The 45,027-nt window shown below is 68.1% G+C and carries 47 protein-coding genes and 3 pseudogenes; 30 read left to right on the plus strand and 20 right to left on the minus strand.

What is annotated here, in order from left to right:
• Positions 1–139 precede the first annotated feature (139 nt).
• Complete coding sequence (locus IE248_RS38310; protein ID WP_190032558.1) at positions 140–646, plus strand: DUF4240 domain-containing protein; 507 nt, start codon at positions 140–142, stop codon at positions 644–646.
• A 392-nt stretch (positions 647–1,038) separates the two neighbouring features.
• On the opposite strand, the gene IE248_RS32540 is transcribed toward IE248_RS38310, so the two are convergent.
• On the minus strand, positions 1,039–1,407 hold the full coding sequence (locus IE248_RS32540) for a barstar family protein (RefSeq protein ID WP_190032600.1): 369 nt from the start codon (positions 1,405–1,407) through the stop codon (positions 1,039–1,041).
• A 478-nt stretch (positions 1,408–1,885) separates the two neighbouring features.
• On the opposite strand from IE248_RS32540, the gene IE248_RS32545 reads away from it, so the two are divergent.
• Both IE248_RS32545 and IE248_RS32550 read left to right on the plus strand, forming a co-directional pair.
• Positions 1,886–2,413 (plus strand): hypothetical protein, encoded by a 528-nt coding sequence (locus IE248_RS32545; RefSeq protein WP_229895698.1) that lies wholly within the window; start codon positions 1,886–1,888, stop codon positions 2,411–2,413.
• 49 nt (positions 2,414–2,462) lie between these two features.
• The gene (locus IE248_RS32550) at positions 2,463–2,885 is read left to right on the plus strand and encodes a helix-turn-helix domain-containing protein (protein WP_229895699.1); all 423 of its coding nucleotides are present in this window, start codon (positions 2,463–2,465) and stop codon (positions 2,883–2,885) included.
• A gap of 12 nt (positions 2,886–2,897) precedes the next feature.
• Here IE248_RS32550 and IE248_RS32555 read toward each other — a convergent pair whose 3' ends face one another.
• Positions 2,898–3,203 (minus strand): hypothetical protein, encoded by a 306-nt coding sequence (locus tag IE248_RS32555; RefSeq protein ID WP_198944834.1) that lies wholly within the window; start codon positions 3,201–3,203, stop codon positions 2,898–2,900.
• An 847-nt stretch (positions 3,204–4,050) separates the two neighbouring features.
• Between IE248_RS32555 and IE248_RS32560 the strand changes: the two genes are divergently transcribed.
• The 5 genes from IE248_RS32560 (at position 4,051) to IE248_RS32580 (ending at position 9,316) form a co-directional block, all read left to right on the plus strand.
• Positions 4,051–4,389 (plus strand): hypothetical protein, encoded by a 339-nt coding sequence (locus tag IE248_RS32560; RefSeq protein WP_229895700.1) that lies wholly within the window; start codon positions 4,051–4,053, stop codon positions 4,387–4,389.
• A gap of 30 nt (positions 4,390–4,419) precedes the next feature.
• On the plus strand, positions 4,420–6,687 hold the full coding sequence (locus IE248_RS32565) for a hypothetical protein (RefSeq protein WP_229895701.1): 2,268 nt from the start codon (positions 4,420–4,422) through the stop codon (positions 6,685–6,687).
• A 30-nt stretch (positions 6,688–6,717) separates the two neighbouring features.
• Complete coding sequence (locus IE248_RS32570; protein WP_190032562.1) at positions 6,718–7,680, plus strand: hypothetical protein; 963 nt, start codon at positions 6,718–6,720, stop codon at positions 7,678–7,680.
• 92 nt (positions 7,681–7,772) lie between these two features.
• The gene (locus IE248_RS32575; RefSeq protein WP_190032563.1) at positions 7,773–8,219 is read left to right on the plus strand and encodes a DUF6233 domain-containing protein; all 447 of its coding nucleotides are present in this window, start codon (positions 7,773–7,775) and stop codon (positions 8,217–8,219) included.
• A 557-nt stretch (positions 8,220–8,776) separates the two neighbouring features.
• A complete protein-coding gene (locus tag IE248_RS32580) occupies positions 8,777–9,316 on the plus strand; it encodes a hypothetical protein (protein WP_190032564.1) in 540 nt (179 codons plus the stop codon).
• Positions 9,317–9,656: 340 nt separating this feature from the next.
• On the opposite strand, the gene IE248_RS32585 is transcribed toward IE248_RS32580, so the two are convergent.
• On the minus strand, positions 9,657–11,273 hold the full coding sequence (locus IE248_RS32585) for an FAD-dependent monooxygenase (protein WP_190032565.1): 1,617 nt from the start codon (positions 11,271–11,273) through the stop codon (positions 9,657–9,659).
• Between the two features lie 114 nt (positions 11,274–11,387).
• Between IE248_RS32585 and IE248_RS32590 the strand changes: the two genes are divergently transcribed.
• The 6 genes from IE248_RS32590 (at position 11,388) to IE248_RS32615 (ending at position 14,977) form a co-directional block, all read left to right on the plus strand.
• Positions 11,388–12,011 (plus strand): PadR family transcriptional regulator, encoded by a 624-nt coding sequence (locus IE248_RS32590; RefSeq protein ID WP_190032566.1) that lies wholly within the window; start codon positions 11,388–11,390, stop codon positions 12,009–12,011.
• Positions 12,012–12,130: 119 nt separating this feature from the next.
• The gene (locus IE248_RS37875; protein WP_229895702.1) at positions 12,131–12,289 is read left to right on the plus strand and encodes a hypothetical protein; all 159 of its coding nucleotides are present in this window, start codon (positions 12,131–12,133) and stop codon (positions 12,287–12,289) included.
• Between the two features lie 27 nt (positions 12,290–12,316).
• Positions 12,317–13,351 carry a tyrosine-type recombinase/integrase gene (locus IE248_RS32600; RefSeq protein WP_229895703.1) on the plus strand — a complete coding sequence of 345 codons (1,035 nt, stop codon included), beginning with the start codon at positions 12,317–12,319 and terminating at the stop codon, positions 13,349–13,351.
• Positions 13,352–13,547: 196 nt separating this feature from the next.
• On the plus strand, positions 13,548–14,249 hold the full coding sequence (locus IE248_RS32605) for a hypothetical protein (RefSeq protein WP_190032567.1): 702 nt from the start codon (positions 13,548–13,550) through the stop codon (positions 14,247–14,249).
• Positions 14,246–14,485 (plus strand): hypothetical protein, encoded by a 240-nt coding sequence (locus tag IE248_RS32610; protein ID WP_190032568.1) that lies wholly within the window; start codon positions 14,246–14,248, stop codon positions 14,483–14,485. The genes IE248_RS32605 and IE248_RS32610 overlap by 4 nt, the downstream gene beginning before the upstream one ends.
• Positions 14,486–14,644: 159 nt before the next feature.
• The gene (locus IE248_RS32615) at positions 14,645–14,977 is read left to right on the plus strand and encodes a hypothetical protein (RefSeq protein WP_190032569.1); all 333 of its coding nucleotides are present in this window, start codon (positions 14,645–14,647) and stop codon (positions 14,975–14,977) included.
• 30 nt (positions 14,978–15,007) lie between these two features.
• Here IE248_RS32615 and IE248_RS38315 read toward each other — a convergent pair whose 3' ends face one another.
• From IE248_RS38315 to IE248_RS32630, 4 genes are all read right to left on the minus strand, one after another.
• Complete coding sequence (locus tag IE248_RS38315; protein WP_268254114.1) at positions 15,008–15,142, minus strand: hypothetical protein; 135 nt, start codon at positions 15,140–15,142, stop codon at positions 15,008–15,010.
• A 28-nt stretch (positions 15,143–15,170) separates the two neighbouring features.
• Positions 15,171–16,766, minus strand: coding sequence for an MFS transporter (locus IE248_RS32620; RefSeq protein ID WP_190032570.1), 1,596 nt, complete (start codon positions 16,764–16,766; stop codon positions 15,171–15,173).
• Complete coding sequence (locus tag IE248_RS32625; RefSeq protein WP_190032571.1) at positions 16,763–18,088, minus strand: M16 family metallopeptidase; 1,326 nt, start codon at positions 18,086–18,088, stop codon at positions 16,763–16,765. The genes IE248_RS32620 and IE248_RS32625 overlap by 4 nt, the downstream gene beginning before the upstream one ends.
• Positions 18,089–18,186: 98 nt before the next feature.
• The gene (locus tag IE248_RS32630; protein WP_190032572.1) at positions 18,187–19,491 is read right to left on the minus strand and encodes a M16 family metallopeptidase; all 1,305 of its coding nucleotides are present in this window, start codon (positions 19,489–19,491) and stop codon (positions 18,187–18,189) included.
• A 158-nt stretch (positions 19,492–19,649) separates the two neighbouring features.
• Here IE248_RS32630 and IE248_RS32635 point away from each other — a divergent pair, with 158 nt between their 5' ends.
• The 6 genes from IE248_RS32635 to IE248_RS32660 all read left to right on the plus strand — a co-directional run bounded on the left by IE248_RS32635 (position 19,650) and on the right by IE248_RS32660 (position 25,258).
• Positions 19,650–20,243 carry a DUF6423 family protein gene (locus IE248_RS32635; RefSeq protein WP_229895704.1) on the plus strand — a complete coding sequence of 198 codons (594 nt, stop codon included), beginning with the start codon at positions 19,650–19,652 and terminating at the stop codon, positions 20,241–20,243.
• Positions 20,244–20,343: 100 nt separating this feature from the next.
• The gene (locus IE248_RS32640; RefSeq protein WP_190032573.1) at positions 20,344–21,618 is read left to right on the plus strand and encodes an MFS transporter; all 1,275 of its coding nucleotides are present in this window, start codon (positions 20,344–20,346) and stop codon (positions 21,616–21,618) included.
• Between the two features lie 78 nt (positions 21,619–21,696).
• Entirely contained in the window at positions 21,697–23,040 is a 1,344-nt protein-coding gene (locus IE248_RS32645) for an NAD(P)-binding domain-containing protein (protein WP_190032574.1), read from the plus strand.
• Positions 23,037–23,459: a DUF6187 family protein gene (locus tag IE248_RS32650; RefSeq protein ID WP_190032575.1), complete on the plus strand. Its 423-nt coding sequence runs from the start codon at positions 23,037–23,039 to the stop codon at positions 23,457–23,459. Before IE248_RS32645 ends, IE248_RS32650 begins: the two co-directional genes overlap by 4 nt.
• Positions 23,456–24,328 carry a JmjC domain-containing protein gene (locus IE248_RS32655; RefSeq protein WP_190032576.1) on the plus strand — a complete coding sequence of 291 codons (873 nt, stop codon included), beginning with the start codon at positions 23,456–23,458 and terminating at the stop codon, positions 24,326–24,328. The genes IE248_RS32650 and IE248_RS32655 overlap by 4 nt, the downstream gene beginning before the upstream one ends.
• A 759-nt stretch (positions 24,329–25,087) precedes the next feature.
• The gene (locus tag IE248_RS32660) at positions 25,088–25,258 is read left to right on the plus strand and encodes a hypothetical protein (RefSeq protein ID WP_190032577.1); all 171 of its coding nucleotides are present in this window, start codon (positions 25,088–25,090) and stop codon (positions 25,256–25,258) included.
• Between the two features lie 102 nt (positions 25,259–25,360).
• On the opposite strand, the gene IE248_RS32665 is transcribed toward IE248_RS32660, so the two are convergent.
• The gene (locus IE248_RS32665; protein ID WP_190032578.1) at positions 25,361–26,503 is read right to left on the minus strand and encodes a hypothetical protein; all 1,143 of its coding nucleotides are present in this window, start codon (positions 26,501–26,503) and stop codon (positions 25,361–25,363) included.
• Positions 26,504–26,766: 263 nt separating this feature from the next.
• Here IE248_RS32665 and IE248_RS32670 point away from each other — a divergent pair, with 263 nt between their 5' ends.
• Complete coding sequence (locus IE248_RS32670) at positions 26,767–27,189, plus strand: hypothetical protein (protein WP_190032579.1); 423 nt, start codon at positions 26,767–26,769, stop codon at positions 27,187–27,189.
• On the opposite strand, the pseudogene IE248_RS32675 reads toward IE248_RS32670, so the two are convergent.
• The 3 genes and pseudogenes from IE248_RS32675 to IE248_RS32685 all read right to left on the minus strand — a co-directional run.
• Positions 27,186–27,374, minus strand: a pseudogene (locus IE248_RS32675) (IS110 family transposase); the annotation flags it as partial. The gene IE248_RS32670 and the pseudogene IE248_RS32675 overlap by 4 nt on opposite strands.
• A gap of 23 nt (positions 27,375–27,397) precedes the next feature.
• Positions 27,398–27,743 (minus strand): annotated as a pseudogene (locus IE248_RS32680) (helix-turn-helix domain-containing protein); the annotation flags it as partial.
• Positions 27,744–27,935: 192 nt separating this feature from the next.
• Positions 27,936–28,565 (minus strand): winged helix-turn-helix transcriptional regulator, encoded by a 630-nt coding sequence (locus IE248_RS32685; protein ID WP_190032580.1) that lies wholly within the window; start codon positions 28,563–28,565, stop codon positions 27,936–27,938.
• A gap of 81 nt (positions 28,566–28,646) precedes the next feature.
• Between IE248_RS32685 and IE248_RS32690 the strand changes: the two genes are divergently transcribed.
• The 3 genes from IE248_RS32690 to IE248_RS32700 are packed head-to-tail and all read left to right on the plus strand — an operon-like array spanning position 28,647 to position 31,336.
• A complete protein-coding gene (locus tag IE248_RS32690) occupies positions 28,647–29,399 on the plus strand; it encodes an MBL fold metallo-hydrolase (protein ID WP_190032581.1) in 753 nt (250 codons plus the stop codon).
• Between the two features lie 23 nt (positions 29,400–29,422).
• On the plus strand, positions 29,423–30,067 hold the full coding sequence (locus IE248_RS32695) for an NAD(P)-dependent oxidoreductase (RefSeq protein ID WP_037796701.1): 645 nt from the start codon (positions 29,423–29,425) through the stop codon (positions 30,065–30,067).
• 3 nt (positions 30,068–30,070) lie between these two features.
• A complete protein-coding gene (locus IE248_RS32700) occupies positions 30,071–31,336 on the plus strand; it encodes a multidrug effflux MFS transporter (RefSeq protein ID WP_190032582.1) in 1,266 nt (421 codons plus the stop codon).
• Between the two features lie 6 nt (positions 31,337–31,342).
• On the opposite strand, the pseudogene IE248_RS32705 reads toward IE248_RS32700, so the two are convergent.
• The 3 genes and pseudogenes from IE248_RS32705 to IE248_RS32715 form a co-directional block, all read right to left on the minus strand.
• Positions 31,343–31,495: pseudogene (locus IE248_RS32705) on the minus strand (IS5/IS1182 family transposase); the annotation flags it as partial.
• A 516-nt stretch (positions 31,496–32,011) separates the two neighbouring features.
• On the minus strand, positions 32,012–32,314 hold the full coding sequence (locus tag IE248_RS32710; RefSeq protein ID WP_373301683.1) for a helicase associated domain-containing protein: 303 nt from the start codon (positions 32,312–32,314) through the stop codon (positions 32,012–32,014).
• Between the two features lie 81 nt (positions 32,315–32,395).
• Positions 32,396–32,647, minus strand: coding sequence for a hypothetical protein (locus IE248_RS32715; protein ID WP_190032583.1), 252 nt, complete (start codon positions 32,645–32,647; stop codon positions 32,396–32,398).
• Between the two features lie 898 nt (positions 32,648–33,545).
• On the opposite strand from IE248_RS32715, the gene IE248_RS32720 reads away from it, so the two are divergent.
• The gene (locus IE248_RS32720; RefSeq protein ID WP_190032584.1) at positions 33,546–33,908 is read left to right on the plus strand and encodes a hypothetical protein; all 363 of its coding nucleotides are present in this window, start codon (positions 33,546–33,548) and stop codon (positions 33,906–33,908) included.
• Between the two features lie 99 nt (positions 33,909–34,007).
• Entirely contained in the window at positions 34,008–34,451 is a 444-nt protein-coding gene (locus IE248_RS32725; RefSeq protein ID WP_073798165.1) for a DUF732 domain-containing protein, read from the plus strand.
• Positions 34,452–35,311: 860 nt separating this feature from the next.
• On the opposite strand, the gene IE248_RS32730 is transcribed toward IE248_RS32725, so the two are convergent.
• The gene (locus tag IE248_RS32730) at positions 35,312–36,040 is read right to left on the minus strand and encodes a TetR/AcrR family transcriptional regulator (protein ID WP_073798167.1); all 729 of its coding nucleotides are present in this window, start codon (positions 36,038–36,040) and stop codon (positions 35,312–35,314) included.
• A 229-nt stretch (positions 36,041–36,269) separates the two neighbouring features.
• Between IE248_RS32730 and IE248_RS32735 the strand changes: the two genes are divergently transcribed.
• Complete coding sequence (locus IE248_RS32735) at positions 36,270–36,857, plus strand: flavodoxin family protein (protein WP_100582038.1); 588 nt, start codon at positions 36,270–36,272, stop codon at positions 36,855–36,857.
• A 19-nt stretch (positions 36,858–36,876) separates the two neighbouring features.
• Here the strand turns inward: IE248_RS32735 and IE248_RS32740 are convergent, their stop codons facing one another.
• Positions 36,877–37,224: a hypothetical protein gene (locus IE248_RS32740; protein WP_190032586.1), complete on the minus strand. Its 348-nt coding sequence runs from the start codon at positions 37,222–37,224 to the stop codon at positions 36,877–36,879.
• A 5-nt stretch (positions 37,225–37,229) separates the two neighbouring features.
• A complete protein-coding gene (locus IE248_RS32745; RefSeq protein ID WP_190032587.1) occupies positions 37,230–37,976 on the minus strand; it encodes a hypothetical protein in 747 nt (248 codons plus the stop codon).
• A gap of 523 nt (positions 37,977–38,499) precedes the next feature.
• Between IE248_RS32745 and IE248_RS32750 the strand changes: the two genes are divergently transcribed.
• Positions 38,500–39,216 (plus strand): hypothetical protein, encoded by a 717-nt coding sequence (locus tag IE248_RS32750; protein WP_190032588.1) that lies wholly within the window; start codon positions 38,500–38,502, stop codon positions 39,214–39,216.
• A gap of 820 nt (positions 39,217–40,036) precedes the next feature.
• Here the strand turns inward: IE248_RS32750 and IE248_RS32755 are convergent.
• Entirely contained in the window at positions 40,037–40,567 is a 531-nt protein-coding gene (locus IE248_RS32755) for a hypothetical protein (protein ID WP_190032589.1), read from the minus strand.
• A 369-nt stretch (positions 40,568–40,936) separates the two neighbouring features.
• On the opposite strand from IE248_RS32755, the gene IE248_RS32760 reads away from it, so the two are divergent.
• The gene (locus IE248_RS32760; RefSeq protein WP_229895705.1) at positions 40,937–42,046 is read left to right on the plus strand and encodes an alpha/beta hydrolase; all 1,110 of its coding nucleotides are present in this window, start codon (positions 40,937–40,939) and stop codon (positions 42,044–42,046) included.
• A 74-nt stretch (positions 42,047–42,120) separates the two neighbouring features.
• Here the strand turns inward: IE248_RS32760 and IE248_RS32765 are convergent, their stop codons facing one another.
• Positions 42,121–42,495: a hypothetical protein gene (locus IE248_RS32765; RefSeq protein ID WP_190032591.1), complete on the minus strand. Its 375-nt coding sequence runs from the start codon at positions 42,493–42,495 to the stop codon at positions 42,121–42,123.
• Positions 42,496–43,127: 632 nt separating this feature from the next.
• Entirely contained in the window at positions 43,128–43,937 is an 810-nt protein-coding gene (locus IE248_RS32770; RefSeq protein WP_190032592.1) for a hypothetical protein, read from the minus strand.
• A 517-nt stretch (positions 43,938–44,454) separates the two neighbouring features.
• Between IE248_RS32770 and IE248_RS32775 the strand changes: the two genes are divergently transcribed.
• Positions 44,455–44,805, plus strand: a complete 351-nt coding sequence (locus tag IE248_RS32775; protein ID WP_190032593.1) for a hypothetical protein — start codon at positions 44,455–44,457, stop codon at positions 44,803–44,805.
• Positions 44,806–45,027: the final 222 nt, after the last annotated feature.

Consider the following 45,027-nt stretch of genomic DNA (forward strand, 5'->3'; position numbering starts at 1 on the left):
CCCGCGGCGGCCGTAACCGCGGCCCATCGTGCCGGTTTCCTGAACAAGTGCATGCCGTGTGCTCCCCGTTGGATGTTCCAGACCTTCGCTCCGATCCTCCCCGCACGGGAAGCCTGGGGCGATCCCACTGTCACCCGTAATGAGGGTGGCACTAGAACCACCCCACGCCACACGTACAGCCTGGATTCCAGGCCGACGGCGCCCGAACCGGCGCCCCGCATACGATCCACGTGGCCGACCGCCTCCCCCTCTGGTAGATCCCCGGCACCGCCGTCGAAGCCGGCGTCCGACTCCACATCAACTGCCTCAAGGCCTTGCCAAGTCCCCGTTGTCGCTGGTTATCGGGTTCGCCGAGCAACTGTCACGGGCGCTCTACCGGCTGGACCGCAAGGAGTACGGACACAACCTGTCCGATGACGCCTTCCTCTACACCCGAGCCGCGGTCGTCGCCGCCGGCCGCACCGTATTCGACAGCGTCCTCCAAGACCCTACGGTCTTCACTCCTTACGCCACCGACCCCACATGGGCCGAACTCCTGCTCTACACACCGGACCGGGCATACAAACGCATCACTGGGGAGGAGTGGGACCGCGACACGCGCTACTCCTTCGAGTCATGCTCGAACATCGAGGGCTGGGCTGATTGAGGGAGGCTGGCTCAACGACTGTCGCTGATCACGTCCCAGGCCGTGGCGGACCCTGTCGCCCGCGTCGCGGTCCGACGACGGCCGCCCAGATGCGGGGGTCGGTGAAGGTCTTGGCCCAGCCATCTGGGGCTGGCGCTTGTCCCTCATAGAGTTTCCGCTGCCGCCTCGCCGTATCCGCCCCTGCCGGTCCTCGTTGATTCCCGCGGTGACACCCGGCTACTCAAGGTGTTGCCTTCACCGTTCAGGTGCGAGGAATCCCCGCCCCGGATAATTCACAGCACCCGTCTCGTCGACCTGGTGAACGCCTTGGACGCCAAGCAGGCCGCGCTGATCCATCTCGCCGACCGCGTCGACGAAGGGCCGGCTGCCGACCCGGTGACCGAGTGGCCGGGCTAGCGAAGACGCAGCCCGCCCGGGAGCTCTTCTTCGATGATCTCGACCAGCCAATCAAAGACGGTCGGGCCACGTCCGGCACGCGCCTCTGCAAGCCTGACGCCCACGCTGGCCTTGTGCGTCGGATGACATCGCCCGAGCATGAGCTCAAGCTGACGCGCAGTCTCGGGATGTCCGAGATTCTGACGGGAGACCGCGTGATCACGCCACTCGATCAGATAGTCACCGTCATCCGGCGTTCCGAAGCCACCGCGGAGGCAGTCAGCGAAGGCATCGAGGTTCCGGCCGAAGTAACCCCCGCAGCCGACGCTCTCGCCAACGACATGCCAGAAATCCTCCAGCGTCCTGACCTGGGTACCGTCCAGCACTTTGGAGAAGCCCTCGTTGGAGGCGATGGCGACGCCGTTCTTCTCCTCGCGTTCGGTCAGGACCCGGAGATCAGGGCGAGAGAAGGCGAGACGGTGTCCAACAAACACGATGAGACAGGGCTTCGGTTCGGCTGGCGCGGCAGTCATTACCCCGGTCTGCCCGTTGACGACCTGTGGTTGGCGGTCGGCAAGGATCCGGTCGGTGCCTGGTGCTTCGACGTGTACTTCGGAGCGGGCTCGATCACCGCGGCCGCGGCGTCTACCGCCTCAGGCGTTCACACGCTCTCGGAGGTCAGCGACACCTCCATCGACGATCTCCGCAAGGCCGTCGTCCCGTGGGGCGGGACGCGATCCGAAGTTTCTGCCCACAGGGTGGGAGGGAACCGGGCTCTCGCCAGTGCCCGGACTCTGTCCACAGGCTGCCTGCGCCAGGCTGATCCGCTCCGGCGGACGAAGACGATGCGGGCTGCTCGCCGCCATGCGTGCGCTGGCGCTGTCTCGTTCGGAGCTGGCGGTGCTGCTCAGTCTGATCGAGGTGCTGTTCGGTCCGGGGTGGGCGCCGAGGGAGAAGGTGCCGGTCCCTGCCGGGCTGCTTGCCGGTCGTACGGGCCGGGGTGCGGCGACGGATCTGCTCGGATTGCTGCTGATGGTGCTGACGGCGGGTTCGGCGGGCTGGATGCAGCTGCGCCCGGGGGCGGTGGATACCGGGCGCGGGCGTCCGGCGGCGGTCGCGCGGCTGCTGGGCTGCACGGCGGCGGCTGGGGCGAAGGTGCTCAAGCGGCTCCAGGAGGACGGCGCCGCGGACGTGGTGCGCCAGGAGACCGGCTCGGGTCTCCACGCGCGGTTGCGGGTACGTCCGGTGCCGGTCGCTGAGACCCACGGTGTGGCCGTGGGGGAGGCCCGCCACCTACGAGCCGCAGGTAGGGGGAGACGAAAGCCCTGCTCAGGGCCTTGCCGGATGCGGGGCCGACGAAAAGGGAGCATGATGGGCCTAGTACATGTGTAACTTATTTGATACGCTCCACGGTGACCGGCAAAGGGAGAGGAAGGCAGCGATGACCACCGAGCATGGCGCTTTCTGGGATGACCTTGCCGAGGACTTGCAGGACCCTGAGTTCCTGCGCCATTACGTCGTTGAGTCCATGCGTATCGCCACGATCGACCGGATCGTGAACGAGCTGGATGAGGCACGTGGCGCGGCAGACCTCTCGAAGGCTGCGTTGGCCCGAGCGATCAGTGCGGAGCCCGCTGTCGTGCGACGACTGTTTTCGGCGGGGCATGTCAATCCGACGCTGGGCACTTTGGCTGAAGTGGCAGCGGCACTGGGGATGCGGATCACCCTCGAGCCGTTGCCAGAAGCTGAACGCAAGGCGGTCACCGAGCCGCTACTCGAGGGTCGTGTGGCGGATCCTCATGGGCTCGCGAAGCACCTCAGTGATCTGAGGCGTTCCAAGTCCCGCTCGAGTGCCGCCGCCTAGCCAGACATCCGGTCACTGAGTCGAGCGAGGGTTGCGCTTCCGGTACTCCTCGCCCAGCTCCCGCACCGATCGGTAGTCACTGTCCGACAGGACGGTACGGAAGGGCTTGTCCAGCCCGGCAACTACGACCAGCAGCGGCTTTTCGCGTCCTGCCGCTTCGTAGTCGAGCAAGCAGAACAAGCGGTAGTGATGACGGCCGGGTCCGTTTACGCGAACCTCGTACCAACCACCCATGTCTCCCTTCATCGCTTCCCAGTACCCACCGCCGGCGAAGCGCTTCGGCGGGGCAGCGGCAACCTCGGCGAGCACCACGCTCATGGTGGCGCGCACCTTTAGTGGGCATATATCGCGCATGAACGCACGCCCTGGCGCGGTCTGTAAGGGGTCATCATCGGGATGACGTTGAAAGTAGACGACCTCGTGCGCGTCGTCGCTGGAGGGGCGGATGCGGACCTGTGGTTTGGCTGGGGTCCGTGGCGCGGGCCGGCGACGGTCGCGTGGATCTGGAGTCACAAGTCAGATCATTTCGCAGAGGCCAACGCCATGGGTGTGTCTTGCTTGATTTCGTTCAGTAGCCCGCACAGCAGGGCGACAGCCGTAGGCTTCGGTATCGCCAAGAGCAGTGAGGCCAGCTGAGTGGCAAGCCGGTGAATGGCAATCCTGGCGTCTCCATTCGGCTCCGGTGGGGCTGGCTCGTCCGAGCCGTTCCCCACCGGAGCCCTGGCCCGGCTACCCCCAGTCCGACAGCAGCAGGTAGTGGGTGATTTCCCGCAGGACCCCCCAGGCCACCCACCCGGTGATTTGATGTTGTTCATCGTCGCCCCCGGGCGCCGCCCTGTGTGGCCGGCAAGCAAAAGCTCAGCCGTCGGGTCGGGTGTTCAGCGATATTCAGACTGAACTGGGCCGTTTCCGGCGCCGAAGCCGCCGCCCATCCGGGGCCGCATCGCCGGGTGGGACTGCTCTTCGATCGTGCGGCCACGGGCCTCGGCCGGGCGCGCCTGGGGGCTTGGCATGTGTGCAGTTGCCATGTCTATGATCAAGAAATGCCGACGAGAGGCGCATGGTGGGGGATTTCGATCGGAAGTGGGCTCGGTCGCGCGCTGGCGCGGCCGACGAGCAGGTGGACACGCGATTGAACGGTACGGGCACCCCCGCAGGGCCGTTAGTGCCCGGGGGGTCGGGCAGCTTCGGGTCCACGCCGGCCGAGAAGACGGCGGCGGCGAACGCGATCGAGACCGAGCTGCAGCCGAACACGAAGACGGCTACAGAGCACGCGGACGAGGCGACCAACACTGCCGTGAAGGGCTTCGAGGGCTGGGACACCGCCCCGGGCCTGAAGAAGGTCGCGGACACGTGGGACAAGCAGGTCAAGGTCCTGATGGGCCGCCTCGGCTCCGAGAAGAGCTCCCTGCGGGGCGCCTCGGGTCTGTTCGTGCGCAATGACATCGGTCTGGGTGACCAGTTCCGGCCGATCGGCGCCCAGTCGAAGCTCAACGGGCTGTAGGGGGAAGCGGTGCTGACGTACCACGAAGTGATGACCACGGACCTCGGCCTACTGACGACGGCGGCAGGCAAGTGGGATTCGATGGCCGGTGAACTGAAGAAGGTCGAAACCCGCTACGGCGACAGCGTCCAGAAGATCACCATGGGTCAGAGCTGGACCGGTATCAGTGTCGGGGTAGCCCACACGAGCTTCGCAGCCACCCGCTACGAGTACTCCGCCGCGCAGATCCAGGCCAAGGCTGTCGCCAGCCTGCTGCGCGACGCGCACAGCCAGTTCACCGACCTCAAGAAGAGGGTCGAGAGTGCGCGAGACGATGCGATAAAGGCCGGCATGACCGTCTCGGAGCAGGGGAACGTCGCCTACGACTACGCGAAGCTCACCGCGCAGGAACGCAGCGCGATCCACCATGACCCGGACGGTGAAACCACCATCCGCGATGCGGTTGCCAAGTGGCAACAGCACATCAACGACTGCGTGAAGGCTGTGTCCGAAGCCGACCAGGGCGTCAAGATCGCCCTCGACGCGGTGGGCGTCGACAGCAACAAGGACGCCTTCGGCAAGGGCAACGACGGGACCCTCGACGGGTTCAACGCCGGCGCACAGGGCGACATCGAGGTCTACGAAGCCCGCAACGCCGAGGAGATCGCCACCCGCGTCAACAGCGGCGGGAACGTCTCGGCCGCCGACTACGCGGAACTCGACCGTTCCTTCCGCGACAACTCCTCGCGCCCCGAGTTCACCCAGACGTTCCTGAACGGGATGGGCGCACAGAACACCCTGAAGTTCACCAACAGGCTCAGCGACCTGGCCTACGTCGATGACAAGGCGGGCCGTCAGAAGTACCTGGACCTGCAGAAGGGACTCGCCAACTCACTGTCGAACGCCATGCAGGACCCCAAGTCCGACTTCTACAAGAACTTCCGCACGCAGCTCAACGACGCCGGGCTCGCCTCGTACGACCTCAAGGGGGCAGGCAAGGACGTCAGCACGGTGGCCCCGGGGCACAGCGAGAAAGTCCGCGGCTACCAGAGCCTGGTCACCCTGATGCAGCAGGGCGACGGCTACTCGGCCCCGTTCCTGCACGACATGGCGGACGACATCCGCAAGGCAGAGGACAAGAAACAGGGCGGCAATCCGGATATCTGGGACCGGTACGGAAACTACGGCGGCACGGACAAGGCCTGGTTCGCCCACGACCCCCTCGACGGCCTCCTCGGCATCATGAGCCGCGACCCCGCCGCCTCCACCTCGTACCTCGATCCGGGTCCGGACGGGAAGAACGACAACCTCCACTACCTGCTCGAGGAGCGGGACTGGGAGATCACCAACACCACGAGCTGGCGCGGCAACATCGAAATACACGGCGACGACACGGTCGACGCCGGCAACCGGACCGGCCTGGGCGCGGCCATCGAAGCGGGCGCCACCGGCTACCCGCCGCTGGGGACCGGCCAGGACCCCTGGCCCGCCGTCAACCACACCGACCCGCAGGCCCGGCTCATGCACAGCGTCATCGAGCAGCTCGGCCCCGCCCAGAGCGTGGACGCGAACCTGCGCGAACCGCTGGCCCGCGCACTTGGCTCGTACACGGCGGACACCCACGAGATCCTGGCCGGCCTCGACCGCCGATACGTCTCCGCAGCCGACACCGGACTCTTCCAGGACGGCGGTTCCACGCACATGTCGGCAGACGCCAAGGACCTGGTGCAGTTCATGCGCGGGCTCTCGGAGGACCCTGAGGCTTACGGAACGCTCCACAAGGCGGAGTCCCGATACATCGACATCTCACTGGAACAGATTCCCCACGGAGCGCATGGATCGGAGATGACCAACCCCCTCAACAAGGCAGGCACGGCCCTCGGCGCGTTGGGCTCCATCAGGGAGGACGTGATCAACGACGGTCGGATGGCGGGCTACAGCGCAGCGGACTGGAAGGCCAAGGTCGCCTACCACGTCATCGGTGGCGCCGTGACCCCGCTGTACTTCACCACACCCATCGGTGCTGCCGGCGCCACCATGTCCGTCGCCTTCGGCGACTCGCTCCAGCGTGGCGTCGACACCTGGGCCTGGGAATGGGACAACCGCATGAAGGCTGCGGTCGACGCCAAGGCCAATCCCGAGATTGCCGACACCTACCTCTCCATCAACAAGCAGGTACCCATCATGGTCGGTGAATGGGCGACGGAGCGGCCTGACATCCCCGAGGCCGACGTCCAGAACTACACCCGCAACGTGCTTGACGGCCGGGTACGCGGGACCGAGACCGCGCAGAAGTACCTGACCGACACGGCCAACTGAGCCGGACGACGAAGAGGAATGGGGCCAGCCATGACGGGGAAGACGACCCGCCGTACGGCGCCGCTCAAGATATGGTCCGTGCTGCTGGCGGGTCTGGCCCTGGTGGGGGCGCTCGGCGCATGGCTCACCTTCGGGCGCGATACGGCCGCTCCCTGCAACGGCCTGCCCGAGGACGGGCGGGTACAGAAGTCCGTGGGGGCGGACGTGCATCCCGGTATGAGCTGTGCCGTGCTCGGTCAGGCCATCGTGAAGGCCACGGCCGCCGAGCAGGGCAGGCATTCACAGGCGCAGGCGCAGGCCGTGAAGGATGTGTTCTTCTCTCCCGGGCTCGGATACACGAAGAATCTTCGGATCGATGCCGCTCTGCGGGTGCCACTGGCCACCGTGCTCGCGGACTTCGCGGACGACACGCATGAGCTGCTCGCGGGACTCGACTCCCAGTACGTCGTCAAGGGGGACCCGGACGACGGCCCGTGGGAGACCTCAGGCACCTATCACCTGGCAGTCGACAACCTCGTCTTCCGCAACGTCGTGCACGCCGTCTCCGGGGATCCACAGGCGTACGCGATCCTGCGTTTGGCAGAGACCCGGTACGGGGCGCAGCAGCTCGCAGCCATCCCGGGCGACGCGACGGAAGGCGCCCTCTCCCTGACTCCAACGAAGAACGCCCGAGCACTCGGCATCCTGGACGGCGTCGCTGACACGTTCGCCCGTGATCAAGCGTGGCGGACCGCTGTACGCGACCGCATGCTGCGTGAGCCGACCACCCAGGGCAGCTACCAGGAGGACCCTGCCGCCTACCTCACGGCGACATGGCTTCAAGGCCTCAGGAACACGCCGGAGGCTGAACTGGCCAACCGCCTCCGCACCCAAGGAGTCGACATCGCCCGCACATGGACCCAGGCACGGAACACTGACGAGTCCACTCGGCAGGCTCTGCTCGCCGAAGTGGATCGGAGCGCGCTGAGTGCCTACCGCGAGGCCAAGTCGTAACCCAACTACCCGGCGCAGCAGGCCAGGACAGTACTCTTCACGGCATTCCTCGACACGGTGGTCAAACCGAGGATGTACGGTCACTCGCCGAGGTGGAGCGAATCGGGCTCAGCGCCTACCGCGAGATCAAGCCGAAGCAGACCCGTCCGATGGAGCCCGGCGACGTGACTGAGGCGGCGTGGCCAGCCATGGCTGACTCCCTTCTGCCCCTGCCTCCGGCACTGGACCAGCTCCTGGTGATACGGCGCTGGCTGGAGCTGACCCTCGCCCGCGTCGACGAGAGAATCGGCGTCGTTCGGGCCGCCGAGGAAGAGCGGGCTCACCGCCGGCCGCCACTGGAGCCACCGTGGTGGTGGGTCGAGTACGGCATCGGTGTCTCTCGTCGGCCCGACCGCGTCCACACCGGCGCCTGCAGGATCACCAACCGGGGAAAGCCAGCTACCCGGGAATGGGTGCTGGAGGTGCTGCGGACCGTACCGTCGGCCATCGCCTGCCCACAGTGCCGGCCCGACAGCGAGCTCGGCCTTCTCGACGGGTAACGGCAACGGCCCCGGGCGGCTTCGGTCATCGAGGGCGGGCATCAGGGCACCACCTACCGTTCGGAAGCTGCGAACAGCCAGCCTCGGCGGCGCATGGCGGCGGCGATGTCCCACAGCCGGGTGTCGGTGGTCGCGGGGGTCGTGCCCTTCGCCGTCCCGCTGGCCTGAATGCGGTGGAGGGGTTTCTGGTTAGAAGTTGCGTCGGCGGCTCCCGGCGAACCGGCCCCGGCTTCTCTCACCTCGCTGCTTCTCAGCTGTCCGTCTCCTTGTGAGCGGTCATGGGGAGGTTGTGGTTTCACCTCCGGTCCGGTGAACGGCAGAAATCCACCAGGCGCTGATCGCGCCAACGTCCTCACAAGAGCTCCCGGCAGCCTCTATTCGCACAACGATTCCCCTCTGGCCCGGACCGACGGGCCGGGCCTTCAACGGGGAGGGGAAACCTGTGCGTTTCACGAGGACTCTGGCCGCAGCGGCCGCCGCGGCGGCCGCGACCGTTCTGTCCATCACCACCGCCACGGCGCAGCCGGGGCCGACGCAGTCGGGCTCGGTGTCGGCCGGTGCACCGCCAGCACGCGTCGGTGATGCACTTCGGCTACGACGGCAAGAAGACGTACACGAGCCCTGTGCTGGACGCCGCGGACCCGAAGGCCAACGACGCGGCGAACTGGCTTCCCAAGGTGCTGGTCAGTGAAGCCCGGAGTTCGGGCAGCCAGATCGCGAGCGGTACCTCGTTCCTGTGCACCCTGTGGGTCGGCGAAGTCTTCGCGGACGGCATCAAGGGCGGCACGAGCGACGACTGTTCGGGCGGTTTCCGCACCCAGTGGACCAACGCCCAGTTCGCCGAGGACAACGGCGGCTGGCACCGGGTCACCGGCTCCATGGTCGGGCCCCGCACCAGCAGCCAGTACAACGACACCACCTTCGCGGTGTACTGCAACAACCCGCCGAAGACCGGCCGGCACCACTACCGGCTGGAAGCCCGCGAATACGCCATCGCCAACGACGGGACCGAGGTCTCGGGACCCGGAGGACCTGGCGCGCATCTCGCCGTACCTGACCGAGCACATCAACCGGTTCGGCGAGTACTCCACGCATGAGCTCGGCATCCAGCCCGACGCGTACGACACGAAGCTCGACGTCGACTTCACCCCGCTGCGCGAGCAGGATCTGACCGCCGCCGGCCTCGGCCAGGCCGCTTGACCGTCCGGCCCAGAATCTTCCTCGTGTGGGTAATGCCCGAGCAGTCGAAGCGGCGCCCGAAGCCACCTCTTATGGCTTGGGGCGCTGCTTGTCTCGTGCTGCGGAGTCAGGCGCGGGTGGGGGCGAGTAGCGCCGGGCGGCGACCATGAGGCGGAAGGCCAGGGCGGCCGGCAAGGTGGGAGCCGCCGAGGACGGTCTTGGCGGTGACGCCGGTGAGGTCCTGGTCGTGCGCCGTTTTCAAGGAGCGGCATCACCTTCTGCCTGCGGGAGCTGGATGCCCATCCGATGAAGGTAGGCGCGAAGTGTGGAGGCGGTCGGGCGATGGGCGATCAGCCCGATATAGCCGTCGGGACGGATGACCACAAGCGTGCCTTCGCGTGCACCGTAGACACGGAAGAGACGGCTCGTCCGGTCGATCAGCACCGTCGGACCGGCAGCTGTGCCGTAGTCCAGCGCCGGGACAACGCTGTAGGCGTGCAGGTGGTCTTCGAGTCCGCTGATTTCCCGGTAGATCTCTGGGGCGGGCCTGGCGCCGAAGGCGAGGAGGGTGAACTGGGGGCCGCGGAGGATGTCGAATAGCCGTGCCGCAGCGTTGACGGTCTGCACAGGGCCGTCGGGGGCGACATCACCAGCGCGCAGAGAGCTGCGCCGACCGGCGAGGTGGGTGGTCAGCGGGCCGGTTCGGTAGGTGGGGTGGTCGTTGCGGTCGCGGCGTTGCTGCCGGGCGAGGAACGACTTGATGGCGAACCGCACCACCGGACGGACTGCCTGGGGTGGGGTGGCCGCTGAGAATCGCCGGTGGCTGTCGGCCAGCACCGCGCGGGCAACCGGCAACCGTTCGTCCTCATAGGTGTCCAGCAAGCTGTCAGCGCAGATGCCTTGAAGGACCAGAGCCAATTTCCACGCGAGGTTGTAGGCATCCTGGATGCCGGTGTTCATGCCGTGCGCACCGAAGGGGCTGTGCACGTGGGCGGCATCACCGGCCAGCAGCACGCGTCCGGCCCGGTAGGTGTCGACCATGCGTAGGTTGTAGCGCCACACCGACAACCAGGCCGGGTCCGCCAGGCGTATGTCGCGGCGTCCGGTCCGCTCGATAACCGCGCGCTGGAGCGTATCGAGCGACGGCTGCGGCCACTGGCCGCTGGGGTCCTGCTGGAGCGAGGCCACGACTTGCCAGGTTTCGGCGTGAGGGGTGGGGCGGGCGACCAGGATGTGGCCGCTGGTCGCCATCCACAGATGTACTGCGTCGCGGTCGGGCAGCCCGTCGATGCGCACGTCGGCGATGAGTGCTCTGGTGTCCTCGTCGGTGGACCCGGAGAACGGCAGAGCAAGTGTGCGGCGTACCGGACTGCGTCCGCCGTCGGCCCCGACCAGGTAGCCGGCCCGAACGGTCTCCGTCCCGGCCCCATCCGTGTTTTCGACGGTGGCGGTCACGCCGTCGCCATCGGCCGTGAAGCCGGTCAGACGGCGGCCGAACTCCACCTTTCCGCCCAGCTCGGCCAGCCGATCGCGCAGGATCGACTCGGTTCGCCACTGGGGCAGCGCCACAGAGTTCGGGTAGGGGCGCGAGGCAGTGGGCGGCGCGGGCGGCATTCGCATGTCAAACAGCAACGGAGTACCGAGGTGAAAGCGGGTTCTTGACTGGATGTCAGCAGCCGCGACAATGCGGTCGGCGATGCCGAGGTCGTCAAAGATCTCCAGGCTGCGCGGCTTGAGGGTGAATCCCCGCGAACCCTTCGTGGGACCGGGGGTCTGTTCGATCACTCGGCATCCGATTCCCCTGCGGGCCAGGTCACAGGCCAGAGTCAATCCGGTCGGCCCGGCCCCCGCAATCAGTACATCAACGTCGTTCATTACCCCGTCCCTCCCGGCAGCGCAGGCCATGTCCGGTCGACCTCTGGCCCTCACTCACTCTGATACCTACAATTGGACCTGTCAATTGGTACCTGTCTTCGGAGGATGGACACGATGTCCCTGCGCCACGCCCTTCTCGGCCTGCTGGAAGATGGGCCTGCCAGCGGCTACGACCTGACCGCGCGCTTCGAACGCTCGCTGCAGAAATACGCATGGACCGCCCGGCAGAGCCACATCTATCCAGAGCTGAAGCGACTCGCCGACAGCGACTTGATCGCCGTCACCGAGGAAGGCGCGCGCGGACGCCGCACCTACGCGATCACCGACGCGGGCCGCGCCGAGCTGCGCGACTGGCTGCTGTCCCCACCCAGGCCCCGGGCCGTCCGCGACGAACACGTACTGCGCATGTCCCTGCTGTCCGCACTGGACATCCCGCAGGCGCGCGAATTGGTGCTCCGCCACCTCGAAGAAGCCGACCAGGTGGCGGCCGAACTACGCGCTCTCGCCGACGCCGCCGATACCGAGTCCCACCCTCGTGGCCGTTTGCGGTTCGGCCGGCTGGCCATCGAGTACGGCGTCCACCAGTATCAGGCGCAACAGCAGTGGGGCCATTGGGCCCTGGAGCAACTCGATCGAGCCGAGGCTGCCGAGCACCAGCGCCAACCTTCCGAAACGCGAGCCGATTCGCTGGGCCCCCGCCGCAAAGACCCCGGCGGCACAGTGCGGCATCCGCAGTAAATGCCGGATTACTGCGGCGGAGCCTCTGCCGTGATCATCGCGACCTGCGGCGGGACCTTCCGGCCGCAGGGGCGAGGTGTACGCATTTACTGCGGCAGTACCGGAAGGACGGGGCGGGCGTGTCAGTCGAACCAGTGAACGAGCTCAAGGGCGGGGGCGCGTTGCGGTTGCCGCGTGCCCGCTTCGTGCCCATGTCCGCCCCTCCGGCCACGTACACCGCGGCGGTCGAGCGGTACCTCACCGGCGCCGGCATCGCGAAGTCCTCCGCGCGGATCTAACGGATCTCGCTCACGACGTGGGGATGGATGTTCGCCGGCGAACCCGCGCCGACCGGACCGGCTCGCCGCGGCGCGAAGCCGCCCGTCTTCCCCGTCGCCGCGATCGACGACCCGGTGCTGCCGGAGGTGCTGGCCGAGCTGGCGGCGGCGCGGGCGGACGAGATGGGCGCCGACACCGTCAACCGGGAACTGTCCATCGCACGCAAGGCGCTCGGCTGGTGGCAGCGCCAGGGCTGGATCGAAGGCGATCCGACGATCGGCATCGAGCGGCGGCCGGCGCCGCCGGACCGCACCAAGGCTCTCGCGGAGAACCAGATCGCCGCCCTGTGGCGCCTCGACGTCGCGCTGCGGGAGAAGACGCAGTGGAAGATGCTCTACGAGTCCGCCGCACGGGCCGACGAGGTGCTGTGCCTGAACGTGGAAGACTTGTACCCGCAGGACAAGCGCGGGAAGATCACCGGCAAGGGCGGGGTGACCGAGTGGATTCACTGGCAGTCCGGCACCGCCCAGCTGCTGCCCCGTCTGATCGCGGGCCGCACCCGCGGCCCGCTGTTTCTCACCGGCCGCAAGGCACCGGCAGGGACGCCGACGCTGGACGTGTGCCCGGAGACAGGGCGGGCCCGGCTCTCGTACCGCCGGGCTGAGGAGATCTTCGAGGAGAACACCCGGCTGCTGGCCAACCCCCTCGCCTCGCCCGACGACATCGAGGATCTGGACGGCTGGACGCTTCACCGGCTACGGCACAGTGCCCTCACGCACGACGCGGAAGACGGCACCTCCACCCCGATGCTGCTGGCTCGCTCCCGCCACGCCTCCGTCCGTTCCCTGGAGCGATACGCACGACCTGGCGTCGACTCGGTCGCTCGGCACGTCGCCGAACGCGACCCGCTACACGTCGCCGCACGTAGATCCGGCGGATCAGGGCTTCAAGATCATCCCGTTGCCCCTTTGGCACGTATCTCGGTCACACCCCATGGTGATGCTTCTGGCCGGTCCTCGGCGAAAGGGTGCGGGGGCGTCTTGCATCGCGCGGCCGGGCGTTCACGGGGCCCGCACAGATGAAACCGTGCTGCGCCAAGAGGGCAGGGAGGCAGAGCGTCCGATTTGGATCGGCGTGCCATCCCGGACCTCCAACCGTGTGGCGCAGGTCACATCGGTCGAGTCAAACGGATCGGGCGCCACGCGGACTGGAACTACCAGCGGGCGCTCGGCGGGGAGCCCGTGGACCTGCTGGAAGCCAGAAGAAGGACCAAGCGACGTGAAGAAGCTCAGGCTGATGCCTGGTCAGCGCGACAGCATCCTCCCCCTGTTGTGCCCCGAGGAGCTGCTGCCCTCGGACTCGCGGTCGCAGTGGGGATATGTCGAGGCCAACGAACCCTCGTTCCGCCGCCACGTCCTCGTGAACGTGGGGGAGGTGCACGAAGGCGACGTATCCGACAAGACGTTCCAGGGCCTGCACACCCGGCTCAAGGGAGGGCCGGTGAAGGAAATCAAGGACTACGCGTGGAAGTCGTTCGGCAACGCGGTGCGGACGTTCAACATCGCGCTGGCCCGACAGCGCAAGCGTGAGCTGCTCATCGGCGACGACGCCTGGGTGCTGGAGGAATCCCCGATGCCGGTTGCGGGGTACCCGGTGGAGTTTGACCGGGACTCCGTCGCGGCCTCCGTGGAGGAACGCCTGGAGATGGAGCACTACCGCAAGATGCTCACCGCGGAACTGCAGCCGGCGGAGCTCGTTGCGCTCTTGCTCGTGAAGTTCGACGGCTACACCTCGACGCAGGCGGCCGTGACACTCAAGCATCCTCTCCTGCGGTGTGCACGGCACGCGGCATGCCGCGGTCCGCGCACACCGCAGGTGGGCTGCTTGGAGGCACTCACCGTCGAAGTTGCGACGCAATATTCGAACGCGGTTGGCCCGGGGGGATCCGAGCGAGGCTCGGAAGGATTGGGAGTAAAATGATCAACAAGGATTGCAGGTTGGCGATGCGGACCATCGTCGCGCTGCTTCACTACAAGGTCTCGCGGATCTGGGACTCGTTCCTCATCGCCCTGCTCTCGATCAAGGGGCTGCTCCCTTCCCGAACCCGTTCGGCTGATCCAATCCGTGGTGCAGGGCTGGGCATGATCGCGCTGTTGGCCAGCGCCGCTGGATCCTGGTTCGTTGATCGGGCAGGCCAGGGCGCGCCGAGGCCGTAAGCCGTAGACCTTCACACAGGGCCGGACACCCAGGAGCAAACGCCTGGAGGTCCGGCCCTACTGGTGTTCGCACAGGGACACACGGGTGTCTCTGCACCGTCTGCTCGACCGGCTCCACACCACGAGCAGCGGGAACTGCGACATCGAGGAAACAGCCCCATGACCAGCATCGCCCAGCCCGGACCCCAGGGTGAGAACATCCCCGTGACCATCACGGCCCTCGACACCCTCATCGAGGCCGAGAAGCGCCGGCTCCTCACGCAGCGCCGCCGAGTGAAGCGGCTTCGTCACGACCGGCGCCGCGCCCAGCGGGCCGAAGCCGCCCGGATCTGCCGCACGTACACCCGCGCCGGCCTCTTCTGGAGCGGCGCCACCGCCTTCAGCACGGCGACGGTGTGCTTCCCTCTCGGTCAGGCGGGCATCGCCTCCCAGCTGCTGCAGTTCGCCTTCGGGGCCTGGATCGCCGCGCTGCAGATCCCTCCGCGTCGCTGACCGCGACCACTCATGGACGGCTGCCACGCATCAGGAGCAGCACTTCGTGACCTGCCACCAGCGGCCCTCCCGGTCGGTGACTACGGCCAGGACGACCGGGCCGCCGCACCGCGAGGGTTCCGTACGCGGGCGCGTGACGGGCGCGAGGTCAGTGTCGGTGCCCACACGGGCTCTGACGGTGGCATCGAGCATGTTAGGGCCGGGCGCCCGCCGCCTCCGGTGTGTGTGCGTGCTCCGTTTTCACTGGGTCCACACTCGATGCCGGCGCAACACCCGTCTCGCGGCCCCAGCAGGAGACAGCTGCGGTGGACAGCGCGATCGGTACGGCGACCAGCATGGCGACGCGTCCCAGCGGCATGACGGAGAGCATGGATCCGATCAGCGGCGGCCCGATGATTCCGCCCGATTTCGTACAGGCAGCGGACAGTCCGTTCCCCATGCCTCGGAATGCGGTCGGGTAGGTCTGGGCGGTATACGGTCCCAGGACCGCCACCACTCCGCTGGTGCCTGTCAGCAGGCCGATGAGGGCAGGGATGGCCAGGGCAGCTTCGCCGAGTGGGACCGTCGTGAGGGTCAGCAGGCCCAGAGCCGACAGGGCTCCGTAGAGGGTCATCGTCCGCCGGGTCGACCACCGGCTGTAGAGCCATGCGGCCGCTGCCGTTCCTGGGATCGACAGGAGCGCGGAGTAGAAAAGGATCTCCGGTGCGGTTACCGGCAGTCCCGCCTGGCTGAGCACCGTGGGCAGGAACGTCATGAACCCCCAATACACCAGTCCCCACGAGAGTGCGAAGGCGCAGATCAGCGTGCTCTGTCGGCGGTAGGCCGCGCTGAAGAGTGGGCGCACCCCACCGGGGGTGCGGGGCTCGGGCACGGGCTGAGGCAAGCCGAAGCAAAGCGCGGTGCGGCGTGCTTCGGCGTGGCGGCCCTGCGCCGCCAGGAAACTCGGAGACTCGGGGATCCAACGGTTCAGTCCCAGGAGGGCAAGGGCGAGAGGCAACTGGAGGAACCACAGGCTCCGCCAGCCGAGCATGGGGACGAATACGGCGGCCAGGCCACTGGCGGCGAGGTACCCGCCCACGGATGTGAGTCCTGCCGTCAGCACCATCATTGCGCTGCGGTTCGGGAGGAGTTCGAGTAGCAGGGTGTAGACGATGGGCAGCATCCCTCCTGCCGGCATTCCCATGATGATGCACATGATCACGTTGCCCTCAAAGGTAGGCATCGCCCCGCATACGGTGGTGGCCACGAACAGCAGTGCCGCGAGGAGCACGGCCGCGCGGCGGCCGATCACGTCAGCGAGCCGGCCCCACACGAGCGAGCCCACGACGGTGCCGCACAGCGCACCGAGCGGGAGCATCGACACCTCGGCCGCCGTCAGGCCGTATTCGGCACGGGCGCCGGGCAGGATGAAGGCCAGCGTCGCGGGCTTCATCTGGTCGACCATCAGAGCGAAGGCGAGTACCACGACGAGTCGGGTGCGCAGCGTCGCCCGGCGCTCCGGGGCAATCGGTGCGGGATCCTCGGTCACCGCCGTCGCGGATTCCGAAGTACGGCGCTTGGGAACCAGGCCGATGCCCGCGAGGACAACGCCCTCGACGATGGCGGCTACGGCAAGCCACATCACAACACTGCTGTGGCCCGTGTGCCCGCTGTGGCTTGCGGCACCGCCCGAGGGAGAGATGTCGAAGAGCATCTGCACGTGGAGGGCGATCCCGAGCGAGCTCAGACCGACTCCGGTCCAGAAGAGCCATGGGCGGGGGATCATCCCGGGTATCTGCGGCTGTCTCATGCTGATGCTCCTTGCGCAGGGCTGCTTGTCCTGTAGGCGGGCGCCGGTGTGCGGGTCGGGCGTACGGTCACACTCAGGGCCTCTTGGACACGCAGATGGCGCCGGGCGGCTTCGAGAACGTCCTCCGGCTGTACCCGAGCCAGAGTCTCGGGCCATTGCCAGAGCCAGTCCGGGGAAAGATCGAGGGCGCGGATGTGGGTCAGTGTGGCGGCGAGCCCCCGCTGCGGCGCGAGGGCGGCGGCTGCGGTCCCTTGAGCCATCCCGATGACCCGGCGCAGTTCGTCCTCGGGCAGTGATTCCCGTGACAGGCCGGCGACGGCTGTGAGCAGGGCGGTCTCAGCGGCCTCACAGTGCTCGACAGGAACCTCGATGTTTAACTCCACGTAGGAGAAACCGGGTTCGTGCCTGATGACGCTCCAGGGTGAGTAGCTCCAGCCAGCCTCGTTGCGGAAGATCCGCATCAGCCGGGATCGGTATCCCCCGCCGAGTGCGTGCTGGGCGACGAAGAAGGCAGGGTAGTCGGGGTGGTCGCGACGTAGAGCGGGCCAGGCCACGCGCAGGCAGGCGGTGTCGCCGCCGCCTGCGGTGAGGGTTCGGCTCCGATCTCTCTCGGTCGCGGGCGAGGTGGGAGCATCGACTACAGCCGGTGAGGGGGGCTTCGAACCGGCTTGTGGGGGCCAGACGGGCAGTGGCGCGGTGGTGCGAGCATCGGCTGCAGCTGTGCGTAGCGATGTCATGAACACCGCGAGGCCTTGGCCGAGTTCGTCGGCATCGATCCCGGCCACTGCCGTGAAGTGGGCGGCCTCCAGATCCAGGCAACTCAGTGCCCGGCGGCTCGTGAGGAGCGCTTCGGCCGCCCGTAGTTCGGCGGGTCCGGGGCCGGGCCTGCTGTCCTTTGAGGCCGGAGAGGGGTGTCCGAAGCCGAGCAGGTCACGTATGTGCGCCGACGCGACGTAGTGGTGGTCGAGCAGGGCCACGTTCTCCCGCGCTTCCGCCGCTTCGCGTACCGCCGTGAGGCCGCTCGTGCTGTCCCCTGCCGTAGCGAGGAGGTCTGCAGCGCGGCCGAGGAAGTCCTGCCACTCCGCGGCGGTGAGTGAGAGGCTCCACAGCAAGCCGGTCCCGTAGACGGTGATGTCGGCCTGTGCCCCGCGGTATGCGGCGAGGAGCTCCAGGCTGCGCTCCTCGTCTTGTTCCGTGCCGTCTGCCACTTCCTCGGTTCCGGCGCCGGGTAGGTAGTCGGCGAGCAGGGTGAGCAAGGCCCGGGCGTGTGGGGTCGAGCCGGTCAGTTCCGTGCGCAGGGGGGTGTAGCCGCTGATCTCCACGAGTGGCACTTCTCCGTAGCGCACCGCGAGGGTGCCGGGAGAGTACTGTCCATCCGCGGCGGCGACCACCTGCCGGGGCAGCGCGGGTGCTCCGAGAGTCACTGGTCTACCTCCAGGGCGAGTACTGCAGCGTTCTGGTCGAGCAGTGCGGCCGCGACGGCGCGTACTTCGGCCGCGGTCACGTCCAGCAGGGTGCGGGGGAGGCTGAGGGCCGAGGCCGCGTCCGAGTGGATCAGTTCGATCGAACCGAGCATCAGGGTGCGGCCCATCAGCTGGTCCTGGGTTCGCCACAGTTGGGCGGCGATCCGGTGTGCCGTGCGCGTCACCTCCTCCTGCCCAACTCCGTCCGCAGCGATGTCTGCCAGTGCCCGTCGGACCATGGCGAGGACGGCAGGGGCGTTGAGTTCCTGTCCGTGGAACATCTCGACGACGAACGGCAACGGTGCGCGGCCGTCGAGGGGGTTGCCGAACAGGCCAAGGTAACTGCCGACCTCGCTGATGTCTCCACGAGCGGCGGTCATGCGATCGAGACGTCCCAGCGGATGGTCGGCCAAGATGTCGGCAAGTACGACGGCAGCCAGCAGCTCGTGGGTCAGGCCGCGGTCGGCGGGAGCCCGGAAGACGACTGCGGTGGCTGGGTGCGGGGCGTGTGCGTCGTGCCGCACCAGGGTGCGGTCTGAGGGGAGCGGGGGTTCCTCGGCCGGGACCGAGTGAGCTGATTTACTCTGTGTGATTGCAATTCTGCGATCGGTCTCCGTTCTGGAATCGGACCCTCCAATTCCTCCGAAGATTTTCTCGACCAGTCGTTTCATGTGGTCGGAATAAAAAGATCCGCTTACGGTCAGGATTGCCGATCCTGGCGCGTAGTGGTCGGCGATGAATTGCTCGACGTCCGCGCGAGAAAGGGTCTCCACCCGCTGGGCCCCATAGCCGTTATGGCTGTGAGAGGGAAGTGTGTAGGCAGCCTTGCCGAGCCACATCCAGGGGAATCCACCGAACGGCTGGCCGTCGATGTTGGCCCGGATCTCATCCTTGACCACGCGCACCTGCTCACGCAAGGCGCTTTCGGCCACCCTCCGTGTGGCCATGCGGTCGGCCTCCAGGCGGAGCAGCGACTCGGCACCCTCAGCGGGCAGAACGCCGTAGTACTCGGTGTAGTCAGCTTGAGTGGTCGCGTTGAGCAGGCCTCCCGCCTCCAGTACCGCCCCTGTGAGCGCGGTGTCCGCGCCGTCGCAGAGGAGGTGTTCGCAGAGATGAGCCACCCCGTTCTTGTCGATCGGTTCTGTCCGAAATCCGACGTCGTAGTGCACGGAGATTCCAACCAGGCCATGGGCATCGTGCGGATCCAGAATCACGCGCAGGCCGTTAGTAAGCGAAAAACGGGCGATAGCTGAGGTGTTCATGTCGCAAATGACCGGTCTCTCGGTAGGGCGCCGCAAGGCTGGATTCAAGAAACGTGCTGGTTCCCTGACCCAGGATGTCCGGATGAACTCTTGACGCTCTTGATTGCAAACGTCAAGGATGGTGATCACTCCAGCAACGGAGCAACGAGAGGAACCCTGTGACAATCACTCATGAGTCCGGGATCGACATCGGGACGCTGCGCGCCAAGGACATCCAGATGGCAGCCACCGCCGACCTCAGCAGGCGCACCCTGCTCATCAGCGGCGCCATCGACGTGAACAGCCACGACATCGTGGTGACGTTCGAACTTCCGGAGCCCGGTCGCTGGCAGGTCATCAAGAGCGAGTCGAACCTGACCGACTTGCCCTGGCTGACCTGGCAGATGACCTGTGACGAGAACACCCGCTTCGTCGCCGACGCCGACGCCCAGATCGTCTCTCGCCAGTTCGCGCAGACCTTCATGACGCCGGACCAGGACCGCATCACCTTCTACGACGGTGAGGTGCGTCCCGGCGAGGCCGTGCTGAAGATGTTCACCATCGAAGCCTCCAGCAAGCGCACGGTCATCAGCCACGCCCGCTTCGTGCCGCCGCCGGCGGAGGTTCCCGGCACCAGCCCGCAGCAGCCCCAGAAGCCGACGCAGCCGGTCAAGCAGCGTCTCGCCGAGCAGATCCGTTCCTCGGTGGAGAATGGCATGCCGCCGCGGCCCGCCATCGAGCTGTTCATCCCGGTCACGCTGATCACCGGCTGACGTCCGCAGCATTCAGGGGCGGCCGTATCAAGCGGCCGCCCCTGAGTACGGGCATGTCCGCAGGCAGGATGGAAGCACAGAGAAGCAAGTGAGAACCGACATGAAGAACAAGGGACTCGGGCGATTCGTGACGGCGCGCACCGTCTCGATTCTGGGCGACCGGCTGGCAGAGACCGTCCTGCCGATCGTCATCCTCCTGGCGACCGGAGACGCCCTGCTCGCAGGGCTCGTGACAGCGGCCAACGTGGCACCAACCTTCCTTCTCTCCCTCCCCATCGGGCACTGGGTGGACCTGCGGGAACGACGGCGCCTGATGATCTCCGCCGACCTCTGGCGCGCGGTCCTCTCCGTCGGCCTCGCCGTAGCACTGTTCGGCCCGAACCCTTCCGCACTGATCCTCGTCCTGATCTCTTTCCTGCTCGGCTGCGGCGACGTCCTGTTCAACGTCTCCGCCCAGTCCTACCTCCCGGCTCTGGTCCCCTCGACCCGCATCATGCGCGCCAACACCGTCCTGGAGACAGGCGACGCCGCCGCCACTCTCGCCGGTCCCGCCGTCGCGGGAGCCGTTCTCACGCGTCTCTCCGGCTCAGCTGCCATTGCCATGAACGCAGCCTCGTTCCTGGCCTCCGCCCTTCTACTACTGAGGCTGCCCGACTCCCGCCCGGGCGAGAAGACTGAGGCCCGGGAAACGGAAACCGGTGAGGATGCCGCCCCACAGCGCCTCGGACGCACCGAGATGCTGGCCGGCGTGAGACTCCTCATCAAGGACCCGACCCAGCGCCTGCTCCAGATAGGCGGCGCCTACCTGTACCTGGCGGCCGGCGCCGCAGGGGTCACGATCATCAGCCTGGCGGTGCAGGAGCTCCACCTGAGTAAACTCCAGGTGGGACTGGTGCTTTCGGGAGCGGGCATTGGAGGCCTCGCTGTCGGCTTCCTTGTCGCCCGTGTCGTAGAACGGGCCCCCTGGGGTCCGCTGCTGGGCATGTCCCTCCTGGGCATCGCGCTGACCTGTATCTGGCTCGCTGTCACTGGATCGTTCGGCGGCGCCTTCGTCGCGGTCCTGCTTATGGACGGCTGCTCCGCCCTCGCCTTCATCACAGCCGGTTCGGCCCGCCAGATCTTCACCCCGGCCGACAGGATCGGGAGGCTCACAGCCGCCACCGGCATCGTCAACGGTGCCGTGCGCACGCTCGGAGCGGCCGGCGGCGGAGCCTTTGTGCTGGCCTTCGGCGCCCGCAAAGCCTTGCTGGCCCTCGGGTTCTGCGGGATTGCCGCCGCGACGCCGCTGCTGCTGGCACGGGTCGCCCGAGTCTCCATGAACCGCGCCAGTGGGACGGCGGAGCCCGCAGAGGCAGCTCCCTCAGCCTCCTCCTGACCCCGGACCCCACTGAAGCGTTCATCCGCTCCCGCTGACAGCGGGTGCTGAACCCCGCCCTCTACGGGAGAGACAGCCATGACTCACACGTTCATCCCAGCGCCGGAAATCCTCGACAGCCCACGCGGACGCCGTCTTGCAGGTGCCACCCCGGCGGCCCTGGTCGTACCCGACCTACCCGCCCTGCCGGCCTCGGCCCCCGTCGTCATCGTCGGTGGCGGACTGGCCTCGCTCACTCTCGCGGCGCGTCTCTGGCACCACGGCATCCGCGACTACCTGATTCTCGAACGCGGCACCCGCCTGGGTGGCCAGTTCTTCGAACGCGTCGCGGCCGTCGGCCAGCTCATTCTGCGAAGCCCCTACGAGCACCACCCGGGAGCCGAGGGCCACCGCGACTGCGAGATGCTCGACTTCGCCCGTCTGAACTGGGAGCACCTCACCGCGACCGAGCAGAACGAAGTCCGGATGGCCCAGTCCGGGCAGCGTGCTGTCGCCCCCCTCGATGTCTTCGAGGGCTACTGCTCGCACGTCGCCGCCACCCATGGCGTCACCGGGCAGGCCCGCAGGGCGGACGTGAGGGAGGTTGTTGCGGACGGCGCCGGCTGGCGGGTCCTGACCGACCGGGGAGAGGTACGCGCCGAAGCCGTTGTCCTCGCCGTCGGAGAAGTTCGCAGGCCTGCTCCGGAGCACTGGGACACCACCTCCACTCACGTCCGCTACTGGGACCAACACTGCGAGCGCCCGGCCGGCGGGCGGCACGCGGTGATCGGAGCCGGACTCAGCTCCGCACACATCGTCCACGACCTCTGCAACCGCGGCCTTCCGGTCGACTGGGTGTTCCGGGGGACCGAGCACTACCAGTGCGCCGACGTCAACGCGGCATTTTTCCGCCCTGAGGGCCGCGCGATGTTCCATCAGGACTCCTTGGAGCAGCGCCGCAGCATGCTGTCCGTCGAACGCCGCCCCTCGATCATGTTCGAATTCCGGCCCCGGCTTCAGGCCTGGGAAGAGTCCGGCCTGCTCACCGTGCATCGCGGCGCGGAGATTACGGACCTGCAAACCGACGGCGAAGGAGCCCACCTCGCCATCGCGGGCGGCGCGCCACTGAGCGTCGACCAGGTCCATCTGGCGCTCGGTACCAACACCGTCTTCACGGCACAGGTGTCGGGGGCGAAGCTCACCTTCCATGAGGGCATGCCCCTCATGGACGAGCACACCCTCCAGGTTTCCGGAGTGCCCGGCCTCTACGCCATCGGAGCCCTCGGCTCTCTCGCTCTCGGCCCGGCCACCCGCAACATCGACGGACACCGGGTCGCCGCCGCCCGCATCGCCGACGCCCTACGGGAACAGTTTCAGGCATCGGACTCCCGCCCGATTGCCACCACCCCGGAATCCGCACAGCTAGCCCGGAGGAGCGCATGATCGTCACTCAGTACACCCCCGAGGAAGCGGCACTCGAACCGCAGAGCATCGTGCTGGGCCAACCCACTGAACGGATCCTGGCCGCATTGGGAATCGCCCTGCACACCCACCGGGTTCCCCACCTCATGATCGCCGTCGAGCGAGCCGCTCACACCGATGGATGGTCCATCAGCTGGGACGAGGCTGTCGAGGCAGGCCTGGACCTGTGGGAGGAGATGCAGCCTCGCTTCGTTGGAGCAGGTCTGACCGGCATCCGCCGCAACGGCGCACCCCGGGAAAATCTGATCCGCTTCGGAACCGCCGTCGCCACGGAGATCGGCATGCCCCGTGATGCCGCCCTCACGGTGCTCCTCACCGTCTGCCTGATCCGGCGTGAAGAGTTCGACGCCCGGGTTCACGAACGCAGGGCCAGCCTGTGAAGTACGACACTTGGCCGCCCACGATCCAGCTCACGGATGACTTCTACGCCCGCCACTGGGAGAAGGGTCCTGTACTTCTGCGCGACGCCGATCCCACCGCCTTTGAGTCGGTGTTCACACGTGAGTCCTTCGATGGGCTGCTCCAGTATGGGGCGTTGCGCAGCGGATTTGTCACCGTGATCAACGGCGGACGGCCCGTTCCAGACGAGCTGCTCTGCCGAGAGGAAGAGGTGGGAGGGCGGGTCCACGATGACTTGGTCGACCCAGCCTCCATCGCCCAGCATCTGGATAGCGGCGCCACCGTGATCCTCGCAGGCCTCCAACTGCTGGACCGTTCCGTCGCGGAGCTGGGACAGCGGCTGTCAGCGGACGTAGGACGCCGCACAGAGGCCCATGCCTTCCTGACCCCACCACACATTGGAGGGCTGGCCCGGCACTTCGACGGCGAGGACAACTTCCTACTCCAGTTGGAAGGGACCAAGCACTGGGTTCTGAGCCCCCCGCTGTCCGACCGGCTCCCGGTGTCCGGCGGGCATCCCCCCGCCGGACACCCTGCCGACGAGAGGGACGTCGTGACCGTGGACCTGCGCCCCGGCGATCTGCTGTACATTCCACGCGGCTGGTTGCACGCCTCTTCCACCATGGACACCGCCTCGCTCCACGTGACCTTCCAGGTCTTGCCGGATACGGCCAGGAACGTCATTGAGGAGCGGGTGCGGAGGATACTCCTCGATGCGGTCTCCGTTGATGAGGCGGTGCCGCGTCCCGGCAGCTCTGCTCTAGTCGGCTTCGCGGAGCAGATCCGGCGTACCGCCCGCGGTCTTGAGGAGTGGGCGCAGGAGGTGGACCAGGCAGCGGCCGGCTCCTGACAGAGGGCGCGGCAGGGGGCGGTGCCGTGCGGCCAATGGGGTTGGGGGTCGGAACTGGCTTTGCGCCCGTCGAAGAGCAGCGTTTTGACAGTCACCTTGGCCATCGGCGCTAAGCCGTTGCTTCATGACTTCGCATTTTGGCTCAGATTCTGTGCACTGGCCACACTGAGTCACGGATCGGTGGATGGGGGCGGCCGCAGACGGGCACGGCTCTGGAGAATATGAGCCCGGAAACGGGGCCCAGCTCGGGTGGGGCTGCCTCAGCCAGGGGCGACCTTATTTGAGCAGAGCGGGCTTGTGAACGGCTGGTCGTCGAGTTCGTGCGGGACACACTGTGTTACGCGTCGGTGCCGGCGGTGGATGCCGGTGCGGATGAGGCTGCTCGGCGCTGCCCGTGTTGCCGGTACGCCGGTCCGGAGCCGTTGGCCACGCTCTACGCCCCGGAGCTGGCCGCGCCGGTGGGTGAGCGCCCGGCCATCGAGCCTGCTGATTAGTCCTGGCCGGTGGTCTTGCGGGAACGGGAACGGGAACGGGCGCGGGCCGAAGCGGACCGCGGCGCCGACGCAGAGGCCCTGGTGCCGCTGCTGCACCGGTCCACGGCGAGGAACGCGCACTCTGGACGCACTGCCGAACACACGGTGAGGCCAGGCCCCGCGAGCCGAGGGCAAGCCTCAGGGAAGGCTGGGCAAGCCACCCGCGAGGGCGGCCTTCCACCCCGAACCGAGGGCTCAGGGGCGCCACCGCATGGAGTACAGCCCGATGACGGACACCCTCGTGTCCGTCATCAACGAAACGGACGACGACGAAGCAGCCATCGACATCCTGCTCGATGCGCTGGGCATCGGGCGTGAGGCGCTGACGTTCAGGAGAGATCTCCGACGCGGCGACGACGAAGTCGAATGGCTGCCGGCAGCACGTCCCCTGGATTGACCTGAAGGGGCACTTCTTGCCACCACGAAGCTTCTGCTGCTGCAGGCTCCGGACGCGCTGGCTTGGGCTGTGGCTCCCGACTCTGTCGCTGATCTTGTGACGTCAGCCGTCGAAGCGGATCCAGTCGACGGGCAGGTCGGCCAGCGGGGCCAGGGCGCTTCGGTGGCTGGCGCCGGCCCAGACATCGAACTCTTCGCCGTCCTCGCTGCTGACATGCACGACGAGGCCAGGGGCCACGTAGAAGTGAGTGGGTGCCCACGGCCAGAAGGGACCCAGGGGCACAAGGTGCAGCGCTTCGGTTAGCCGAGCGACCTGTGCAACCGTAAGTGTGCGCGGCAGCGCCAGGTAGTCGGCACTCATGGAGGCTTCGAAGAGGGAGAACTGGATCAAGAAGCCGCTGAGCGGTTCCTGCTCTGCGATCGGTTCCTCGTCGAATTCCCGGAACCAGACGGTCGGATCGGCCTCGGCTCCGTCGAGCGTCCACAGGAGTGACCAGAAGAAGCCTCCTTGGTTCTCAACGCCGAAGACGAGCATCTCGCCCAGGTGGTCGGTATGCAGGTCGGGCTCGGGCAAGATGCTGTTCTGGGTCCCGAGGGCGCCCGGCCGCTGCTTCGCAAGGCGGTACAGCTGCCTCAGTCCAGCAGGCAAGCGTGAGGGAGAGCAGGCGGCAGGTGGTTCGGTGGCGCCTTCGGCGGTGTACCAGCCGCTGACGAACTGTTCCAGCGCTGCCGCACGGTCACCGTTCACATTCCTTAGCCACTCGAGGCCCGGCAGGTCCTCCGGGAAACGTAGCGGGCGTACCCGGTTGAGGCGTTGGCGACTCAAGGATGCTTCAAACCGCAGTTCACAGTGGGTAAGGACGCCGTTGGATGTGCTGGCCTGGCTCAGCTTGGCAGTGCCCAGGTGCAGGATCTCTTCTCCGAGGCGGACCGCGATGTGGATCGGCAACGAGCTCTCGTCCGTGCCCCAAGGCGACCCCACCAGTCGCTCGGTGACCGGGGCAGGTGCGGGCCCGATCAGACGGACCTCTTCAGCGCTCCACACGCCGCTCATGGTGGGTGCGTCACTCGATTCGACGACGATCACCGTGCCCGCGTTGCCTATGACAATGCTGGCGCCCCCCACGATGAACGGTCCGGCGATCGCCGAGCCACCGATGAGCGCGGATACGTGGTCCTCATCGAATAGCAGCGCCGGAATTGCGGCAGAGCCCTGACCAGTCATCCCCGCATCATCGTCGACCACAGCTGGGCATCCCTAATGTCTGCCAGCTGCGAACGGCAACGGGCGGATGGAGGAGATCCTTCGGGCTCTGGACCCGGAGTTCCTCGCGCTGTGGGGGTGGGACTGGCAGCGGCGAAGTCACACCACAACTGGTCCGCCCCGAGAGAAAGCGAGTTTGCTCCGACGCCGTAGCGGCAGCAGGGCTGACGGCTTCTCTGCGGGGGGCCCTATCACTTTGGTCAAGGTGGACGGGTGCTGGTTCGGGCGTCTGGAACGATGTGCCCGTGCATGCTGATGATCAGGTTGGCGAGGGTGTCTCTGCGGAGCTCGCGGTGTGTCTCCGGAACGCCGCCGACGGCCGTCCGGTGAAGATCGTTCCTTCCGTCTGCGGCGGGTGTGGCGGGCGCGTGTTCTTCGTGCTCGTCGACGATGTCGAGGGCGGAGCCGAGCGAGTGTGCGCTGGTTGCGGCGTCCGCGCGTTCATCGCGGATAGCGAGGAGTTCTGGGAGGACGCGGATCCGGGCGAGGCCTGCTGCCCGTGCGGGAGCGGGGAGTTCGAGACCGCGGTCGCGTTCTCCCTGGCCGACGACGGATCGGTCCGCTGGGTGACCGTTGGGCTGCGGTGCCAGAAGGACGGCGCCGCGGGGGTCTATGCCGACTGGAAGATCGACTACGGCCCCACGGACCACCTCCTGACCATGGTCTAGATCTGCAGGGCGACGGACCTAACGGGCTGCGGTTCGTAGAAGGTTCCGTCTCTGAGCATGGCGAAGAGGACGTCGGCTCGTCGTCGGGGGAGGCAGAGCAGGGCTTGGGCGTGGTGCTTGCCCTGGGCGATCTTCTTGTCGTAGTAGATCCGCGATGCCGGGTCGCCCAGGGCAGCGAACGCGGAGAACGTGCGGATGGAGGCCCACAAGGCGAGCGATGGTGGACACGGTCGATCGGGAAGGGTGCCGCCGAGGATCGCGTAGGCCAGGAGGCGAATCCGGGTCATGGCTGTCTGCGGTGCTCGGCGGTCGCCGCGAGCAGGGTGATCGCTTCGCGGACGTAGCGCCAGGCGGTGGCCACCCCGATCTGGAAGCCGGCTGCCAGCCGGGTGAACGTGTCGCCGTTGTGAAGGTGGGCCAGCGCCAAGAGCGCTTGACGGCCGGGTTTGAGGCGGCGCCAGTGTGATCGGTGTTACTGGCGACGGGTGCGGATCAGGTCGGCGAGGTGGTTCAGCGATCGGGTGGACAGCGGTCGCGGCAGGGTAGGACAGCAACGAGGCTCCCGGGAGGGGCATCTTTCTTGGTCGGTTGCTTGTCTTACCGGGAGCCTCAACCGACCGCGCGCTCTACCCCGATACGCGCCCTCAGCTGCCCAAAGCCAGTTGGAAAACGCTCAATGGACCGTTTTCGAGACCGGCGCAGACTCGGTAGAGCTTGAGGTCGCAGTCTCGCGAGCGGCCGGTCGTTCAGCGGGGCAGGATGCGCAGTACTGCCTCGTATTCGCCGCTGAGCCGCAGGCCTTGCTGTACTGCGGCGCTCAGATCGAGCTCGCCGAGCAGGGTCGCGGCCAGCAGGTGCGGCGGTCCGGTCAGGGAAGCGGTGGGGTGGTCGACCCGGCCGGCGTGGGTGTGCACCGAGCCGTCCTTGACTTCGATGACCAGGTCTTCGTTGCCGTCGGCGTGCAGTTGCAGGGCGATTGCCGGCTGGTCGGGGCGGTGGTCGGTCAGTGCCCGGGCGGGCACGTCCAGCCAGTGGGTGCGGAAGGTGTCGCTGCCGGCCGGCTCACGCAACAGCGGAATTCCCCATCGGCTCAGTTCCTGCAGCACCGGCTCCAGCGCGCGGCCACGCTCGGTGAGGGAGAACAGGGTGGTGGCCACCGGTGGCGGGGCGGCCTTGCGGTGGATCAGGCCGGCTTCCTCGAGTTCGCGGAGCCGGTCGACCAGCAGGTTGCTGGCGATCCCGGGCAGCCCGTTGCGCAGGTCGGTGTGCCGGCAAGGACCCAGGGCGAGCAGTTCGCGGATGATCAGCAGGGTCCATCGGTCGCCGATGGTGTCCAGTGCTTTCGCGATGCCGCAGTACTGCCCGTAGGTGCGCATGCCACCACCCTACATCGCGATGTTGAGATTCAAAACTCTCTTGTTGACTTTCTCAACAACGTCGGTCTAGCGTCGCTGCCCATGACCACCACCCTTTCCGTACGTCGGCTGGCCTGGGCCGGCGTCGAGATCCGTCTCGGCGACACCCGCCTGCTGATCGACCCCCTTGAGAACGTGGCTCCGCTGGCGCCGGTGATGGGGCCGCCGCACCGGCCGGTCGACCCGGTCGACACCCCGCCCGGCACCCACGCCCTCATCACGCACCTGCACCCCGACCACTACGACCACGACCTGATCGCCCGGATCGCGGCCACCGGCACGATCGGCTGCCACACCCCGAGCGCGGCCGGGCTGCGCGAGGCGGGCATCACCCCCGTTGCCCAGGACCTGGGCCAGTCACGGCGCATCGGAAAGCTGACCGTCACCCCGGTTACCTCGCTGGACTGGCGCGGCAACGACTGTGACCAGGTCGCCTGGGTCGTCGAAGGCGCCGGCCGGCGGGTCATCCACTGCGGCGACACCCAGTGGCACGGCAGCTGGTGGCAGATCGCCCGCGACCACGGCCCGTTCGACGTCGCGTTCGTCCCGGTCAACGGCGTCATCGCCCACTTCGAGGGCTACGCGGCCAACGTCCCGGCGACCATGACCCCCGAGCAGGGCGTCGAGGCCGCCGTCGTACTCGGCGCCGACACCGTCTGCGCCATGCACTACGGCCTGTTCCACAACCCGCCGTTCTACACCGAACAACCCGACATCGAGCAGCGCTTTCAGCACGCCGCCGACGAGCGGGGCATCACCGCGGCCATCATCGCCGACGGCCAGCCCGTCCTCTGACCATCAGAAACAAGGAGCAACACATGAAGATCGTCCTGTTCGGTGCCAGCGGCAACATAGGCCGGCCCACCACCGAGGAACTGCTGCGGCGCGGCCACACCGTCACCGCGGTCACCCGAGCCGGCCACGTCGACGGCCTGGAGCACAAGGCCCTGACCGTGACCACCGGTGACGTCACCGACCCCGCGGCGGTCGCCGGCCTCGCCGCCTCCCACGACGCCGTGCTCTCGGCCGTCGGCCCCCGGATCGGCCAGGAAAGCGACCGCGCCACGATCGTCGGTGCCGCCCGTGCGCTGATCGACGGACTCCGCCGAGCCGGCGTCACCCGCCTGGTCACCATCGGCGGTGCCGGCAGCCTGCGCACGCCGACCGGCGCCCGGGTCATGGACGACCCGGACTTCCCCGCGCTGTGGAAGGCCAATGCCGAGGCCCAGTCCGAAGCGCTCGACCTCTACCGCGGCGTGCACGACCTCGACTGGACGTACGTGTCGCCCGCCGCGGTCATCGGAGCGGGCGAGCGGACCGGGGCCTACCGCAGCGCCGGGGACACCCTGCTCACCGACGACGACGGCAACAGCCGCATCTCGTACGCCGACTACGCGATCGCCTTGGCCGACACGATCGAGAGCGGCACCGCGATCCGCCGCCGCATCACCGTGGCGTACTGAGCCATGAGCAACGACGCCGCCGGCCTGCACACCCGATTCATCGTCCTGCTCGCAGCGCTCGTGGCCCTGGGACCACTGTCCATCGACGGCTACCTGCCCGGACTGCCGGACCTCGCCGGCGACCTGCGCGCCAGCGCCGCGGCCACCCAGCTCACCATCACCGCCTGTCTGGCCGGGCTGGCCGTCGGGCAGCTGATCGCCGGGCCGCTGAGCGACACCTACGGCCGGCGGCGTCCGTTGCTGGCGGGCCTCGCCCTCTACACGATCGCCAGCGCGCTCTGCGCGGTGGCACCCGACGTCCGGACCCTCGTCGGCCTACGTCTGGTCCAGGGCATCGGCGGGGCGTTCGGCATCGTCATCGCCAACGCCATGGTCCGCGACCGCACCTCCGGAACCCACACCGCACGTCTCTTCTCCGCACTGACCTTGATCACCGGCCTGGCGCCGGTGTTCGCGCCGGTCCTCGGCGGCCAGCTACTGCGCGTCACGGCCTGGCCTGGAATCTTCGTGGCCCTGGCCGTACTCGGCGCCGTGATGCTGGCGGCCTCCGCCGCAGGACTGCCGGAGACCCGGCCCTCCGCGTCACGCCAGCCGCTGCCGGCTGTCGTCGGGCAGCTGCTCAGCGACCGGGTCTTCACCGGGTACGTCCTGGCAAACGGCCTGGTCTTCGCGGCGATGTTCGCCTACATCTCCGGCTCGCCCTTCGTCCTGCAGGAAATCCACGGCCTGTCACCGCAGCAGTACAGCGCCGTGTTCGCCGTCAACGCCGCCGGACTCATTGCGGCCGCCCAGATCAGCGGACGGCTGGTGGCCCGGGCCGGCGCCCGCGTGCTGCTGCTCGCCGGTCTGCTGGGCGCGACAGCCGGTGGCACCACGGTCCTGGGCGCGGTGCTGACACGGGCACCCCTGCCCGTGCTCCTGACCGGCCTGTTCGTCCTGGTCTCCAGCGTGGGCCTGGTCATGCCGAACGCCGCGGCCCAGGCCCTGGCCGACCACGGCGGACACGCCGGGTCGGCCGCCGCTCTGCTCGGCTTCAGCCAGTTCATGTTCGGCGCGGCACTCGCTCCGCTGGCCGGCGCGGGTGGCGCCACCGACGCCTTGCCGATGGGAATCATCGTCGCCGTGCTGCCGGCGCTCGCTCTGCTCACACTCGGCGTCCTCACCCGGTCGATGCCCGGTGAGCGCACTCGCAGGCCGGCTCGCCAAGGCCCTGCCGGGCACCGGCGACCGCGCCGGCACATCGATCGCAAACGAGCCGGCATCCAGTGAGCCGTTTCATCCTTCGCAGCGCGGTGACTCGACGTGGTGCAGGACGAGGACGGCCTGCACGATTGCGGTGGCCCGGCGCGGGCAGCAGCGCAGCTTGACCAGGATTCTCCGGGTCTTGAGGGCGGCGATGGCCCGTTCGCCGCGAGCGCGGGCCGCCGCACGCTGCGCACGTGACGGCCCGCTACCGCCGCTGCGGACACGGCACCGGCCCCCGGCACCTCGGCGACCGGAAGGCCGTCGCGGAGTTCACCGCCATGCTCGCCGCCCGGCAGAGTCCGGCCCCCTGGACCCGCCGCGGCGATGTTGCCGTACGGATCGACGAGCGCGGCCCGGAACGCGGACGCCCGCTCCCCGAACAGCAGCCGGACACCGCCCCCTCGCCCCGGTCCTCATCCACCCCGACACCCGGACCGCCCTCACCGGCACCCTCCACTGCGCCCAGGCCCGAATCCACGGCGAACGGACGAGCCCGTACCGACTCCTCACCCACGCCCTCGCCGGGCGGGACCTCCCGCCCGGCACCGACCTGAGTACCTGAGCACACGAAGTGGCCCTCGCAGTCCGGGCCTCCATCCGGGCGGCGAGGGCCGCTCCTTGCCCGCCGTGCTGGGGGACTGCTCGAAGCGGCAGCCTGTGCGGGCGGCTCACCCCGTTTTACGGCGGCTCGTGCGTTCTTCAGCCAGATGCCACCGCCGCGCCCTGGAAGGTGGCGTCCAGCGGCGCCAGGAGGTGGCAGTTCTCGGCAGCCCACCCGCGCGCGGCGGCGGCCAGGCCCTCCTCCCACGCGACATCGAAGTGCGACCAGACCATCCCGAGCTTTTCCAACTGCGCGACGCGGTCCGCGTCCATCTCACCGCGGGCGTAGAACCGGCGGGCGTCGGCGGCCCACTGCCCCAGCGGGAAGCCCGCGAGCGAGACCGGCCACCCAGACCGTGGCCGGGTACAGCTCCGGGTCGGCGGCGCACCGGCCCCGCACAAGGCTGCGGGCCGTCCCCGTCCGCAGGCGCGGTGCGCCCGCTGACGGAGACGGCCTCGTCGCGCCCGTCGCGACGGTGTCCGTCAGGCGAGCGTCACGGGAGCGCAGTAGGCGTACGCCTGGACCACGGCGTTGGTGGACTCCGTGGGGTTGTAAGCCTGGACCATCCACGCGTCTCCCGCGGCCGGGCCACTGACGCTGGCTTGCTGGGACACGTTCACGGTGACCCCGAACGACGAGCGGAAGCCTCCGGAGATCGCCTTCTGCCCTGCCGGGCACTGCGCGGTGCTGCCGACCGCGGTGCCGGGAGCGATGGTCACCTCGGGCCCGAGCACCTGCTGGAGGGTGAGGGGCGGCCCGGCGGGTCCGGCGGGTCCGGCAGGCCCTGCGGGGCCCTGTGCACCGGCGGCCCCGGCCGCACCCGCCGCCCCTGCGGCACCTGCCGCCCCGGCTGCTCCCGCCGGTCCCGCCGGTCCCGCCGCCCCGGCGGGACCGGCAGGCCCCGCGGGTCCGGCAGGTCCGGGCGGGCCGGGCTGCCCGCCGCCGCACTCCCCGTCGGACCCGTGGGGCCCGTCGTGGCACGGCTGCGGTGGCGCCGACTGCCGTGAGGACGGTGCCGCCTGCTCCAGCGCCTGCGCCTGCGGGGCCGCCCAGCCCATGAGCGCGCCGGACGCGAGGGAACCCGCCAGCGCGCACGCTCCGAGCCAGCCAACTTTCATCCGATTTCCTCTTCTCGTAGCACGGGGACCCCAGCGGGGATCGCGAACGCCACCATGCATATCGAGCGATGATCGGCACTAAACGGCGGCGAAGCCGTTGTCGCCCGGTTGCCCTCGCGGCCCGGGCCGTCTGGAGCGCGCATGCCCTGTGTCAGCTGGGGAACCGGGATCCGGACCGACCGCGCTGGTCCGAGAGCGAGGACCGGTGGACGGCGGCAGATCGCTGACCGGTGTCCGTCGGGCCAAGTGCGGCGCTGCCCGAAGCCGATACGGGATTCACCCACGCCGCAGCGGACGCCCCGGCTAACGTCGTGTGAGCCGTTCCGGGCAGTGAGTGGGGAGGCTCCGATGCCGACGACCGTGGTGGGATTCCGGCTGAGCCACTCGTCACCAGCAGGCTAGTAACGGTCCTCGTCACCGAGACCGGCGTGCTGCGTGTAGCCCAGGCGCGCAGGGGGCGATCGTTGATCGGGCGCACCTTCAGTCCCCAACCCCCTCTTCCTTGGAGAACACCATGGGCCTGAGCGCCAAAGGCGAACCCGTCACCGTGCAGGACGAGACCAAGGTTGACGTCGGCATCCATCTTCAGCAGGGCAGCCTCACCCTCACCCAGAACGGCAAGGACTTCGAGGGCTACCAGGCCTCGGTGGAGTTCGTCGCTGTCCACGATGGACCGTGGACAGCGAACAAAGTCAAGTTCTCGGCCAAGGGGCCGGACGGCAAGTCCGTGGGGTTGACCGTGGATCTACTGAACGACACATTCGACGGGCCCAGGCCTGGCGTTCCCGCCGCGATCTGGAAAGTCGTGGCGCTCGCCGCGATCTCCGCCGGAGATATCGGAATCACCTACGCGATCCCTGACCCGCGCCCGATGTAGCCGTCCTCCTCGGACGGCTCGTCAGACCCCTGCAAATAAATGCGTCACGGATCAGTCACAGCCCACCCATACCGGCCCAGGCGCCGACACCATGACGCGATGCGCACACACCACATCACCCTCCTCGCGGCCGCCGGCCTCCTCGCCCTCACCGGCTGCTCCGAGGCCGTCACCAGCAAGCCCAAGCCCGACGCCAAGGTCGGCGCCCCGACGTCCGCACCGCAGTCGAGCACCGCCCCCGAGGCGCTCAGCTCCGCAGCCGCAGCCGCCGGCATCCCGCCCAGCCCCGCCCCCGAGCAGCGCACCATCTACCTCGCCGCGCTCAACAAGATCGACCCCGAGATCGTCAACGGCAAGGACGACAAGGCCATCAGCCGCGGGCTGAGCCAGTGCCAGTCCATGAAGGACCAGAAGGACCCGACCAAGCGTGTCGAGTCCACGAACCGGCGCTTCATCAGCCCCAACCATCCGGACGGCTTCGGCCCCACCAAGGCCGCCTTCATCCTCGCCGCCGTACAGACCAACCTCTGCCCCACGTACTGACGGGCCCACAGACCACCACGGTGCAAGTGGGTGCGGGTACGGCCGCCCGGGACGGAGCCCCGGGCGGCACCCCACAGACTGGGTCCGGCATGGCCACCCATCCCAACCCCGGGAGGCCTAGGGCAAGTTGCAGGGCAAGCGCATCGGAGCCCAGGGCCGCCGGCGGGAGCGGTACCCGGAGCCGGTCAGCAGGTGACCTCTGTCGGCGTTTTCGGGCATTGACCCCCAGTGCCAACAGGAGGGGGGAGAAATGCCCAGGGAGAATCACTACTCCGTAGCGAAGGCCTATGCCGAGCGCGCCGAGCAGGCCCTTGAAATGTGACCGACCCGGGGGTTCATGCACAGACCCTCGCCCTGATCGCGCTCACCCACGCCGTACTGGAGACCGGATACGACATCTCCGACGTCTCTACCGCTATCCAGCAGGGCGGGTAGGCCAACCAGGCATCATCCGATTCGCCGCCCGGCAGAGCAGGTCGGCTCCGCAAAGCGGCGCTCGACGGGCAGTGAGACGGGTGTGAAGTGCTCCCCGCCGACGCGGGGGTGTTCCGGCCAGGAGCAGGCCGGTCTTGGTGTCGGTCCGGTCCGCCTCGGAAGGCCGCCCGGCCGACGTTGAACCGGACGAGCCCGGGCTACTGACCGGTCGGGCTCGCCGCAGGAGGCCACTCCTGAGACTGCTGCCCGTCCTGGCTTCCTGAGTCAGAGCCGGCCCGGGCGGGCGAAGCCCGCCAGACGAGCGGACGAGCGGAGAGACCAGCCCAAGGACACGGCAACGGGGCGGGGCAGCAGCCACAGCAGCTAACTGCTGGAGGGCCTTGCAGCGGACCTCCGTGACTGAACGCCCACCGAGGCGGCCCGGTTCAGCCTGCCAGCTGCTGAAGCCATTCGCGGAGCAGCGCCGTCTCGGTGTCTCGCAGAGTCAACCCCGCGTCGGCAGCCGCAGGTTTGGTGGTGAGCGCGGTTTCCAGTGCGGCGTCGAGGGCGAGTGCGCGCGAGGCCAGGTCCGACCCGGATGAGGCGGGCGGGTCCGTGGTGATCGAGGCGATGACGGTGTCCCGCAATCGTGCCGACGTGGTCAGGTCCCGCTCCGAGGGCTCTTCGCCGATCAGTGCCAGCGTGGCGCCCGTTGTCGCCGCGTGGATGACGTGGGTCGCCTGCGCCACCGGAACCCGAAGGCGCCCGGCCTCGGCCGCCCGGCCCAGCAGTGTCACCAGCAGGGCGTGCGCCTCGTCCGCGGCCGGGGGTCGCCGCCCGGGCTGCACTGTGCCGTACATGAGCATGTAGAACGCGGGGTGCCGCACTCCGAAGTCGACGTGCAGGTCCCAGCCGCGGTAGAGGTCGGCCACCGGGTCGTCGGGGGTCAGCGCCAGTGCCTCGCGTTTCTCGGCCAGGTACATCTCGAACCCGTAGGCGGCCAGCTCGGCCAGGAGTCCGTCCTTGTCGACGAACATCCGGTACAGCGCGGGGGCCGTGATGCCCGCGGCTGCGGCGACAGCGCGGGTGGAGACCGCCTCGCTGCCGCCCTCCTCCAAGAGCTTGGCGGCCACCTGCAGCACCTGGCGCCGCGCGGCGCGTCGTCCCTCGTTCATGGAACAACGATATCGCATTTTGCGAATCAGCGCCTTATCGGTGCTACGGTTGTAACCGGAACAGCGATACCCACTGATGGTGGTCGGCGCCGACCCGCGACATCCGGGCACGCGCCGCACCCCGGCCGGTGCACTCGTGGAGCCGTGCGGCCGACCGCCACAGCGGGCAACGCGTCGTCCGCCGGACCACCACCGAACACCCGCCATCACGGCAGGAGAGGAACATCCCATGTCCGACATCTCGATCGTCATCGCGTCGCATTCCGGCTACGGCCACACCGCGCAGATCGCCACAGCCGTCGCGGACGGCGCGCGCTCCATCGCCGGGACACAGGTCCAACCCGTGGACGTCGCCTCCCTCAGTGACGCTGACTGGGAACTGATGGACGCCGCGGACGCCATCATCTTCGGCACTCCCACCTACATGGGCACCGCGTCCGGGGCGTTCCACGCCTTCGCCGAGGCCAGCAGCAAGCGCTGGATGACCCGCGCCTGGAGCGACAAGCTCGCGGCGGGATTCACCAACTCCGGCTCCATGAGCGGCGACAAGCTGCACACCCTGCAGTACCTCTCGCTCCTGGCGGCCCAGCACGGAATGCTCTGGGTGAGCCTGAACCTTCTGCCGGGCTGGAACACCACCACCTCCAGCCCCCAGGACGACAACCGCCTCGGCTTCTACCTCGGTGCCGGCGCCCAGAGCTTCAACGACACCCCGGCGGTCCACGACGCGGACCTGAACACCGCCCGCCACCTCGGCCGGCGCGTCGCCGAGCACACCCGCATCCACCGCGCCGGACTGGCCGCCGCAGCGCACTGACACAAGGGGTCGCCAGAAATCACCTTCCAGATTCGGTCTCGACGGCCTGGTACAGCAGGACGGCCGAGTCCGACTGACTGGCCTTGGTGCGCAGCGCCTCCGCGAGGTCGGCCATGCGTGCCGAGTGGTGCACGCTTCCCGCGACTCCGGAGTCAGCGGCCCGGAACAGCGCCTGCACGGCCGCGTCGAGGTCGGCGACGCTCCCGAACGCGCGATGCCGCAGCGCGTGCGTGGCACCGAGGCTGGCCAAGTACCCGGCGCGGTGCCTGTTGCCGGCCGGGGTCGCGGCGACCGCCTGCCGCAACTGTTCCAGCGCCAACAGCAGGTCCTCGTCGGCACCCTGCGCGACGAAGCGGTCCCTCAGCATGACGGCTAGGTGGGACCGGAAGCCGCCGAGGGCGCGACCGGCAGGGGTCCGCCCGACCGGCGGCGGCGCGCACGGTGCAGCATCGCCGCCAGGTTCGCCGCTCTCCCCGGCCATGCGGACGCCTCGGGGGCAGTCGCGGCGAGCAGCTCCGACTGTCCCCGGATCGCGTCGTCGAGGTCGCCGCGCTCACCCCGGACCACGAACCGCTGCCACTGCGCGAGCGCCAGGTTGTTGCGCACGGACGGCGCGCCGGTCAGCCGCAGGGACTCCGCGCCGGCGTCGACCGCGCGGTCGAGGTCGGCCGGGTCACCGTGCAGCTCGTACCGCAACCGGTGTACCAGGCAGCCGAGTTCGGTCACGGCCGCGCGCTCCGGCGGTGACGATCCGCGCTCCAGGTCCGCCAGCACCACGGCTGCACGCTCCAGCGCGAGCGCCTCCCCTGTGTGGTCGAAGCGCACGGCGAGCACCTGGACGAGTTCGACACTGGCGGCGAACGTGTGCGGACCGCCTCCTCCCGCTTCTCGCCGCACCCGCTCCAGCAGACGCTGCGCGCGCGTGAGGGACTCCTCCCGCCGGAACCGCTCGAAATCGGTCTGCTCACCGGCCAGCACCCGGCACCACAAGGCCATCACCACCAGCGGCAGACCGCCGGGGTCCGTCTCCGCTGCAGGGTGGCGTAACCGCAGTCCGGTCCATTCCATGCGCGCGTCCGCGCTGAGCAGCGCGCCGGGGTCTCCCGTCTCGGCGGCCACGAGCCGCTCGCGCAGCGCGGACGCCTCCCGCGACGCCTCCAGCGCCGGAGGCAGCCGTACCTGTCTGCTGCGCCGCGCCGCGCCACGACCTGCGCCGGCCGCAGTCCGGCGTCCAACGGTCCGTTCACCGGACGCCAGTCGATGACCGTGCGGTCTTCCCCCTCCAGACTGTCGTCCCGCGCCATACCGTCGTCCCCCGTCGTCCCCCGTCGTCCCCCGTCGTCCCGGAGGCGGCCTCGGTCGGGCCGTATCCGGGGTTCGGTGCCGCTCGCTTCGTCCCCAGGCTCCTGCTACGCCCCCGCGTCGACGCGTGAAACGGATCGCCTTCCGGAGCATCCCCCTGCGGCTGCGGGGTGCATTGCGGCACTATGAGTGGCGGACGTGGCCGGGCATATCGGACGGGGGTAAGGCCATGGGGTGGCTGAGGAGGCGGCGGGGAGAGCGGTCCCCGGACGACGCCGTGCGGGAGCTGGTGGGGAGGCTGACCGCGGGGGAGGTGCTCGCGCCGGTGGAACCGACCGTCGTGACACGGCAGGGGGAGCACCAGTACACGGACATCGTGGTGGGGTGTCATGCCTTCTACGGCACGGGGGTCGAGTACGCAAGCGGGTACGCCGTCCAAGGGAGTCCGCTCTTCCTCGCGTTCGGCATCGTCACAGGGGAGATGCACAACGCGAAGGTGCGGCGGCAGGCCGAGCGGATGGCTGCGCTCCAGTGGCGGTGGGAAGGGGAGATCCGGCTGGTGCTCACCGACCAGCGGCTCATCGGGTTCTTCGGGACAGGAGCCGAGGTGTACGAGATGGAGCGGCTGCTGTCGCTCACGCCGTCACCCGACGGACGCGCGGTGAACTTCGCCTTCGCCGGAGGACCGCCTCTGCTCTTCTCGGGTGCGTGGGCTCCGTGGCTGTGCGTCGTCGCGTCGGCGATGGCGCACCGCAGCACGTGGCCTCCCGGACATACACTGCCGGGGTTCGCGACCCCCGAACTCCCCACTCCTGAACCCCCGGCCGTGGCTCCCGCTGCGCTTACCCGTCGACCCGAGCGTGCTCAACTACCTTCACCTCGTGGTGAGACGGACCTCGCCGAGCGGCTGGCCGGGCAGGTCGATCCACTTCCGGCGGATCAGGCCGCCGTCGTGCTCGCCGCGCAGGGGGTGCAGGTCGTGGAGGCGGTGCTCGACCTGCTCGGCAGCAGGAGAGCCGGGGAGATACGTGCCGCGCTGCGACGCCTCAAGGAGTGATCGTCAACACGTACGCAGGATTCCGCTCGGTGACGCACATCCTCTTTGGCTGGGACCAGGCCGAAGAGAAGGAAGTGATCTTCTTCGAGGAGCACTTTGTTTGTGAACGACCCCCGACCAGTCGTTCCCGTGGAGCCAACAAACTCGTTCGAGGCCACGTGGCAAATCCACGTGAACCGGACAGCACGCGACTACGCCGAAGCCTTGGCCTCACCTTTGCGACGAAATAGATCGAAAACCATTGGGGGAGCTCGGCGAGCGCTTGGTCCTGCGCGTCGGTTGCGGCGTGTTTCTTCGCCGAGGCGGGCCAGGAGCAGGGAGCGGAACATGTTGAGCCGCCACTACGGCACGGCGTAGTCCGAGGTCTGCTCGTACGAACCCGCCGTGTCGTAGATGCGCCGGCCTTGCGCGTCGAGGTCGAGGGCGGTGGTGCGGTCGCCTCGGAGGGCTGCGGCGTGGGCTTTGCCGTAGATCGTTCAGTAGACCGAGCGAGGGCTTGGTCGGCGAAGACGTCCGCGACGCCGAGCGAGGCGCCCTCGTACCCGAGGGCGATCGCCGCCCGTCCGCGTACCCACACCCGTGTACCCGGGTCTCGGACTGGTCGGCGGCGGTGGCGGCCATGCGGTACCAGCGCACGGCCGCGTTCCTCCAGAACGACTGGGCCGCCGTCGTCAACGGCCTCACGCTCCGCTGGAGCTCAGGCGCCGTCGAGGGCCAGGTCACACCGCATCAAACTGAACAAACGCCGGTCATACGGCCGAGCGTCCTTCTCCCTCTTGCGAACCCTCGTCCTCGCACAGCCACCATGACCCTCACAGCTTCAGACGCGTCGCCCGCGCTTGGTCTTCTCGCGCACGCGGTCGCTAAGCTCGGCCTGGTAGAAGGCGGCTTTGTCACCGCCCAGCTTGAAGTACTCACAGATGTCGGCGACCGTTTCGGCGTCTTCCGCAGTGCCCGTGAGCCCGATCTGGACGAGCCCCCAGAACCCCTCTTGAGCGTGGTGCCTGCATCTGTCGCCCAGACCCGCGCCTTCTGTATCCAGTTCATAGTCGCCGGAACCCGCGGCCACGAACAACAAGGTCTGCAGCAGCACGTCTCGGGCCAGTGCCGAGAGGTCGCCCGCCAGCGCGGCCATGATCACGCCAACCGCGGACGGTGTGCACTCGAAGATGACGGTGTCTCCCTCGACGTGATCATCAAGGGTGTACCCGATCATGTCCCGGGGCGTCTCAGCAGTGATGATCGCCTCGAACAGAAGGGGCACATGCTCCGCAGAATCGCCGCAGCCGCACTTCAACGAAGCCCAATCGACCCGTCGCAGTTCTGCGCGCACCAGCTCACCGACCACCACCGCGGACCCCCAAGAGCCACGCCGGACCCCGCGCTCCGGCGCTAGCGATCAAGCATGACCCAGCTGTCGGCCCCACCGCCATCACGTGCTTCACGAAATATCCGCCGCAGCCAAATTTCGAGAGCCGCATCATCGTCGCCGCACGGGCCGGTACGAGGTCCTCCTCCCGGCCGGTCCACCGTCGCGGCGGCCGTCGCCGCCGATCCCCCGGGCCCCTATGGCCCAGCCACCCGCACCGTTCTGCAACGGGTCGCGCCCTGACGAACCTCGTGGCGCTTCGATGGAACCAAAATGTGGCCGTATCGATCTATACCTGCGAGGTCCGTTCGAGACCGTGTTCGAGATCCTTCAGTCTGCGCCGGAGTCCGAGTGAAACACCGTTCCGCCACGCTCTGCGCGGCCTTCGTCCTGTCCGCCGTCACCGCGCTGTCCGGCTGCTCCAGCGACGGAGATCCAGTCTCCTTCGCCCCGAAGGAGTCGGCGAAGCCGGGGGAGACTCAGGCCGCCAGTGACGTACGGATGCCGACCAACCCGCGGACGTGGGACCCGCAGAGGACGCTGGCGGACGGGACGCAGGTGGTGCACGTCGACCTGAAGGGGGCGAAGTCCGGCTTCACCGGCCGGGTGTGGGCCTGGGTCCCGAAACAGTACTACCGGCCCGAGTACAAGAACAGCGCCTTCCCGGTCCTGATGGCGCTGCCAGGTGCCGTGGGCTACCCGACGAACTATTTCTTCTCCAAGGAGTTCCGCCTTCAGGAGCGGATAGGGGAGGCCGCCGACAAGGGCGAGAGCCTGCCCTTCATCGTGATTATGCCGGTCCTGAACGCCAACAAGGACACCTACTACGACGGCAGCGACATACCGGGGCAGCCCAAGATGGGCACCTGGATCTCGGACGACGTCCCGGACCTGGTGCGGGAGAACTTCCGCACCTACGCCGACCCGAAGGGCTGGGGCTTCTTCGGCTCCTCCTCCGGCGGCTACGTGGGCATGAAGATGGTGCTCCAGTACCCCGAGCGGTTCAGCGTGGCGATCGCCGGCGGGCCCGATGCGGCCCCCGACTCCCCGCTGTGGAACGGCCACCCGAAGGAGAAGCAGGAGAACAGCCCGGCCTGGCTGGCCGAGCAGCTGATCAAGAAGAGCGGCGGCGCGGGCGGTCCCTCGAGCAGCCCTTCCAGCAGCGCCAAGGCCGACGCGAAGGCCAGCCCCAAGCCCAAGAACAGCCCCTCGCCCTCGGCGGCGACCGGTCCCACCAACGGCCACAAGGTGTCGATCTCCTTCCTGATGGGCACGAAGGAGCCCAAGGCGGAGGTCGCGGCGCTCGACAAGCTCCGCCAGGAGATCACCAAGGGCCCGATCGAGACCAAGGTGACCTCCTTCGAGGGCGGCCACGACGGCTACAAGTACACGGACACCCTGTTCAACGGTGACCTGAAGTGGATGAGCGACCGGATGCGCGGCCCGGTCGCCGCGAAGTGAACCGTTCCGACCTCTCTGCCACTCGAATGTGAGCCATCGGAGATGGGACACGTGCCCAAGATTCCTTTCGCCGGTCAGCGAAGGTGAGTAGTCGTCAGCCTTCTGGCCTGGGGTTGCGCAGTTTGATTGAGTGGTTCAGCGACTGTGCTGGCTCCGGTGATGGCGTGGATGGTGAGGGCTGCCGCGTACAGCGGGTCTGCCACTCGGGCCAGTCGTGCGGCGAGCACCGCGGTCGGCGAGCGGTCGTCCCCGTGTTCGGGTTCTGCTGCGTAGGCGACCGCCGCGGTGGGCTCTGCGCCGGGGCAGAGCGCGCGGGGCAGGAGGTCTTCCTTGGCTGCGGCCAGCCACCGCCACACGGTCCGCTCCGACTTCCCCAGCGCCTGGGCGACCAGGCCTACGTGAGCAGATGTCAGCTCGCCGCGCTCATCGAGGTCCAGCAGGCGGGGCATGGCAGCCGCCCGTCCGGCCCGGGGCAGGAACACGGCCGCAGGGCCGCTCACAGGATCCTCACCACTTTCCAGCACGCGCTGCCCCTCTCCCCGCCGAGCACTGGACAGCACAGCCGGCCGCCCCGATTCCATGTATCCCAGCCCTTCGGCACCCAACTGACCTGTATCGGCATACGACTGACAGCACCGCCCGTCATCCGGTACAGCCAAGGGACTCGGCGCATGACAGGTATGAAGGTCAGCCAGGGACACGCGACTCCACTTGTCGGCGGTCAGTGCAACTGCGCAGTTCTAGCGATCCTCGACATCCACGCCCAATCTGGTGCGGTAGGGCCGGAGGCCGAAGGTCCATTTTCTATCCGTAGTTTTGTTTGAAGCATTGAGGTTCCCGCCCGTGGAGTACCTGGTTTCCTAGCCCGGGCCGGCTTCGGTGGCCAGGAGCCGGCTCGGGCCTCTGCCCTTTTTCCTGTTGCCGGTTGGTCCGCGTGGCGATCGGGCCCTGATCGCCGTTGCGGTTTGTTCGACGTCGAGATAGCTGAAGCCTTCACTACCTGGCCCCTGATCGCGATTGCCCGGAGCGGTTCCCCGGCCGCTTCCGAGGGGCTGGGTGGGAGTGGCTTTGAGGTTCGTGGCTATCTTGCTTGTTGAGCCTGCTTTTCGGGTACTGCGATGTGTTCTTCGGTGTTTATGATGTTCATGGTGAGAGTCGCGAGGAATGTCAGGATCGCTACGGTCAGGGCGCATAGAGCGATTTTGTCTGTGGTGGAGGCTCGGTGCCACCAATGGCCGTGTGGGACTTCAGCTGTCGGTGTGAGGCGGGCGCGGTTTGTGCGGCGGGCGAAGAAGAAGGCTGCAAGTCCTGCGAGCGCAACGGGCCCTGCGCCGATCAGGGTGCCCATGGCCATATCCGCGAATAGCTCCATCCCGCGTGCGCGTCCGACGTCGGTCACTTTCCAGCCGAGCAGTAGGCCTCCGGCCAGCAGTATCACTGCGATGGAGGCTGTTAGGGCATCTTTCGAGGCGGCTGCTGCCCGATCGGCTTCTGCAGCGTGATTCCTTCCTCCGGCGCCTTTCAGTAGGAGGTCGATCCGTGCTGCTTGACCGTGGACCCATGTGGCGTCGCCGCCGGCGACCTGTACTTCCACGCGGCCGGTGTCGATCTTGATGGTGATCTTGCGGTCGCCGGTGTTGTCTGCGGCTTCGAGGTTGAGGTTGTCCCAGGAGTCGAGGTTTCCGCTTGCGTTGGCGTCGCGGATATGTTCGATGAGGCCTGTAAGAGTGCCGGCGCTGTATCGGGTGCTGTCGCGTTGAGTGGATATGGCCACGGACACGGCGGGGATGCCTTCGGGGGCCAGGCTGAACAGGCGGTTGAGTTCGCTTTTGCCGAGTCGGCAGGCGCCGTACACCGCGCGAACCTCGGTCTGTTGGGTGGGGGTAGCCATGCTCAGGATTTTGGCGAAAATCGCAGGGTGCGGCTGGCTGGGTCTCGTAGCGGTGACCAATCTGTAGCTGGCCTGACACACAGAGTGCCAGCCCACTCAGGCTGCGCACCGGCGTTGGGGGCGGATGGTTTTTGGGGCTGTGGCTCCTGCCGTGCTGCTGGCGGCCCGCGGAGCGGGCTCACCCCCACGGGCCGTGGGTCAGGCCCCCGCGAAAGGGAGGGGGTTGCCCGGGTTGATGTAAGGGGGTTGCGGGTACGGCCGGGGAGTCGACGGAGGGGGTTCGATGGGGCCGGCGTTACTTACTCTTGGGGCTGCTGCTCTGGGGGGTCTGATTACGCTCATTTCAGTGCTGTTGACGCAACGGGGGGCAGAGCGGCTTCGGAGGGAAGACCGGGAACGTTTGGACCAGCATCGGTTGGAGGATCGGAAGCACGCTTGGGACACCCAGGTCCTTGAGGTGCGACGAGCGTCTTACGCCAGGATCAACGCTGCTGCTCGCAGTGCCAGGGATGCGGTGGTGTCGTGGAGCATCGAATTCCGGGATTCGGGGAGTGTCGAGCCGGAGACCGGTGCTGCGATGGACAGCGTCTGGGCGGCTTATGTTGCGCAGCATGCGGAAGCGCAGATGAGTGTGTCCGATGAGGTGCTAGTTGCGCTGGGAGCGGTCAAGGGCTCCCTTCGACAGATGTACGGCCTTGTGCAGGGACTACGTAGGGGTACCTCGGATCGGGAGGCTGCTTTGCAAGAGCTGGAAATACGCAGGGGCGAGTTGTGGGATCGGTTGACTGCGGCCAGGGACGAGATGCGGAAGGATTTAGGTATCGCCTCCAGCACTTGGCAGCCGGACACGTCACGGGACACCCTGTAGTCGTTGAGTCTGAAAGTCTGGCCCTGGAGGGCCAGGGTGGGGGAGCGAAGCGGACCCACCCAATGGGCCGAAGGCCCGGACTCCGTGAAACGGGGTCAGACCCGGCTGCTCCGCAGCCGGGTCGGGGTGGAGCGCAGCGGAACCCCGAACCAGTCCGGAGCGAAGCTGATGATCTGCGGGTTTTTGTCGGTGGTGGTGCGGCAGCGTGATGTCAGTGCTGCG

This window comes from Streptomyces goshikiensis, from assembly GCF_014650555.1.
Lineage (GTDB): Bacteria > Actinomycetota > Actinomycetes > Streptomycetales > Streptomycetaceae > Streptomyces > Streptomyces goshikiensis.

Bases quoted from the DNA above. Each gene is read 5' to 3' on its own strand.
- IE248_RS32730 (WP_073798167.1), bottom strand. From the start codon at position 36,040: ATGAACGAGGGACGACGCGCCGCGCGGCGCCAGGTGCTGCAGGTGGCC.
- IE248_RS32620 (WP_190032570.1), bottom strand. From the start codon at position 16,766: ATGAGACAGCCGCAGATACCCGGGATGATCCCCCGCCCATGGCTCTTC.
- IE248_RS32550 (WP_229895699.1), top strand. From the start codon at position 2,463: ATGACCACCGAGCATGGCGCTTTCTGGGATGACCTTGCCGAGGACTTG.
- IE248_RS32545 (WP_229895698.1), top strand. From the start codon at position 1,886: ATGCGTGCGCTGGCGCTGTCTCGTTCGGAGCTGGCGGTGCTGCTCAGT.
- IE248_RS32565 (WP_229895701.1), top strand. From the start codon at position 4,420: ATGACCACGGACCTCGGCCTACTGACGACGGCGGCAGGCAAGTGGGAT.
- IE248_RS32610 (WP_190032568.1), top strand. From the start codon at position 14,246: ATGATCAACAAGGATTGCAGGTTGGCGATGCGGACCATCGTCGCGCTG.
- IE248_RS32645 (WP_190032574.1), top strand. From the start codon at position 21,697: ATGACTCACACGTTCATCCCAGCGCCGGAAATCCTCGACAGCCCACGC.
- IE248_RS32600 (WP_229895703.1), top strand. From the start codon at position 12,317: ATGTTCGCCGGCGAACCCGCGCCGACCGGACCGGCTCGCCGCGGCGCG.
- IE248_RS32770 (WP_190032592.1), bottom strand. From the start codon at position 43,937: ATGGCTACCCCCACCCAACAGACCGAGGTTCGCGCGGTGTACGGCGCC.
- IE248_RS32650 (WP_190032575.1), top strand. From the start codon at position 23,037: ATGATCGTCACTCAGTACACCCCCGAGGAAGCGGCACTCGAACCGCAG.
- IE248_RS32555 (WP_198944834.1), bottom strand. From the start codon at position 3,203: ATGAGCGTGGTGCTCGCCGAGGTTGCCGCTGCCCCGCCGAAGCGCTTC.
- IE248_RS32735 (WP_100582038.1), top strand. From the start codon at position 36,270: ATGTCCGACATCTCGATCGTCATCGCGTCGCATTCCGGCTACGGCCAC.
- IE248_RS32690 (WP_190032581.1), top strand. From the start codon at position 28,647: ATGACCACCACCCTTTCCGTACGTCGGCTGGCCTGGGCCGGCGTCGAG.
- IE248_RS32640 (WP_190032573.1), top strand. From the start codon at position 20,344: ATGAAGAACAAGGGACTCGGGCGATTCGTGACGGCGCGCACCGTCTCG.
- IE248_RS32720 (WP_190032584.1), top strand. From the start codon at position 33,546: ATGGGCCTGAGCGCCAAAGGCGAACCCGTCACCGTGCAGGACGAGACC.
- IE248_RS32725 (WP_073798165.1), top strand. From the start codon at position 34,008: ATGCGCACACACCACATCACCCTCCTCGCGGCCGCCGGCCTCCTCGCC.
- IE248_RS32765 (WP_190032591.1), bottom strand. From the start codon at position 42,495: ATGCCCCGCCTGCTGGACCTCGATGAGCGCGGCGAGCTGACATCTGCT.
- IE248_RS32590 (WP_190032566.1), top strand. From the start codon at position 11,388: ATGTCCCTGCGCCACGCCCTTCTCGGCCTGCTGGAAGATGGGCCTGCC.
- IE248_RS32615 (WP_190032569.1), top strand. From the start codon at position 14,645: ATGACCAGCATCGCCCAGCCCGGACCCCAGGGTGAGAACATCCCCGTG.
- IE248_RS32570 (WP_190032562.1), top strand. From the start codon at position 6,718: ATGACGGGGAAGACGACCCGCCGTACGGCGCCGCTCAAGATATGGTCC.
- IE248_RS32740 (WP_190032586.1), bottom strand. From the start codon at position 37,224: ATGCTGAGGGACCGCTTCGTCGCGCAGGGTGCCGACGAGGACCTGCTG.
- IE248_RS32700 (WP_190032582.1), top strand. From the start codon at position 30,071: ATGAGCAACGACGCCGCCGGCCTGCACACCCGATTCATCGTCCTGCTC.
- IE248_RS32660 (WP_190032577.1), top strand. From the start codon at position 25,088: ATGACGGACACCCTCGTGTCCGTCATCAACGAAACGGACGACGACGAA.
- IE248_RS32695 (WP_037796701.1), top strand. From the start codon at position 29,423: ATGAAGATCGTCCTGTTCGGTGCCAGCGGCAACATAGGCCGGCCCACC.
- IE248_RS32630 (WP_190032572.1), bottom strand. From the start codon at position 19,491: ATGAACACCTCAGCTATCGCCCGTTTTTCGCTTACTAACGGCCTGCGC.
- IE248_RS32585 (WP_190032565.1), bottom strand. From the start codon at position 11,273: ATGAACGACGTTGATGTACTGATTGCGGGGGCCGGGCCGACCGGATTG.
- IE248_RS38310 (WP_190032558.1), top strand. From the start codon at position 140: ATGAGGGTGGCACTAGAACCACCCCACGCCACACGTACAGCCTGGATT.
- IE248_RS32685 (WP_190032580.1), bottom strand. From the start codon at position 28,565: ATGCGCACCTACGGGCAGTACTGCGGCATCGCGAAAGCACTGGACACC.